Below are 53,400 nucleotides of genomic sequence, written 5' to 3'. Positions count from 1 at the left end.
TAGCCCTCGATGTGCGGGCTCGGCAGCATGGAGCCGAAGAAACCGCTGTCGGCTTTCTTCAATTCGCCGATGGCGTCGGTGCCATTAATGCCGATGCCGATCACGTTGGCGGCCTTGAAGCCGGCGCTTTCAGTGGCGCGCACGCCGCCGAGCACGGTGTTGTCGTTCATGCCGCCGATGATCAGGTTTTTAGCGCCGCCGGGCAGCTTGACCAGGGCCGAGTTGGTGGCGTCCATGCTGCCAGGCACGTCAAGAGTCTTGAGGGCAGCGGTGAGGATGTGATCCTTGGGGATGCCGGCTTCTTCCAGGGACTTGATCGAGCCGTCAGTGCGCTTTTTACCGGTATCGAGCTCGTTGAAGGTGTTGATCACCGCATAAGTGTCCTTCCAGTCCCAGCCGCGTTTTTTCGCTTCGGCGGCCATGGCGGCCCCTTGTTTCTGGCCCACTTCAAACGCGGCCATGCCCAGGTACGGCACGTCTTCCATGAAGTTGCCCTTGGCATCGACAAAGCGGTCATCCACGGCCATGACTTTCAGGCCGTTGACCTTGGCCTTGGCGACAATGGCCGGGCCCAGGGACACGTCCGGTGGGCAGATCACAAAGCCCTTGGCACCGTTGGCGGCGAGGCTGTCGATGGCCGAGAGGGTTTTCTCGCCGTCGGGCACGGCGATCTTGATCACGGTGAAGCCATGCTCCTTGCCGGCTTTTTCGGCGAAGGCCCATTCAGTCTGGAACCACGGCTCTTCGGCCTGCTTGACCAAAAAACCGATCTTCACTTCTTCAGCCGATACAAAGCCGCTGAACACCATCGCCAGCGCCACAGCGCCAAGAGTCTTCTTGAACATGAACCACCTCTTTCTTGTTATTGGAAAACGATTTAGTCGTGGTACATCACCGAACGCCCGCCATCGATCATCAGGCACGTGGCGTTGATAAAGGGTGCCTCGTCGGTCGCCAGGAACAGCGCGGTCATCGCCACCTCAATGGGTTGGCCGATGCGCTTGGGCGGGTGCAGGTCAAACGCGCGCTGGCGTTCGGCGCGGGGGTCGGGGAAGCCGTTCCAGTAGTCGACGTTAAGCTGGGTTTCGATATAGCCCGGGGCGATAGCGTTTACGCGGATACCCTTGGGCGCGTATTCGATGCCCAGGGCGCGAGTGAGGCCGAGCAGGCCATGCTTGGCGACAGGATAAGGAAAGCAGCCGGGGATGATGTGGCTGGAATGGGTTGAGGCAATATTGATGATGTTGCCGATGCCCTGCTCGATCATGTGCGGCAGCACCGCACGGCAACCGTACCAGGCGCCATCAAGGTCGATGGCGAAACAGCGGCGCCAATCCTCGTCGGTCATTTCCAGTGGGTCGCGAAACACATTGACCCCGGCGCAGTTGACCAGTACGTCCACCCGGCCAAAGCGCTCGATGGCGAGATTGACCAGCGCCTGCCATTGCTCTTTGGAGGTGATATCTACAGGTTGTGCGCAAATCTCGGCGCCACGTTCGCGCCAACAGGCGGCTACTTTCTCGACTTTTTCAGCCTGGATGTCCGCAATCACCAGTCGCGCCTGCTGGGCCTGGAAGCAAGCCACGATCGCCTCGCCAATACCTTGCGCAGCGCCGGTGATGATCACCACCTTGTTCTTCAGCCGCTCGCCGTAAGTCGGCTCGGGCACGGCAGGTAGGGACAACGGTTGTGCCTGCATCGCTTCACCTGTTTTATTTTTGGTAGTGAGTGCTGATGCAGGCGACTATAAACCCAGACCTTGAAATATCTCAATATATAAATTTGCATCCCATATTATGAGCGAAAGCAAAAAAAACCGGCCATTGATAGCCGGTTTGGAATGTCGGTCAGCCTTGGGCAAAATCCCTCAGCGCCTCGCCTTCCATGCGATAGCGCACCCACTCCTCCTGAGGCTGGGCACCGATGGATTTATAGAAGGCAATCGCTGGTTCATTCCAGTCCAGCACGCTCCACTCGAAACGCCCACAGCCGTTATCGCAGGCGATCTTCGCCAGGTGGCGCAACAGCTTCTTGCCCGCTCCGCCGCCGCGTTGCTCCGGGTTGATATACAAGTCTTCCAGGTACAGGCAGTTGCTGCCCAGCCAGGTGGAGTAGCTGAAAAAGAACACGGCAAAACCAATCGGCAAACCGTCGCGCAGGCAGATCAGGCCATGGGCGGTAGCGCCCTCGCTGAACAGGCTGCGCTCGATATCCACCACGCTGGCGATCACTTCGTGCCGGGCTTTCTCATATTCGGCAAGCTCGGTGATGAAACTCAGGATCTGCGCAGCATCGCTGGGTACGGCGGGGCGAATCTCGATGGTCATGGGCGCGCCTTGGGCAATTTCAAAGCCCACATACTAAGGCGGTTTGATGACCGATTGCAGCGCAATTTCATGCCGACCGAAGTGTTTTTACTCCGCCCCAGAGTAATGCCAGCACCAGTAATCACAGAACAATCCCCATGAGCGCCCATGGTAAACAAGCGGCATAATTCCAACATTCAGGTCCTGCTCATGCCCGCCACGTCTGCAGTTGGCGCGAAGACATTCGCGCTGTTCTGCCTCGCCAGTTTCTTATTGTCGCTGTCCTATGGCTCGACCTTTTTGCTGTCACTGCTGATTCATTCACGCGGCGGCAACGAGCACGACGCCGGCAGTGTCATTGCCACGGCAATGCTCAGCACCTTTGTGGCGGTGGTCGTTTCCGGGCACCTGGCGGATGCGCTGGGCGCAGCGCGAGCGATTGCGGGCACGGGTGTGATGCTGGTGGTGGCCTGCCTCGGGTTTGCCCTGTCCCCCGGGTTTGGCCAGGGCCTGATGCTGTTCGGGTTATCCCTGGGCTTGGGCTGGGGCGTGTTCTATACCCTGGGGCCGATCATCGTGACGCTGCTGGTGCAACCCCAGCAGCGCGCCAAGTATTTTGCCCTGCTGTCCGGCAGCATGTTGAGCGGGATCGGTTCCGGCCCGTTGCTCGGGCGCGCCGCCACCGCGCTGGGCTTGCCCCTGACGACAGCGTTCTACATTGCCGGGTTGGCCAGCCTTGCCGGGGTTGTGATGTTCTGGCGCATGGACGCGCAGTTCAAACAGCATGCAAACGTGCCGGCTTCGAAGATCACTTGGACAGCAAGCCGCCGCGTGCTGACGTCCAAGGCAGCGTTCGCGATCTTGATGGTCGGCCTGGGTGGCTGCGTGTTTGGTGGGTTGTCGTCATTCCAGACCAGCTATGCGCTGGCCCATCAGCTGGATTATTCACTGTTCTTCGCAGGTTTCCTGACTGCTGCGATTACCAGCCGGCTGTTGATCGCCGGCTTTGTGGTCAAGCGTGATGCCTATCAGGCTGCGTGCGTATTGTCCGGCGTCATGTTTGGCGCGGTTGCGCTATTCGCGTTCGGGGTGAGCGGTAACTTCAGCTATCTGGTGGCTGCCGCCACGCTGGGGGTCGGGTATGGCCTGACGTACTCGGTGATCAATGGGCTGGTGGCCAGTGAAGCACCCAGCGGCACCATGTCCCAGGCGTTATTGCTGTTCAGCCTGGCGTACTTTATCGGCGTCTTCGGGTTTCCATGGCTCGCGGGCAAAATGATTGTCGAATTCGGCCTGTCGACGATGCTGTTGAGCGTACTGGTCATCGCCGCACTGAACTGGTCGATCACCGTGGCGCGCTTGATCGTGCGGCGAGTATCGATACATAAAGTGATACAGGTGAACTGATACCGTTCGTCGCCATCAAGGCACGAACAGCAAAGGGTGGCTGACCAATAAAGGGTAAGGACATTAATCATATGGAGACACCCTCATGAAAAACTCCAAATTTGCTGCCCTCGCCCTCACCGGCCTCCTGTCCGCGGCGTCCCTGAGCGCCTTTGCGGCGACTTCGTCGACCGGCCCCACCGACCCAACGCCCGACGCGACGACTGAATCGCAGAAATCCATGGGCACTGGCCTGGATACCAACGGCGGCGCGATCATCGATAACACCAACGGCGCCGACCCTCACACCCAGGGCCATGATACCCAGCGCCAGGCCCCGGCTGCGGTCGGCAACGGCAAAATGGGCCCTTCGGTCAATGAGCCGAAGATCAATAAAGGCGACGACTCGAATCTGCCAGGTGCACCGAAACAACCAGCGCCTTGATACATCCCTGGCAACACAAACACCCGATCATTTCCCAGTGAAGAGGTACACATGAACGTCGATAGAAACCTTGAAAAAGAAGTCCTCACCCGCCTGCTGCACGCTCACCCCCAGGGCTTGGGCAAGGAGGTACTGGACAACTACCGCGGTGAGAAAGAAGTCGCCAGTGTCTTGGCGTTTCTGCAAGACCGCGGGCTGATCAAGGATGGGCATGTGACCACCGACGACGCCGGTGAATACTCGTTGAACCTGCCGATCAAGCTCACCGCCTCGGGTGTGGATGAGGCCCGCAAGCTCGACGGTGCAGGCCCTCGGTAAGTCATTTCTGGTCTGGCCCTGCGACCGGGGCCAGAAGGAGTTTTAGCGATGCCTCGTGGAAGCAAAGCCAAATACACCGCCGAACAGAAACGCAAGGCCGCTCATATCGAAGACAGTTATGAGCACAAGGGATTGTCCAAGGAAGAAGCCGAAGCCCGGGCCTGGGCCACCGTCAACAAGCAGTCCGGCGGCGGTGAAAAGGCCGGCGGCTCGGGCCAGCATAAAGCGCCGGCGAAGAAATCCCAGGATCGGCAGGAGTCGGCCAAGCGTGCGGCAGCTAGCCGTGAGGGGCACCCGCGCAGCAGTGGGGCTTCGTTGGGTACGCAAACCAAGGAGGGCCTGATGAAGGAGGCGCGAGCCAAGAACATTCCGGGCCGCTCGACCATGCGTAAACATGAATTGATCCAGGCGTTGAAAAAAGCAGGCTAAACATAGATTCAAAATGTGGGAGGGGGCTTGCCCCGATTGCGGTGGGCCAGCTATAGATAAGCTGGCTGATACACCGCTATCGGGAGCAAGCCCCCTCCCACATTTTGACGTGTGTTTATTCCCTGAGTAGTGCATCGACCTCGGCAGTGGCAGGTGATGTGGCCGGCCCCCAACGCGTCACCGCCAACGCCGCCGCAGCATTCGCTCGACGCGCCGCCTCGACAGGTTTCAAGCCCTGCGCCAAGCCGGCAATAAACACCCCTGCGTGCGCATCCCCCGCACCGTTGCTGTCGACCGCTTGCACCTTGAAACCGGGTACATGTTCAATTCCAGCCGTGCGCCCTACCCAGCAACCATTGGGCCCATCACGTACGACCAGCAAGGTTTGCGCAGGCAGATGTCGACTCAACGCAGGCAACGCCGCGGCGATCTCAAGGGCACCGGTAAACGCCAGAGCTTCCGGGCCATTGCTGGTCCAGATATCGATACGTGGCAACAACGCACGCATCAAGACTGAATCCGGCGCCTTGACCAGCGGTCCAGGATCGAACACCACTACGATCTCTCGCGGCAGCGCCAGCAGCCAGTCGATCAACGGCTGCGCCTTGCCCTCAAGGAGCAGGCTGTAGCCACTGACGTACACGTAGTCATCGGCGAGCGGGACGATCCTGGCCAAATCTTCGGCACTCAATTCGCCTTCGGCGCCGATATGGGAAATGAACGTACGCTCAGTGGTGGCCTCGGTCAGGGACACACACAAACCAGTGTCCTTCTCGTTGCTCGCAGTCAATGCCATTTCAATCTTTTCAGCCTGCATCGCGGCGCGAGCCAAGTCACCAAACCGGCCATTGCCGTAGCGCCCAAGGTAGACCACCGACATCCCATTGCGCCGCGCCGCCGCCATGACGTTGAAGCCACCGCCCGCTTCGAAACTGGCAGATTTGGCCAGTACGTCACCGCCAGTTGCCGGCAGGGTGTCGAGGGCCATGACCAAGTCGACAATGACCTGGCCGGTATGCAGCAATCTAGGCATGGGTACCCTCTACCAAAGCCGGGCGACGATCAGACGCGCCGCCCAGTACCGCATAAAGGCCGCCTGCGACCAGGAAGGTGACGACCCAGCCCAGGCCGTTGTGGCCCAACCAGGAGTCGGACAGCGGCCCGGCGAACCAGATATTTTGCGCGGTGGTGCCGATGGTGGTGAAGCAGAACCCCAGCACGATAGCCACGGCCCAGGCGCCGAAGGCACGCCACTCCACACCGCCGCGATACCAGTAAGCGCTGCTCGGACTGACATCCAGCAAGTCCTTGGGGCTGTAGTAATGCCGGTGTATCAGGTCGACCACGAAGATCCCGACCCACGCCGTAATCGGCACCGCCAGCAACGAAATGAAGGTGATGAACGGGCCATAGAAGCTGTCGGCGATCAGCATGAAATAGATGGAACCGGCGAAGATCGCCACGATATCGACAATCACCGCGTGCACGCGCTTGACCTTCAGACCCAGGGTCAGGGTGGTAAGGCCGGCCGAATATACCGACAGATTGTTCGACAGCAACAGCCCGCCGAATGCGGTGATCAGGTAAGGCACCGCCATCCAGGTGGGCAGCATGTCGCGGATCGCGATGATGGGGTCGGTGGCCGACGCCAGGTCGTCGTTACCCACCGACAGCAGGCCACCAAGGGTAATCAGCAACACCAGCGGGATGCCCGCGCCAAAGGCGGCGCTGGCCACCAGGCGCACAGCCTTGACGCTGCGGTGCTGGTAGCGCGACATATCGGCACCGGCGTTGGCCCACCCAATGCCGGTGCCGGCGGCCATGGTGCCGACGCCGATGATCATCGCGCTCAACGGCGCAGGTGTGGCATTGAACACCGCGCTCCAGTCGATAGTGGCACACAGAAAGCCGCCCACCAGGATATTCAAACCGCCAAATACATAGGTGGCCCACTTCTGGATCACCAGCAGCGTGGCGTGGCCGAGGCCGGATACCGCCAGGGTCAGCAGTACAAAGATGGCGATGAAGATCAACGTGAGTACGGGGGCGCTTTTCGCCTCTACCGCCGAACCGAACAGGATCGAACACAAGGACAGCAACACAAAGGCGGCCGTGGTGGTGTTGACGGTTTCCCAACCCAGGCGCGACATCAGCGAGACCACCGTCGGGCCGATATTGCCGCGTACGCCAAAGATAGCGCGGGATAACGTCAGGCTGGGCGCGCGACCACGACGGCCGGCGATGGAGATGATGCCCACTACCGCGAAGGAACCCGCTGCGCCAAGGATTGCGACGATGATCGCCTGCCAGATGGCCAGGCCCCGAAACGCGACCAACGTCGCACCGAGCGGCAAGCCGAGGATGCTGATATTGGCGGCAAACCATACCCAGAACAGTTGCAGCGGATGGCCGTTGCACTCGCCTTCCGGGACCGGCTCGATGCCGCGTGTTTCCAACTGCCCGGCGCTTTGGCCACTAGAGGTGCTGCTCATGAAGGGGTGCTCCTGGTGCCTGTATTGTTGTGGTTGTGGCAGCGAGTCGAATCTTTATCCAGTCTTCCTGACTCAACGCTTTTTAATGTGGGAGCTGGCTTGCCTGCGATTGGGGTGTGTCAACCAGCCCAGCAGCCACTGGAAAACCGCTGTCGCAGGCAAGCCAGCTCCCACATTTAGTTCCGTGTTTATCGCAAGGCCAATAACGCTTGGACCAGCGGCTGCAAGTCCAGGCCATTGACCTGCTTGACCTGCTCGATCAGCGCCTCTGGCCAGCACTGCATCCCCAGGCACGCGCCGAGCATGGCCCCCAGGATCGCGGCGATCGTGTCGGTGTCGCCCCCCAGGCTGGCGGCCAGGCACAGTGCTTCGAAGGCATTCATATCGCCGGACGCGACTTGCTGCGCCAAGGCGAACGACACCACCACCGACTCTTGCGAGGCAACAGACGTCCCGATCAATTCGTAGAGCAAATCGGCAAACAGGGCCTTGTCATCGCTGCCGACACTCAGGGTGCGAGCCCAACTGATGCGAGTGGAAATGCGTCCACCGGCCACCCAGTGGCCATGGCTTTCAGCCTGCTGGGCAATCTGAATGCCGATGTTCAAGGCTTCGCCGAGGTCCACGCCATTGATGCCGGCGGAGACCACCGCCGCCACGGCCGCGGCACTGGAGATACCCAGGCTGGTGTTATGGGTGACCTGGCAAGCCTGGATCACCGCCTGGATAAACGAGGCTGTCTCGCTGACATCGGCGGCGATGCCCACCGGGGTGATGCGCATGGCCGCACCATTGGTGGTGCCGTAGCGTCCGGACTCTTGCGGCGTATGGCCAGCAAGGATCATATCGATCGCCCGTTTGGTCGACGGCCCGAGCAGGTCCTGGGAACCCTTGGCGCGCATTCCCGCTTCCCAGTCGATCAGGCGCCGGGCAAGCACGGCAGGTTCGATCTGGCCTTGGCCTTGCACCAGCAACTCAGCGACCAGGATGGCCTGCTCGGTGTCATCGGTAATGGAACCGGCGGGCATGTTCGGTGCAATGGGCTGGTCGGCGTCGGCGTCTTCCAGGGCGGTGATGGCTCCGAAGCGCGCTTTCACCTGTTCGCGGCTCAAGGATTGTGTGGGCATACCCAGGGCGTCGCCCAGGGCCAAGCCGTAGAAGGCACCGAGTGCGCGGTCTTCCCGGGTCATTTGGCAGCTCCAAACTGCAGATGCAGGCGAAAGTGCAGCGGGTCGAGCAAACTTTCGACATGCTCCATGAAGCGTTCGCGACGGTCGTAGGTGGTGCGCGAAGCCTTGAGAAATACCGTGCCGGCAGCGCGCCCGAGCAATTGAGCATCTTCATCGCTCAGGGGCTCGGCGCCGATCCACTGGTCGCCTTCGGCGCCCACATAACCGTAGGCCGCCAGGGTGATGGTCAGGGAATCATCGATCAGGCCAATGCGGGGCAGGCTTTCCAGGCCACCCACTGCTGGCATCAACGAACGCTCCAGAGACACCGCAACGCCATCGGCCGTGTTCCGGCGGCGATCCAGGGCAATAAATTGATCGGTGCCGAAACGGCTGAACAGGTCCGGGCGCGTCACCGCTTCGAAACGCAGCACGTCGGTGCTCACCTGAGCCCCCGTGTCTGCCAGGGCCTGGGCCCAACCGCTGCGTTGGTCGAGGACCATGCCATCAAAGGTGACGATGGAGCCGACGCCACTCTGGGTGGCGATATAGTTACGGCGCTTTAGCTCGGCCAGCGCTTCGCGCAGCGTGCCACGGCTGACCGCAAACTCCTCGGCCAACTGGTGCTCACCTGGCAATAGCAAACCGTCGGCCATGACCCCACCTTCGATACGGCGGATGAGCTCGTCGACGACGCGTTTTTTCTTATCAAATCGAACATGTCTAATCATGTACAAATTGATAACCGAAAGCAGGCATTTACAGCAAGGAGATTATTTCAGGGTGAAGGCAAAATCAGCCTCAGGGTTCCAGGCCGATGGGGAAAAACTCCCCTGCACTCCATACGCCAAGCCAGTTCTGACCGTTGATCGGACGAGTCACCGCCAGCTCCACCAATTGGTAGAACACGTTGCGATGCACGAGGGCTTCAAGGTTGGTACGAACTCGCACGTAGGGTGCAGGTTCCTGGGTGACAGGGTCCGTCACCACCCGCAAGGGGTGTTCGAGGCCGGCCTCGACCTGCTCGTCGACGTTGGTGGTAAAGCGCAATACCTGGCTTTCGCCCAGCCCTTGCACGTCCAGGGTTACCGCCACAAATGGCGCATCATCGACGCTGATGCCGACTTTCTCTACCGGCGTCACCAGGAAATAATCATCGCCGTCTCGGCGCAGGATATTGGAAAACAGTTTGACCATCGGCTTTCGCCCGATAGGCGTGCCCTGGTAAAACCAGGTGCCGTCGCGGGCAATGCGCATGTCGATGTTGCCGCAAAAATCCGGATTCCACAGATGCACCGGTGCCGGCCCCTTGCCCTTGGGCAGTTGGGCCAATAGGTCATTGGCCCTGGCGGAATCGGTCATGGGGCTTCTCCTCAGGTCTACTGATTGCTCATGCCCAGCAAGCCTCGGGCGTATTGCGCCAGGGGGCGGGCAATCAGATCTTGTGGCGATGTGTCGTGGAACGTCAGTAAACCGCCACGACTGCGAATACGTGCAGTATCAATCAAATACTGGGTGCTGGTCTCGATCAACATGACCTGGATCACACCGCTGTCCAGCCCCAGGCGGTCCAGAGCTTGCTGGTCGGTCCACTCATCGGCATTGCCGATACGGTCATCGGCTGCCGCAAAACGGCAATACAGCAGGTAGTGAGCCCCCGCCTCGCGGGCTTCGGCCATGGCCTGCTCGAGACCTTCGGGTTGGCGGGCACGACGGACCATGGGGAAATATTCGACGAAACCGTTGAACGCTTCCTCGGCGACCACGTTGGGTCGCGGGTACGCGCTGCCCGGCGGCACGAAGGCGCCCTGGGCGATAAATACAAAGGAATCCGGCTGTATGCGCACCGAGGCCGTACGCCGGGTGTCGCTATGGTCCAGCAGCCCGGCATCGCTCATCTGATAGCGAGTGCCTTCGGCCATATCGCTGACGGTCATACAACCACTCAGGGCCAACGCCGCCAGCAGTAAAACCAGACTACGCATCCTAATCCTCCAGAAGCCGGTGACGGAAAACCGGCGAATGGGCGTGAGATGCAGGTTCTGCGCCAGCTTGAAGGACAACACATTGAGGCATGCGCGACCTTAGCCGCCAATGATCTTCATGATCGTCGCGCCGCCCGAAAACGCCACTTCCTGCTTGTCGCCCAGCGCCTTCATCAACAAGCCCTGCAAGGCCGGCAATGCCTGGTGGCGCGGTTGATCAAGCAAGTCACCGACGTAGTGGCGATTGCTTGAGGACAAGCAACCATGCAGCCAGCCCGTGGAGGACAACCGCAACCGCGAACACGTACGACAGAACGGTACACTTTCGTTGGCGATCACGCCGAAGAAGCCTTTGCCCGGTACTTCGTAGCGTACGGCGGTAGCGTCAACGGGCGCGTTGGCTTGCAGGTATTCGTGGCGCTCACCGATCAGGCTGAGCAATTGCTGCAAGCTGACAAATTGCTGGAGGAACGCGTTGGAGTCTTTCGCCAGGTGCCCCATGCGCATCAATTCGATAAAGCGCAGCTCGTAGCCACGCTCCAGGCAGTAATCGAGCAGAGGCATCACCTGATCCAGGTTCTGGCCACGCAATGGCACCATGTTGACCTTGATCTTGATGCCGGCCGCGCTGGCCTGGTCCATGCCATCGAGCACGGTGGCCAGGTCGCCGCCACGGGCGATGCTGCGAAAGGCATCGGCATCCAGGGTATCGAGGGAGACATTGATACGCCGAATGCCGGCATCCACCAGCAACGGCAGTTTGCGCGCCAGCAATTGGCCGTTGGTCGTGAGGCTGATGTCGCTGAGGCCCATCTGCCCTACCGCGTCCATGAACGCTTCCAGCTTGGGGCTCACCAGCGGTTCGCCGCCAGTGATGCGCAGGCGTTCGATGCCCGCCGCTTCAATCAGGTAAGCCACGCCCCGGGCCATGGCCGCGGCCGAGAGTTCGTCCTGGGCAGCCACCAGCCGCTTGCCGTCAGGCACGCAGTAGGTACACGCGTAATTGCAGGCTGAGGTCAGGCTGATCCGCAAATTGCGAAAACGCCTGCCTTGACGATCAACGATCATGGATCACTCCGGCAGAAGATAATTCGGGCGCACTAAAAACTGACTCATAAATCAGCTTTTAGCAAGGTCCTTGCCTGAGTATATTCCTGGGTTAATACCCCTGGCAGTAAATCATTGCCCCATCACTGCAGCGAATAACTTACGTAGCCGGGGTCTCATCACCTTTTTCAGGGCCAGGCAGTTCAGTGCTGTGCTTGCGCTTGTTACCCATGCGCACGCCGATGTCCATCAGGAACTGGAAGAAACCTTCCTGGTCCTCCAGCACATTGCTCCAGAACGGCGAGTGATACAGCGCCACGGCGCCATGCACCAGGGCCCAGGCGGCGCAGTAGTGGAAATACGGCGGCACGTCTTCAAGCTTGCCTTCACTGATGCGCCCCTTGATCAGCAGGGTCAGGCGTTCGAAGTTCGAGGCGCGGATCTTGTGCAGCTCCTCGACCATTTCCGGCACCTGGTGCCCCTTGACCACCTTCTCTTCCAGGCGGTCGAACAGGCGGTAGCGCTGCGGGTCACGCATACGGAATTCGAAGTAAGCGCGAGACAGCGCTTCCTTGTCCTTGTCGACATCGGCCGAGTGCAGCAGCTCGTTCAAGTCGCGCTCGTAGTCGAGCATCAGGCGCAAGTAGATCTCGGCCTTGGATTTGAAGTGCTTGTAGATGGTGCCCTTGCCGATACCCACGGCATCCGCAATCATCTCTACCGTGACGCTGTCTTCGCCCTGTTCGAGGAATAACTTGAGTGCGGTGTCGAGAATTTCCTGCTCACGGCGGCGAAACTCACGGACCTTACGGGGTTCTTTGTGCATGAGGAAGAAGTCTGCAAAGGTCGGAATAGGGAGGGTTGCGCAGGGCCACAGATACGTGGCGATACGATTTACCCGATGCGAGGGATTATCCCGACTGAACGGTCGTTGGGCAATGTCTATGTGAACCCGCGATGCACTTAACTTTCAATACGCCAACGTTTTTATCGATATCAGTCAGAAATAGACGCACCACTTGAAGCTGCCCACCTGCTCAATGAGAACTCAAGCTAAGCGGGCGTATTCCAAATCTGTTTAAAAAACGATCAGATCTGACTGGACTGAATCGGATACTGATCAATACTTCAACTGTCGCCGCGACATCTCCCCCAAGTGACGCGACGACCTGGGTACCGACGGACTGCGTGCCCTTGTTTTACTCCTAATGGTCTTAGCCCGGATTCACCCCCCAGAACCCGGGTTTTTTTTGCCTGCGATTCAGCCGTGCTATCCGGCTACATGAGCCAACGGAAACAGGCGTTTGAAGTTTTCGGTGGTCTGCTCGGCGAAGCGCTCGTACGACTCGCCGCGCAGCATCGCCAAGTAATCGGCCACGTCACGCACATATTCAGGCAGGTTTGGCTTGCCGCGATGGGGAATAGGTGCCAGGTACGGCGAGTCGGTTTCCACCAGCAGGCGATCGGCTGGCACTTGGCGAGCCACGTCGCGCAGCGCGTCGGCGTTGCGAAAGGTGACGATACCCGACAGGGAAATATAGAACCCCAGGTCCAGAGCAGCCTTGGCCATGTCCCAGTCTTCGGTAAAACAATGCAACACACCGGCCTGCGGCAGCGCGGCTTCGCGCAGCAAGGTCAAGGTATCGGCGCGGGCACCCCGGGTGTGGACGATCACCGGCTTGCCGGTCTGCTGGGCGGCTTGCAAGTGCAGGCGGAAAGAGGCCTGCTGCAACTCGGCGGCTTCAGGCTCGTAGTGGTAGTCCAGGCCGGTTTCGCCAATGGCCACCACCCGTGGATGGTTGAGTTCGCCCAATAGCCAATCCAGAGCCGGGGCTTCGCCGGGCTTGAGGTCCAGCGGGTGGATGCCCACCGAGCAATCCACATCGGCGTAGCGATCAGCCAGGGCTTTGACGTCACCGGCGTTTTCAGCGCTGACGCCGATGCACAGAAAGTGCCCTACCCCACGCTGGCGTGCAGCTTCAAGGGCGGCGTCGAGGGAACCGCCGTGCTGGGCAAGGTCAAGGCGATCAAGATGGCAATGGGAATCTACGAGCATAGGAAGTCAGGGCTTAATTCACGAAAAGGGTCTGGCCAACCATACACCTGTCGGCCCCGAAAATTAACGGCGCCCGAGCAGACTAACCCACTGCACCAGCAGCGCCTCAAGCAACAGCACGCGGTTGAGGTTGGCCTTGCCGAGTACCTTCTGGCGCTGAGCAAGAATCCAGTCCTGGATGTTCAGCACTTTGTCCTGGGCACTTTTCTGCGCCAGGTATTGCACCACCTTGCGCATATCCGCCAGGCCAAGGCCGTTTTCATCCTGGGTCAGTTGGTAGCGCAGGATCAGGCTGGACCAGTCGCAGAACCAGTCGAACAACAGCAGCAGGGGAATATCCTTCCAGGCGCTTTCGGCCAGTTGCGTGGCGGACAGCTCCTGCTTGAGCAGCTTCTTCACACCCTCCACAACCAGTGCTCGTTGCTCACGCACGCCCTGGGCTTGCAGCTTCACGGCTGCCAGGGGTGAACCGGCCGCCAGGGTCAACAACTCGACCCGTTCCTGCTCGGTGCACTCCGGCAACGCCTGCGCCAGCCATTGCAGGCTCATGGCCTCGCTCGGCAACGGGCACGCCTGCTGTACGCAGCGGCTGCGAATCGTCGGCAACAAACGGCTGGACTGATGGCTCACCAGCAACAGCACGGTGTCGCCGGACGGTTCTTCAAGGCTTTTGAGCAAGGCGTTGGCGGCGTTGATGTTCATCGCCTCGACTGGCTCGATCAGCACCACTTTGCGCCCGCCCATCTGCGCGGTCTGCACTACGAAGCTGACGAGGTCGCGTACCTGGTCGACCTTGATCGCCTTGTCGGCTTCCTCGGGCTCCAGCACATAGTTGTCCGGGTGACTGCCAGCCTTGAGCAGCAGGCAGGATTTGCACTCGCCACACGCCTGCAGATTGACCGGGCGCTGGCACAACAGGCTAGCCATCAAGCGCTCGGCGAGGTGACGTTTACCGATGCCCACGGGACCATGCAGCAAATAGGCATGGGCGTGCTGGGCACGACCGGCCAGTTGCTGCCACAGGCTGTCCTGCCACGGGTAGGACTCAGCCACGAGTGCGCTCCAGCAGAGTCGGCAACAGCGCGTCGATGGCCTGTTGCACCTGGTTCAACGGCTGCGCCGCATCGAGCAGGTAATAACGCGCCGGCTCAGCCTTGGCGCGCTGCAGGAAAGCGCTGCGCACCGCGTCGAAAAATACCGGGCCTTCCAGTTCGAAACGATCCAGGCGACCGCGAGCGCTGGCGCGGGCCATACCCACTTCCACGGGCAGATCGAACAGCAGGGTCAAATCCGGACGCACATCGCCCTGTACGAAGGTTTCAAGGGTGGCGATACGCTCTACTGACAAGCCTCGGCCACCGCCCTGGTAGGCGTAGGTGGAATCCGTGAACCGATCACAAATCACCACGGCGCCGCGTGCCAGCGCGGGGCGAATCACTTCGGCCAGGTGTTGGGCTCGGGCGGCAAATACCAGCAGCAGCTCGGTGTCCGGGTTCATTGGCTCATCACCCGGGGCCAACAGCACTTCGCGTATACGCTCGGCCAGCGGCGTACCGCCCGGCTCGCGGGTCAGCACCACTTCGACGCCCTGCGCACGCAGGCGCTCGGCCAGGTAGTCGCGGTTCGTGCTTTTACCGGCACCTTCCGGGCCTTCCAGGGTAATAAACAAGCCAGTCACAGGCAGTCCTTAGTCAGAGTCATTGCGGGCTTTGCGGCGCGGTACTGTCCGGCGCGGGCTCAATCGGTGCCTCGGCAGGTGCGGTTGCATCTTCCAGCGGTTTCACCACCGGCGCCGGGCTGGAGCGGTAATCGCCACGCCGCTTGAGCTGGAACTCGCGCACGGCGGCATTATGGGCATCCAGGTTATCCGAGAAAATATGGCTACCGTCGCCACGGGCGACAAAATACAGGCTGCTGCCCGGCACCGGGTTCAGCGCTGCATGGATCGCCTCGCGACCGACCATCGCAATAGGCGTGGGCGGCAGGCCGGCGATCATATAGGTGTTGTAGGGGTTGGCTTCCTTGAGGTGGGCGCGGGTCAACTTGCCGTTGTAGCGCTCACCCAGGCCGTAAATCACGGTGGGATCAGTCTGCAGCATCATGCCGATCTTCATGCGGCGCACGAACACACCGGCAATCTGCCCACGCTCTTGCGGCACGCCGGTCTCCTTTTCCACCAGGGACGCCATGATCAGTGCCTGATAAGGGTCGGTGTACGGCGCATCGTCGGCACGCTTGCTCCACTCCTGGGCGAGCACATCGTCCAGGCGGTTGTAGGCTTTTTTCAGGAATTCGACATCGGTCATGCCGCGTACAAAACGGTAGGTGTCAGGGAAGAAACGCCCTTCCGGAAACTCACCCGCATGGCCGAGCTTGTCCATCACTTCGCTGTCAGTCAGGCCAGGAAGGGTCTGAACGATTTTTTCATGCTTGGCCAGGGCGGTGCGCACCTGGCGGAAATTCCAGCCCTCCACCAGGGTCAGGCTGTATTGCACCACCTCGCCGCGCTGCCACAGGCCGATCAAGCCTTCGGCAGTGAGGCCGGGTGTCATGCGGTATTCGCCGCTGTGCAGTGGCTGGCCTTCAAGGTTGAAGCGCCAGTACAGGCGTAACCAGAATGCATCGTCGAGTACACCGTCGGCTTCCAGACGATTGAAAGTACCCGTTGGGGTAGCGCCAGCCGGCACGTCGAGCAACTGCTCCTGAGGCAGCTTCAGGGGCTGCTTGAGGGCAGAGTCGAGTTTCCAGGCCGAAAAGCCCACGAGCAACGCTGCCGAGACCAGGCTGATCTGCAGCAGTAACACCAGTTTTCGTATCAACTCAAATATCCAATAGCGCGCGAACAATACCCTGCAGTTTACGGGTGAGCGGCCCAACCGGCCAGCTCATCGCAGCGCATCCACGCACCGGCCAAATGCCATATACGCTGTTGCAGACAAAGACTTCATCGGCCTGCTGCAACTGCTCAATATTGATGTCGGCCACGACCACCGGGACGCCCAGCGCTTGTGCCTGGGCCAGCAGCTCGGCGCGCATCACCCCGGCCACGCCGCAACGGGTCAGATCAGCGGTTAGTAACAAGCCGTTGCGCACCAGGAACAGGTTGCTGAACACGCCTTCGATCACCCGCCCGGACATATCCAGCATCAAGCCTTCGGCATGTTCGGTATCTTGCCATTCGGCACGGGCGATCACTTGCTCCAGGCGGTTGAGGTGCTTGAGACCGGCCAGCAGCGGCTGCTCAGCCAAGCGCGTGGTACAGGGGAACAGGCGGATGCCTTCGATTGCATGGGCGGGCGGGTAAATAGCGGGCGCACTGCCCTGCAAGATACGACGCACCGGGGCGCCAGGGTTGATGCCATAACCGCGCAGGCTGTCGCCACGGGTGAGGATCAACTTGAGGACACCGTCACCCAGCGCGGCGGCGAAGCCAAGCACTTCGTTGCGAATCAACCCGTGATCCGCCACCAGTGCCAAGCGCCTGCAACCCTCTTCCAGGCGTTGCAGGTGACGGTCGAGCAGCAACGGCTGCCCGGCCTTGACGGCGATGGTCTCGAATATCCCATCGCCATACGCCAGGCCACGATCTTTCAGGGGCACGCTGCCCGCCGGCTGACCGTCGACCCAGCTGTGCATCACTCGGCAAACCGGCGGAACACCAGGGAGCCGTTGGTGCCACCAAACCCGAACGAGTTGGAGATCACCACGTCGATCGGCATCGGTTGCGCTTCGTGGGGCACGAAGTTCAGGTCGCAGCCTTCGTCCGGCTCATCAAGGTTGATGGTCGGCGGAGCGACCTGATCCTTGATCGCCATTACACTGAAGATCGCCTCGACCGCGCCCGCCGCACCCAACAGGTGGCCGGTCATGGACTTGGTGGAACTGACCGCCAGCTTGTAGGCATGTTCACCGAACACCGACTTGATGGCTTCGGCTTCCGCCAGGTCGCCGGTCGGCGTCGAAGTACCATGGGCGTTGATGTACTGCACCTGGTCAGGGTTGACCTTCGCATCGCGCAGTGCATTGGTGATGCAGCGCGCAGCACCGGCACCGTCGGACGGTGGCGACGTCATGTGATAGGCATCGCCGCTCATGCCAAAGCCGATCAACTCGGCGTAGATGGTGGCGCCACGCGCCTTGGCGTGCTCCAACTCTTCCAGCACCAGGGCACCGGCGCCGTCAGACAGCACGAAGCCATCACGGCCCTTGTCCCACGGACGGCTGGCTCGGGTGGGCTCGTCATTGCGGGTCGACAACGCACGGGATGCACCGAAGCCACCCATGCCCAGGCCGCAGGCGGCCATTTCAGCGCCACCGGCGATCATCACATCCGCTTCGTCATAAGCGATGTTGCGCGCCGCCATGCCGATGCAGTGGGTGCCCGTGGTGCACGCCGTTGCGATGGCGTAGTTAGGCCCTTGTGCACCCAGGTGGATGGACAGGAAGCCGGAAATCATATTGATGATCGAGCCGGGCACGAAGAACGGTGAAATTCGACGCGGGCCGGAATCGTGCAGCGTGCGGCTGGTTTCTTCGATATTGGTCAAACCGCCAATCCCCGAACCCATGGCCACGCCGATGCGGTCACGGTTGGCGTCGGTGACTTCCAGGCCGGCGTTGCGCACCGCCTGAAAACCGGCTGCCAAGCCGTATTGAATGAACAGGTCGAGCTTGCGGGATTCTTTGATCGAGAGATATTCCTCGACATTGAAGCCCTTTACCGAGCCGCCAAAACGGGTGGAATAGGCAGAAAGGTCCGTGTGTTCGATCAGACCAATACCACTGCGGCCAGCCAGAATGCCCTGCCAACTGCTCGGCACATCCGTACCCAGTGGCGACAACATACCCATACCGGTGACTACGACGCGTCTACGCGACACAGCACTCTCCTTTTTCTAATGACGACACTTCGATTCGCAGCTTACTTTTCATCACCGCCTAAAGAAAAAACCGCACGCCGTTACAGCAGTGCGGTTTTTCCCTGACAGCAAGCGACGACTACAAACTATTACGCCTGGTGGCTGGTAACGTAGTCGATGGCAGCTTGAACAGTAGTGATTTTTTCAGCTTCTTCGTCCGGGATTTCGGTCTCGAATTCCTCTTCCAGAGCCATCACCAGCTCAACGGTGTCAAGGGAATCGGCACCCAAGTCTTCTACGAAGGAAGCAGTGTTGACCACTTCTTCTTCCTTAACGCCCAGTTGCTCGGCAACGATTTTCTTGACGCGCTCTTCGATGGTGCTCATACCTTGTTTAACTCCTAATGGACAAATTCAGGCAGCTGGCCAGTGGGTAAGTGTATAGAAAGCCATTTCAGCTTTTCAACTGAAAGCTTCACCCTGTACCCGGTCGGCCACCTGCCTATAAATTAAGTTGCAGCTTTATAACGGATTTTAGACAGCTCGTATGACATTTTTTTGAAGCGATCCGTCACAATTTAACTCATGTACATCCCGCCGTTCACCGGGATTGTAGCCCCAGTCACGTATGCCGCACCGTCGGATGCCAGGAAAGTGACCACATTCGCGATCTCTTGAGCCTGGCCCAGACGGCCCAGCGGAATCTGCGTCAGCAACGCTTCACGCTGTGCTTCCGGCAGTTCGCGGGTCATATCGGTGTCGATGAACCCTGGGGCCACCGAGTTGACCGTAATCGACCGCGAACCGACTTCACGTGCCAGTGCACGGCTGAAACCTTCCAGACCGGCCTTGGCGGAAGCGTAGTTTACTTGGCCTGCGTTGCCCATGGCACCCACTACGGAGCCAATATTGATAATTCGGCCCCAACGCGCCTTGGTCATGCCGCGCAAAACACCCTTGGACAGGCGGAACAGACTGTTCAGGTTGGTATCGACCACGTCGTACCACTCGTCGTCTTTCATGCGCATCATCAGGTTGTCACGGGTGATACCGGCGTTGTTCACCAGAATCGCCGGCGCACCGAACTGTGCAGTGATCTCGGCCAATACGGCAGCCACGGACTCATCGCTGGTCACATTCAGCTCAAGGCCGGTGCCCTGCACGCCGTTTTCCTTCAGGGTCGCGGCGATACGCTCGGCGCCCGAGGCGGAAGTGGCGGTGCCGATCACAACGGCGCCCTGACGGCCCAGCTCCAGGGCGATGGCCTGGCCAATGCCACGGCTAGCGCCGGTAACCAGTGCAACTTTACCTTGCAGACTCATGCAGGCTTCTCCTAAGTACGGGATTCAGGCCAGTGCCGCGCGAGCGGCAGCGAAGGCTTCAGGGGTATTGAGGTTGGCGGTCGACACACCGTCGGCGCAGCGCTTGTTCAGGCCGGCCAGGACTTTGCCCGGGCCGCACTCGACCAACTCGTTGGCGCCGTTGGCAGCCAGGGTCTGGACCGATTCAACCCAGCGCACCGGCTTGTACAGTTGCTCCAGCAGGTCGCGCTTGAGGGTGTCGAGGTCGGCAGCCACGGCCGCGCTGACGTTCTGCACCAGCGGGATCTGCGGCGCCTGCCAGTTGATGGCCGCGATAGACTCGGCAAAGCGCTCGGCAGCCGGGCGCATCAGTTCGCAGTGGGACGGCACGCTCACCGGCAACGGCAGTGCACGCTTGGCACCCCGGGCCTTGCAGCCTTCGATGGCGCGCTCAACAGCCGCCTTGGCGCCGGCGATCACCACCTGCCCCGGGGAGTTGAAGTTCACCGCGCTGACCACCTCACCTTGCGCCGCTTCGGCGCAGGCCTCGATTACCACCGCATCATCCAGGCCCAGGATCGCGGCCATGCCGCCCTGCCCGGCCGGAACGGCTTCTTGCATCAACTGGCCACGACGCTCGACCAGCTTGACCGCTTCACCAAGGGTCAGACTGCCCGCCGCCACCAGGGCGCTGTATTCGCCCAGGCTGTGCCCGGCAACAAATGCCGGACGCGCCCCACCTTCTGCCAGCCACAAGCGCCACAGGGCGATCGAAGCGGTCAGAATGGCCGGCTGGGTTTTATCGGTTTGATTGAGCTGCTCTTCCGGCCCCTGCTGGGTCAGCGCCCACAGGTCGTAACCCAGGGCATCGGAAGCTTCCTTGAAGGTATCCAGGACCAGCGGGTATTGCGCGCCCAGCTCGGCCAACATGCCGAGGGACTGCGAACCCTGCCCTGGAAAGACGAATGCGAGGGATGTAGACATGTAACAAGCCCCTAATGATCTGGTCGTCAAAAATGCGCACTCCAACGGTGGGAGCGCGCGAAACTGACAGATTGGATGGTCAATTGAACTGGCCGGTCACATTTAAGCACTCCCGGACCAATTCGCCTAAGGCAACAGATCCTCAAGACGGCCGTGCAGGCGTTGCGGCAGGTTTTCCTGTATCTCGATCAACGCCCGCGCAATCGCACTTTGAAACCCCTGCACGCCGGCCGAGCCGTGGCTTTTGACCACAATGCCCTGCAAGCCGAGAAAGCTCGCTCCGTTGTGCCGTGCCGGTGCCAGGTCGGCCTGCAAGCGGCGCATCAACGGCAGCGCCAGGGCACCGACCATGCGCGATACCAGGCTCTGCTTGAACAAGGCTTCGATACGCGTGGCAATCATGGTTGCCAAGCCCTCGCTCGACTTGAGCAGGATGTTGCCGACAAACCCGTCACACACCACCACGTCGGCTTCACCACGGTACAAGCCGTCACCTTCGACAAAACCTATGTAGTTCAAGCCCGGCGCGCCTTGCAACAACGTGGCGGCCAGCTTGACCTGCTGGTTGCCCTTGATGTCCTCGGTGCCGATATTCAGCAGGGCAACCCTTGGCCGGGCTACGCCCAGCGCTTCAGCGGCCACCGAGCCCATCACGGCGAACTGCAACAGGTGCTCGGCACTGCAATCGACATTGGCGCCCAGGTCCAGCAACTGGCAATAGCCCTTCTGCGTCGGGATCGCCGCCACCATCGCCGGGCGGTCGATACCCGGCAAGGTCTTGAGCACATGCCGCGACAAGGCCATCAACGCCCCTGTATTACCGGCACTGACACAGGCTTGCACCTTGCCATCACGCAGCAGCTCAAGAGCCACACGCATTGAAGAGTCGGGCTTGCCGCGCAAGGCTGCGGCCGGCTTTTCATCCATGCTGATGGTTTCGCTGGCGGGCGTAATGGTCAGGCGCGCACGATCCACCGCCGGATGGCTGGCAATCAGTTCTTCAAGAAGGGTAGGTTGACCGACGAGGGTCAGGTGCAGCGAGGGCGTAGCAGACAGGCTGGCAATGCAGGCCTGAACAATGCTGCGGGGACCGAAGTCCCCGCCCATTGCGTCAATCGCGATGACTTGGGCAGACAAGTGATTACTCGTCAGCGCCCTTGTCGATCACTTTACGGCCACGGTATACGCCTTCTGGCGATACGTGGTGACGCAGGTGAACTTCACCAGTGGTCTTTTCCACGGACAGGGTGCTAGCCTCGAGAGCGTCGTGCGAACGGCGCATGTCACGGGCGGAGCGGGATTTTTTGTTCTGCTGAACAGCCATAATTGATTAACTCCTAAACGTTTGGGTCACGCTTTAACTGCGCCAATACACTGAACGGGTTGGACCGCGTTACCTCGTCCTCGCTCGGCTCGGCCTCGTCATCGAGACCCTCCGGCTGCTGGCATTCTTCCGGATGATGAGCAGGCACAATGGGCAAGGCGAGCAAAAGCTCCTCCTCGATCAGTGCATGCAGATCCAATGGATCTTCGCCCAGTTCCAGCACGTCATAACCTTTCGGCAACGACTGGGTATTCGCACCCTCTTTCACCACAGCATAACTGCATTCGCTGTGGATCGGCAGGGTGACCAGCTCAAGACAACGCTGGCAAACCATTTTGACTTCGGTGTCGATAAAGCTGTGGATTACCACAGACTTACGTTCATCTCGTTCAAAAACGAATTTAGCCTGCACCGTACCGACAGTGTCGGAAAGCGGGTCGCAGAGTCTCTCCAAATCGGCCAGCAGCACTTCACCTTGAAGGGTGGTGCCACGATCAGCCAATTTGCGCGGGTCAACGTGAGGTGGAATCGGGTCATTCAACATAGGCGCAGCATTATAGGGATGCACCCAGCCATGTCAAAGGAAATTCAGCCCTGTGCGTCAGCCGGTCGCGTCGCTAGAATCGGTGACTGCCTTGAGGAGACGTATATGCTGCCTTTATTACTCGCGTCCAGCTCGGTTTATCGCCGGGAATTACTGAGCCGCCTGCACCTGCCTTTCACCTGCAGCTCGCCGGATATCGACGAAAGCCACCGCCCGGACGAATCCGCCATCGAACTGGTAAAGCGCCTGGCCGAAGAAAAAGCCCGCGCCCTCGCCGCCAGCCATCCTGGCCATTTAATCATTGGCTCTGACCAGGTCGCTGCACTGGAAGGCCGGATCATCGGCAAGCCTCACACCTTTGAAAACGCCCGCGAACAGTTGTTGGCGGCCAGTGGCAAGCGTGTGAGCTTTCTTACCGGGCTGGCACTACTCAACAGCAACACAGGGCATTGCCAGGTCGACTGCGTGCCTTTCACGGTAACCATGCGCGAGCTGGATGCAGAGCGTATTGAGCGCTACCTGCGGATCGAGCAGCCCTATGACTGCGCGGGCAGCTTCAAGGCCGAGGGGCTGGGCGTGAGCCTGTTCCAAAGCACCGAAGGGCCGGATGCGACCAGCCTTGTCGGGCTGCCGCTGATTCGGCTGGTGGATATGCTGCTCGCTGAGGGCGTGCAAATCCCTTAAATACACCACCGGCCAAATGTGGGAGGGAGAAAGCCCCCTTCCCACCTTTTGATCTACAGCAGGCTCGGGGTATCAGCGTAGCGTCGGGCCTTGGAAGCCCATGTACAGCGCAAGCTTCTCAGCCACGCTGGCGCCGAGCTTTTTGGAGAAGCGATCAAACGGCGATTCCTCGACCGTAAAATCCACCAACTCCTTCTCGCCAACCACATCCCGCGCCACCGAGCTGGCACTACCCAATCCGTCAATCAAGCCCAGCGGCAATGCCTGCTCGCCCGACCACACCAACCCGGAGAACAACTCCGGATGATCCTTATCCTTCAACCGGTCACCACGGCCCTGCTTGACGCTGGCAATGAACTGGCGATGAGTGGTATCGAGCACGCTCTGCCAAAACGCGGTTTCATCCGCCTTTTGCGGCTGGAAAGGATCCAGGAACGCCTTGTGCTCACCCGAGGTGTAGGTGCGACGCTCCACCCCCAGCTTCTCCATGGTGCCGACAAAACCGTAACCGGCCGCCGTCACACCAATGGAGCCCACCAGGCTGGCCTTATCGGCATAGATCTGGTCAGCGGCACTGGCGATGTAATAAGCCCCCGAGGCGCCCAGGTCGGAAATTACCGCGTAGAGCCTGGTATCCGGATGGAGTGCGCGCAGCCGGCGAATCTCGTCATACACATAGCCCGACTGCACAGGGCTGCCGCCAGGACTGTTGATACGCAGGATCACGCCCTTGACCTTGGGGTCTTCGAAGGCGACGCGCAGGCTGGTGACGATATTGTCGGCACTCGCGGGCTCTTTGTCGGCAATCACACCGCGCACCTCAATCAGGGCGGTGTAGTGACTACCGCGGGTAGCGCTTTTTTCCATATCCATCAGCGGACTGAACAGCGCCAGCATCCCAAGCAGGTAAACAAAGGTCAGCAGCTTGAAAAAAATCCCCCAGCGCCGCGAACGACGCTGTTCCTGGACACTGGCCAGGAGGGTCTTCTCCAGCAGCTTCCAGCTTTTATCATCACTGCTTTCGGCCTTTTCGGGCGCTTTCCACTCGTCACTCATGCCATCAACCCCAGCAAAGACTTATCGGGCCCGGCTGAGCCAGGCCTGCAATTCAGAAAAATGATCAATCGTGAGCCTCGGCTCGTATTGCTGCAACGCCTCGGCAGCCTGGGCGCCATAGCTGACCGCCACGCTGTCCATGCCAGCATTGCGCGCCATCATCAGGTCGAAAGACGCATCACCCACCATCAATGCCTGGCGCGGCGATACACCGCAATGATCCAGGATCTGCTCCAGCATCAGAGGATGGGGCTTGCTGGCGGTTTCATCAGCCGCACGGGTAATGTCGAAATAGTCTTCCCAGCCATGCGCCTTGAGCACCCGATCCAGCCCGCGACGGGCTTTTCCGGTGGCGACCGCCAGCTGATAGCCCTCGGCACGCAAGGCCTCCAGCGACTGCACCACACCGTCGAACAGCGGCGAAGGCTCGGCCTCCAGCGCAATGTAGTGATCGGCATAGTGCTCGCGGAACGCTATCAGCTCGTCGTCGGCAATTTGCGGGTAAAGCGTGCGGATTGCTTCAGGCAAGCCCAGGCCAATGATGCCCTTGACCGCGATGTCGCTGCACAACTCAAAACCCGAGCGAGTCGAAGCCATATGCATCGACTCGACAATCCGACCAATGGAATCGCACAGCGTCCCATCCCAATCGAAGATCAGCAGTTTGTAGTCAGGGTGCGACACTCAAACGCTCCACGGTCTTGGCCCACATCTCGTCGACCGGCGCCTGCAATTTCAGCTCGCCACCATCGGGCAGCGGCACAGTGAGCATGTAGGCGTGCAGGAACAGACGCTTACCGCCCAGATCGCGGATCTCCTTGGAGAAACCTTCATCACCGTACTTGGTGTCACCGGCAATGCAGTGCCCTGCGTGCAGGGTGTGCACGCGTATCTGGTGAGTACGACCAGTGACCGGTTTGGCTTCGACCATGGTGGCGAAGTCGCCGAAGCGGCGCAGTACCTTGAACAGGGTCAGGGCTTCTTTGCCCTCCTCGTCCACCTCGACCATACGCTCACCGGAACGCAGGTTGCTCTTTTGCAGCGGTGCACGAACGCTCTTGATCGAGCTGGCCCAATTGCCACGCACCAGCGCCATGTAGCGCTTGTCCACACCGTCGCCACGCAGGGCGGTGTGCAGGTGGCGCAACATGCTGCGCTTCTTGGCGATCATCAACAGGCCGGAGGTGTCACGGTCCAGGCGATGGACCAGCTCCAGCTCCTTGGCATCCGGGCGCAACTGGCGAAAGGCTTCGATCACGCCGAAGTTCAGGCCACTGCCGCCGTGAACTGCGATGCCGCACGGCTTGTTGATCACGATCAGCTTGTTGTCTTCGAAGACAATCGAGGCTTCCAGGCGCTGCAACAGCCCCTGGGCCAGGGGCACAGGCTCGTCGCGCTCAGGCACGCGCACGGGCGGCACACGGACGATATCGCCCGCCTGCAACTTGTACTCAGGCTTGATCCGCCCCTTGTTCACGCGCACTTCGCCTTTACGCAAAATGCGGTAAATCAAGGTCTTGGGCACGCCTTTGAGCCGGGCCAGGAGAAAATTGTCGATGCGTTGGCCGGCATATTCCGGCGAGACCTCAAGCAGCTGGACGCTGGGGGTCGGGGGGGTGGTAGTCGTCATGGCCGCGATGATAACAATTTTTTATGGAATTGAAGCACTTAATCATTGCTGCTATAGTCGCGAACGCCGCCAAAAGCGGCCTGGGCAGAGGACATGCGGCAAATTGCCGGCCCTGACCATCGCAATTCATCAGGACGCGAGGCCGTCCTACGGGGCTTCGGCCACCTTGGAAGGCTCGGGATTGTAACAAGCGCAGGTGACATGAGGCCTGAAGCGAGTGCAAAAAGCAGAGTGAATACTCGCGTTTTGCGCCGATATTTACGGCCAGTTCACAAAGTGCAGTCAGTCTTGAGCCAGACCATGGCAGATGCTTCGGAAACAACGCCTGTTAAGAGCTGAGTGAGAGCGCAGTCGCCCACACCTAGTCTTGTTTAGCCATGAGCGTGGACTCCCCATTGGAGCCCACGGTAAATGCCAACCCGCTGCGGATTCTGCGCGCGGCAGCACCCGAATTATCAGGGATACGTGTAGGGTGGAGATGCACAACCGTCGGACTGTGTAGCACTAGGCTTGTTTCAGACGCTTCATCTCGTCCACAGTCGCCGGTTGATTCCTCCTCCTGACCTTAGCTTTTGTTGAAGTGGTGCCTTTGTCACCACCGCTAACGAGCAGGACGCGTCCGTCGCGATACCGGCCCAATTGGCAGGTTTTGCTGGACACTGGAGTGGCCAACCACTCTTGACGCACCTGACACCGACCGTGAGAAGTCGTGTGTGCCGAACGCCGTTTCCGGCAGCCCGGAAACCGACGGTACAACATGAAAAGAATGCTGATTAACGCGACTCAACCCGAAGAGTTGCGTGTTGCACTGGTAGATGGCCAACGCCTCTACGACCTGGACATCGAATCCGGTGCACGCGAGCAAAAGAAGGCCAACATCTATAAAGGCCGTATTACTCGCATCGAACCAAGCCTTGAGGCTGCCTTTGTCGATTTCGGCTCCGAGCGCCACGGCTTCCTGCCCCTCAAAGAAATCTCCCGCGAATACTTCAAGAAAGCCCCCGAAGGCCGCGTGAACATCAAGGACGTCCTGAGCGAAGGCCAGGAAGTCATCGTCCAGGTCGAGAAAGAAGAACGTGGCAACAAGGGCGCCGCCCTGACCACCTTCATCAGCCTCGCTGGCCGTTACCTGGTCCTGATGCCGAACAACCCGCGTGCCGGCGGTATCTCCCGTCGCATCGAAGGCGAAGAGCGCAACGAGCTGCGCGAAGCGCTGAACGGCCTGATCGCACCGGCCGACATGGGCCTGATCGTTCGCACTGCAGGCCTGGGCCGCAGCAGCGAAGAAATGCAGTGGGACCTCGACTACCTGCTGCAACTGTGGACCGCTATCAAGGAAGCGTCCCTGGATCGTTCCGCGCCGTTCCTGATCTACCAGGAAAGCAACGTGATTATCCGCGCCATCCGCGACTACCTGCGCCAGGACATCGGCGAAGTGCTGATCGACAGCGTTGAGGCCCAGGACGAAGCCCTGACCTTCATCCGCCAGGTGATGCCGCAGTACGCCAGCAAGATCAAGCTGTACGAAGACAGCGTGCCGCTGTTCAACCGTTTCCAGATCGAAAGCCAGATCGAGACCGCCTTCCAGCGCGTAGTCGAACTGCCTTCCGGCGGCTCCATCGTCATCGACCCGACCGAAGCCCTGGTGTCCATCGACATCAACTCGGCACGTGCGACCAAAGGCAGCGACATCGAAGAAACTGCCCTGCAGACCAACCTGGAAGCGGCTGAAGAAATCGCCCGCCAGCTACGCCTGCGTGACATCGGTGGCCTGATCGTGATCGACTTCATCGACATGACCCCTGCCAAGAACCAGCGCGCCGTGGAAGAGAAAGTCCGCGAATGCCTGGAAGCTGACCGCGCTCGCGTGCAAGTCGGCCGCATCTCGCGCTTCGGCCTGCTGGAAATGTCCCGTCAGCGCCTGCGCCCGTCCCTGGGTGAGAGCAGCGGTATCGTGTGCCCGCGTTGCAACGGCACCGGCATCATCCGTGACGTTGAATCGCTGTCCCTGGCAATCCTGCGCCTGATCGAAGAAGAAGCCCTGAAAGACCGCACCGCCGAAGTTCGCGCACAAGTGCCGATTCCGGTTGCCGCCTTCCTGCTCAACGAAAAACGCAACTCGATCACCAAGATCGAACTGCGCACCCGTGCTCGTATCGTCATCCTGCCGAACGATCACCTCGAGACGCCGCACTTCGAAGTACAGCGCCTGCGTGATGACAGCCCGGAAGCCCATAGCGGGCAGTCCAGCTATGAAATCGCTGCTGCCGCGGCCGAAGTGGAAGAAGTTCAGCCAGCGGCCGCGACCCGCACCCTGGTTCGCCAGGAAGCCGCCGTCAAGACTGCACCGGCACGTGCCAACGCACCGGTCCCGACCGAAGCCGCCGCACCGGTTGCCGCACCGGCCGCCCTGCCTGAGCCAAGCCTGTTCAAGGGCCTGGTGAAGTCGCTGGTCAGCCTGTTCGCCACCAAGGAAGAGCCTGCCGCCCCGGTTGTGGTTGAAAAGCCTGCCACCGAGCGCCCGGCGCGCAACGAAGAGCGTCGCAACGGCCGCCAGCAGAGCCGCAACCGCAACGGCCGCCGTGACGAAGAACGCAAGCCACGCGAAGAACGTGCACCGCGTGAAGAACGCGCCCCCCGTGAAGAGCGCGCTCCTCGCGAAGCCCGTGAAGAAGCCCCGGCCGTAGCCCGTGAAGAACGTGCACCGCGTGAAGAGCGCGCACCACGTACCCCGCGTGCCCCGCGCGAAGATCGCAAGCCGCGGGGCGAGCGTGAAGAGCGTGTGCGTGAACTGCGCGAGCCGCTGGATGCGGCACCTGCCGTCGCTGCTGCCACTGCCGCAACCACCGAAGAACGCCCGGCGCGCCAGCCGCGTGAAGAGCGTGCCCCACGTGAAGAGCGCCAGCCGCGCCCGCCGCGTGAAGAGCGTCAACCACGCGCCGAGCAAGCCGCTGCCGCCAGCGAAGAAGAAGTACTGACCGGCGAAGAGCAACTGCAGGAAGACGGCCAGGACAACGCCGAAGGCGATCGTCCACGCCGCCGCTCCCGTGGCCAGCGTCGTCGCAGCAACCGTCGTGAGCGTCAGCGTGACGCCAACGGCAACGTGATCGAAGGCTCGGAAGAAGCCGGCGAAAACGCAGAAGCGGCCAGCAACGAACCAACGGGCGCCGAACTGGCTGCCGGCTTGGCCGTTACCGCTGCCGTCGCCAGCTCGGTCATCAGCGCACCTGCTGAAGCCCAGGCTCACGAGCAAGCCGAGCGTGCTACCGCCGCTGTCGAAGAAACTGCTGCCGTAGAAACACCCGTTGTCCAGACCCCAGTGGTTGAAGCGCCGGTTGTGGAAGCGCCAGTTGTTGAAGCCACGACCCCTATCGAAGCCCCAGTGGTTGCGCAAGTGGAAGTTGCTCCGGTTCGCGACGCACAGCCAGAAACCGAAGTGGTTGCTGTTGAGCCCGCACCGGTTATCGAGCCTGCGCCAGTGGTTGAAGTGGCTGTAGAAACACCGGTTGCCGAAGAAGCCGCCCCGGTTGTGCGTGAAGTTCGCGAAGAACAGACCGCCTTCCAGTGGACCGCCGAGCCAGCTGCCCCGGTTGAAGCGCCAACGCCTGCCCCTGCGGTAGAAGAAGCGCCGACGCCGGTTGCTGAAGTCGTCGCCGAGCCAGCCCCAGTGGTTGAGCCGACGCCGGTTGTGGAGCCCGCACCCGTGGTTGAAGTTGAAGCCCCAGTGGTTGCCGAAGTGGCTGCACCAGTGGTTGAAGCTGCACCTGCCAGCGCCCTTACCGAAAATGGCCGTGCGCCGAACGACCCGCGTGAAGTGCGTCGTCGTCGCAAGGAAGCCGAAGCAGCTGCCGCAGCGGCTGCCCAGGCGGTAGAGCACAAGGCCGTGGAAGAAGAGCCTAAACCCCTCGTCTGATTCCATCCGCCACTAAAAAGCCCCGCCTGAGCAATCAGGCGGGGCTTTTTTATGGCTACTTGGAATGCCAGCTCCCACACTTAACCTGCAGTAAAACTCAACCGTTGCGGCACATCGACATCCCAAAGCACACCAGGATCATCTACCTGCACCTCTCGCACCTGTGTTTGTGCAAACAACGGCTTGGCCCCACGATCCCCACTCAGAGCCATCAGCGCCGGCCCAAACGTGTGATCGAAAGCCACCGGGTGCCCATACTGCCCGGCAGATACCGGCACAGTGATGCCCTCCACGCTGGCAATAACCCGCTCGATACTCGATGACTGGATAAACGGCATATCCCCCAACACCACCAGCCACCCATCCGCTGCACCGCTGGCCTTGACCGCGGCCGCAATGCTGTCGCCCATCCCGCTCGAGTCCAGCAGTACAACCTGACAGCCATAAGCCTCTGCCAGGCGGATAACCTCCCCGCGCCCCGGCGACGTCACCAGCCAGCGCGTTACAACACGCTCAGGCAAGTTGCGCAGCACCTGCTCGATGACCGGCCGGATAACGCCATCCAGCCCCACGCAAGCAGCCAGTAACTTGTCTTGATCCGCCCCGGCTTCGGCGCGAAAGCGACTGCCCTGCCCCGCTGCCAGCACAATCGCTGTAACGGTCACTGCGCCGCTACCGCCAGGGGCTTTTTCTGCATCGGTGCCACGCCGTTCTTGATCGCGACAATTTCCGCCATCAACGACAGGGCAATCTCCGCCGGTGTATGGCTGCCGATATGCAAACCAATCGGCCCGTGCAAGCGCGCAATCGCATCCGCCGACAAGCCCAGCGCCGCCAGGTTCTCCCGGCGCTTCTGGGTATTGACCCGCGAACCCAGGGCGCCGATGTAGAACGCAGCGGAGTTCAGCGCCGTCAGCAGCGCCATATCATCCAAACGCGGATCATGTGTCAGGCAAACGATGGCCGTGCGCTCATCGGTGTGGATGTTCAACACCGCCTCGTCGGGCATACCAGGTACAAAGCGGCCATGTTGCTCTTCCCAGCCGTAGACGAACTCTTCGCGGGGGTCGCAGATCAGCACTTCGAAATCCAGCAAGCGCGCCATTTCGGCGACGTAGCGCGACAGTTGCCCGGCGCCGATCAGCAGCAGCCGCCAGCGCGGGCCGTAAATGGCGCGCAGGCGTTCGCCGTCGAAGCTCACCACATCAGTCTTGCTCGCAGCGCTCAGGGTTACCGCGCCCGTGGCCAGGTTCAATTCACGTGCGACGACTTGGTGGTCTTCACAGCGCGCCAACAGTTGCTCGACCCAGGCCCAATCATCCATCCGCTCTTCGGTCAGGCGCAGCGTGCCGCCACACGGCAAGCCAAAACGTGCCGCTTCGTCGCGGGTGACGCCGTAGGTCACCAGCTGCACTGGTGGTCCGTCGTCCGCCAGCCGCCCGTCCTGCAGGCGTGCGATCAAGTCATCTTCGATGCAGCCTCCGGACACAGAACCAATGACCACACCGTCGCCACGCAAGGCCAGCATCGCCCCCGGAGGGCGCGGCGCGCTGCCCCAGGTCTGTACCACGCTGTACAGCACCACGCGCTGCCCGGCGCGGCGCCATTCCAGGACGCTACGCAGGACATTCAAATCCACACTGTCCATCAAACCTTCCTGCCAGCGTTGAAAAATCGTCGTTTACTGTAAAGCAAAATAATCAAAAAGTGGCCGCGCACAAACGCAAACGCCCCGAACCAGTCGGGGCGTTTGCCAATTGCCTAAGCGTCAGATCACGCCATCAGCGGCTTACTTGACCACAGGAGCAGGGCCTTCGGCCACACCCAGGTCATCGAGCTCGCGAGTTTCGGAGATACCGGTACCACCGGATGCCAGCTCGCTTTGCAGCTTGTCGGTGTCCAGCTCCTTGACCCACTTGGCCACAACGATGGTGGCTACGGCGTTACCCACCAGGTTGGTCAGGGCACGGGCTTCGGACATGAAGCGGTCGATACCCAGGATCAGCGCCAGGCCGGCAACCGGCAGGTGGCCGACAGCCGACAGGGTGGCAGCCAGGACAATAAAGCCCGAGCCAGTCACACCTGCAGCGCCTTTGGAGGACAGCAGCAGCACCAGCAGCAGGGTGATCTGGTGGGTGATGTCCATGTGGGTGTCGGTCGCCTGAGCGATGAACACGGCAGCCATGGTCAGGTAGATCGACGTACCGTCGAGGTTGAAGGAGTAACCGGTTGGGATCACCAGGCCGACGACGGACTTCTTCGCACCCAGGCGCTCCATCTTGATCAGCATACGCGGCAGTGCGGATTCGGAAGACGAAGTACCCAGTACGATCAGCAGCTCTTCACGGATGTAGCGAATCAGTTTCAACACGCTGAAACCGTGAGCGCGGCAGATTGCGCCCAGCACCAGCACGACGAACAGGATGCAGGTGATGTAGAAGCAGATCATCAACTGGCCCAGCTGCACCAGCGAACCCACACCGTAGGCACCGATGGTGAACGCCATGGCGCCCAGGGCACCGATTGGCGCGAGCTTCATGATCATGTTGATGATGTTGAACATCACGTGGGCGAAGCGATCGATGAAGTCCAGCACCGGCTTGCCGTAGGCACCCAGGCGGTGCAGGGCGAAACCGAAGATCACCGAGAACATCAGCACTTGCAGGATGTCGCCGTTGGCAAAGGCGCCGACGATGGTGTTCGGGATGACGTTGAGGATAAAGCCGACAATGCTCTGGTCTTTACCGGCGGTGACGTAGGCCGCCACTTTGGAAGCGTCCAGGGTGGCGACGTCGATGTGCATGCCGGCGCCCGGCTGCACAACGTTGACCACGACCAGGCCGATCAGCAAGGCGATGGTGGACACGATTTCGAAGTACAGCAGTGCGTAGCCACCGGTTTTGCCGACCGATTTCATGCTTTGCATGCCAGCGATACCGCTGACAACGGTGCAGAAGATGATGGGGGCGATGACCATTTTGATCAGCTTGATAAAGCCGTCACCCAGTGGCTTGAGGGCCACGCCGGTCTGCGGGTAGAAGTGGCCGAGCAAAATACCGATAACGATTGCAACGATCACCTGGAAATACAGGGATTTGTAGATTGGCTGACGAGTCGTCATTGCAAAGTTCCTCAATCGTCCCGTGTGGCAAATATCCGCCATTGCCCACGACACTTGAATTGCGAACCCTCCTGCACTGGAGGGATTTGTTGTTTGCGAAGCCTGTAGGAGAGAGCCTGCGCTGCAATCCCTATCGCAAACAGCGTGCCACTTTGCTTAAACACCCTGAAGGCCCTTCAACATCGGGGCTTGGCGTTTATTGACGCGCTTGAGCCGTGGAACAAGGTGGCGGATTTCCGCCCGCCCACCCCGTCTCGTCCTACAATTTGGCGGATATCCGCCTTGCCGTCGCGCCGGGGTCTGACTACCATCCGCCACTCCATGGATGAGGCCCTTTCATGCGTGAACGTACCATCGCCAGTCACTACGCCCGAGCCGCCCTCGGCGGTGCGCGTCGTGTGGGTTACGACTACTCAGGGCTGTTGCAGCAGGTGGGCATCAGCCCCGAACTGCTGACCGAGCCCCGCGCCCGTATCGCTCCGGAGCAATTTACGCGGTTGCTGCAAATGCTCTGGCTGGGGCTGGATGACGAATACCTGGGGTTCGCCGAAGGCCCGAGCAAGCGTGGCACCTTCGCCATGATGTGCCACGCCCTGATCCACTGCCGCACGCTGGAAAAGGCTCTGGAACGCGGCTTATTGTTTTATAGCCTATTCCCACAGGGCCCGCGCTGGCAGCTGACGAAAGAAGGCGATATGGCGCGGCTGAGCCTGGATGACTCGCAGCTATGGGACCCGGATCACTTCCTCAGTGAATGCCTGCTGGTGATCTGGCATCGCCTGGGCAGTTGGCTGATCGGCCAGCGAATCCGGCTGCAACAGGCCACCTTCAGTTACCCGATGCCGGACCATGCTGGCGAGTACGACCTGCTGTTCCCCTGCCCCTTGGTGTTCGGTGCGCCGACCAGCAGCCTGGTGTTTCCCAGCCGCTACCTGAGCCTGCCGTTGTTGCAGGATGAACGCACTCTCAAGCATTTTTTGCAGCGCTCCCCTGCCGACTTGCTGTCGCGGCCGGATGAAGGCGACAGCCTGAGCAGCCAGTTGCGCCGCTTGCTCAGCCGCGACCGCACGCCCTGGCCGGACCTGGAAGCCGTCGCCCAGCATTTGCACATCAGCCCGCAAACCCTGCGCCGGCATCTGCGCGAAGAAGGCAGCAGCTTTCAGGCTCTGAAGGATGAGTTACGGCGAGACATCGCCATCTACCACCTGGGGCGGGCGGATTTGTCTTTGCAGGAAATTGCCGAACAGTTGGGTTTTTCCGAACCGTCGGCGTTTCATCGGGCGTTCAAGAAATGGACGGGGTTGACGCCGGGGGCCTACAGGGCGCAGGAGAGTTAAGGGTATAGCGCCTGGGAGGGCCTCTTCGCAGGCAAGCCAGCTCCCACAGTTGATCGGGTTTACAAAATCTGATGTGTGAATACATTCAGAGGCCAGTGCAGATCACAAGGCCGGAAAATGAATCCTGAACGCGGCCCCCCCTAACGCTGAATCCCCCAACGTCAAACGCGCGTGATAGCTTTCGATGATGTCCTTGACCACCGCCAACCCGATGCCCTGCCCCGGGTGCTGGCGGTCCAGACGTTCGCCCCTTTGCAGGATCCGGGCGCGCTGGTCCGGTGGCACGCCTGGGCCATCATCTTCGATACACAGCTCAAGGCCGTCCAGGTTTTCCACCAAGCTGATTCGCACTTGCTTGAGGCACAGGCGATAGGCGTTTTCCAGCAGGTTGCCGAGCATTTCGAGCAGCGCGCCTTTCTCGATGGGCACGTCGCACTCAGGTGGCAGATCAAAGGTGACGGTGACACGCTTGTCGCGGTAAACCTTCTCCAATGTATCGCACAGGCTTTGCAGCACGGGCTCCAGACGTACCTGGTGACGCACCAGTCCGCTTTTACGCAGACTCGCACGCTGCAATTGGTAGCCGATCTGCTGGCTCATGCGCTCAATCTGCGATTGCAATACCCACGCCTGGCTGCGCTCTTCGGGACGCTGGGCCATGTCTTCGCTCACCCCCTGCAAGACCGCCAGCGGGGTTTTCAAACTGTGGGCCAAGTCATCAAGGGAGTCACGGTAGCGCGTACGCTGTTCGCGCTCACTGTGCAGCAAACGGTTGAGCGAGCCGGTCAGGCGCAACAGTTCGCGGGGGTGTTCTTCACTGAGGCTTTCGCGGGTACCGCCTTCGATCTGGTCAAGTTCCTGGCTCAGGCGCCGCAAGGCTTGCAGGCCCCAGGTCAGGCCCAGCCACAGCAGCGTCAACAGCACCAGCAGGGCCGCGCCGAATCCAAGGTAAAGGTTCTCGCGCAAGCCTTCGAGGGTCAGTTGGTACTCACGCACCGGTTGCAGGGCGACGATACTGAAGGCGGCGCTCTTGCCCCCCAGCAACCGGACCTCGACGTCATACACGAAGAATTCCTGGCCATTGGCCTCGCGGATGCGCGCAAACTCATTACCGCGCCCGTCGTAACGCGGTTTGTAGTTGATGTTTTCTTCCTGGGTCGCCCGCGAACGCCACACCAGATGGCCTTCGCGGTCGTAGATATAGCCGAGCAGGCGGCTGTCGGTAAGGTTGAAACGTTCGTCAGGCAACTGCGCCGGCATCAGCAGGCGGTTATTTTCCACCCGCGCCGCAGAAATCAGGGTGGTCACATCCGACGCCAGACGCTGCTCGATGGAATCCTGCAGGGCCAGGCTGAAGGCGCCTTGCATGGCCGGCAACAGGCCGAGCATAAACAGCACGGCCAGGGTGGCGGCCGCCAGCATCAGGCGCACACGTAGCGAGCGAATCAACGGCAGCGCTCATTGAACAGGTAACCCAAGCCGCGCACGGTATCGATCGGCTTGAACCCGGCGGGGCCTTCCAGCTTGCGGCGCAGGCGACCGACCAGCACTTCGATCACGTTCGGATCGCGCTCGTCATCATCAGGGTAGAGCTGCTCCATCAAGCGATCCTTGGCCACCACCTGTTGATGATGACGCATCAAGTACTCAAGGATCCGATATTCGTAGGCGGTCAACGCCAGCGGCTGTTCATCCAGGGAGGCCTGCTTGCGGTTGAGGTCCAGCAGCAACGGCCCGGCGATGATAGTGGACTGGGTAAAGCCGCTGGAGCGGCGCAGCAAGGCATTCATGCGCGCCTCCAGCTCTTCGAACTGGAAGGGTTTGACCACGTAGTCGTCGGCACCGGCCGCCAGGCCTTCGACCTTGTCCTGCCAGTTGCCGCGAGCGGTCAGGATCAGGATCGGGAAAGTCTTGGCCTGGGTACGCAATTGGCGGATCAGGTCCAGGCCACCCATGCCGGGCAGGCCAAGGTCGATGATCGCCAGGTCATGGTTGAACTGGCCGGTCTGGTACAGGGCTTCCTCGGCATTGGCCACAGCTTCGACCACATGCCCACTGTCGGTCAGGCGGGTAAACAGGTGATGACGCAGCAGCGCCTCATCTTCCACCACCAGCAATTTCATAAGGCTCTCCAAGGCAATTCAACTGTCCGACAGAGGGATATCATAGCGGCCCTGCACGTCTTGCGGGCGCAGTTTAATGCCATTGTACTGGCCCGTCAGGTGCGTGTAGCCACTGCGATAGTCGGGTTGCGCAGCGGTAACGCCCAGGGCCTGACCCCACGGCGCGGCCTGGGTGCCGACGTCTTCGAAGCTGACACGATGGATCAGGTTGCCGGATTTCCTGGTTTTTTCGCCGCCAAAGGCCGCAAAGGCGCCATCGCTGGCCTGCACGCCCGCGGTGGCACCGAGCATGGTTAACGCCAACATCAGCTTCTTGATCGCAGTCATGGTCATTACCTCATATGCGTTTGGCCTGTGAGGTCCAGACTACGCAGGCGCCCCTGAACTCCCCCTGAACAGGCTCTTAACCACACCTGAACCGCGCCGGACTATCCACTGGCGCGCCAACTCGGCAAAATACCGCGCATGACGCCCCTACCCTCTTGCTGCACCCCGCTCGATGCCCGTTGGCCGCTACCTGTCGCCTTACCTGGCACGGTGTTTTTGAGCACCCGATTTGATCCGGCCTTATTGGACGCGGGCGATTTCCAACGCAGCGCTGTGCCGCCGCCGGCGAGCATCCAGCGCTCGGTTGCCAAGCGTCAGGCGGAGTTTCTCGCAGGGCGCCTGTGCGCCCGCGAAGCGCTGCAACGCCTGGATAACCTCAACTGCACTCCAGCCATCGGTGAAGACCGCGCGCCGGTCTGGCCAGGGCATATCAGTGGTTCCATCACCCACAGCACCGGGCACGCCGCAGCGATTGTCGGGCATAAGGCGCAATGGCGCGGGCTGGGCATGGACCTGGAGAATGTGCTGACTCTGGAGCGGGCGGAGCGCTTGGCCGGGGAAATTCTGACAGCCAACGAGCTGCAGCGTATGGCGACCATACCGCGTGAGCTGCATGGGTTGCTGGTGACGCTGACGTTTTCGATCAAGGAGAGTCTGTTCAAGGCGCTCTACCCCATCGTGCAAAAGCGCTTTTACTTTGAACATGCCGAGCTGTTGGAGTGGTCACAGGCGGGCAATGTGCGGCTGCGGTTGCTCACGGATCTTTCTGAAGAATGGGGTGATGGCAAAGAGTTGGAGGGGCAGTTTGGGGTGGAAGGGGAGCAGTTGTTGAGCCTGGTGGCCATCGGCGCTAGATAGACTTGGTCCCGATAGCGGTGTCAGGGTTTGTCTTGATCCCTTGGCCAACTCAGGCTGAAGCACGCCCCGCCCAGGTTGTTGCTCTTGCTGATCAACGCCCGCCCGCCGTGCCAATAGATGATCCGCCGCACAATCGACAGGCCAAGGCCATGCCCCCCCGAGGCGCGGGTACGGCTGTCGTCCAGGCGCAGGAACGGCGTGAAAATTCGCTCCCAGGCACTCTCCGGCACGCCGGGGCCATCGTCTTCCACATCAATACGGCAGCGCAGCTGGCCGACCTGATAACTGATCAGCACCTGGCCCTTGGCGTGGCGCATGGCGTTACTGACAAGGTTTTGCAGGGCGCGGTGCAGGTAACGCGGCTCAGCGTCGACCCAGGCGTCCTCCCAGTGGGCCGATGACAGGCAGACACCGCGAGTCACGGTGACCTGCGGGCGCAGTGGCGACAATTCGCCAATCACTTGGTCAAGCAGCGCATCGAGGTCCACTCGCTGGAAATTCAACTCCGGCGCGCCCTGCTCCAGGCGCGCATAGGTGAGCATTTCATCCACCAGGCCATCGAGGTCCTGGATATCGCCGTCCATGCCTTCCAGGTATTTACGCCGCGCCTCGGGAGTGGCGGCGTCACCAATCATCTCCAGGCCAAAACGCAGGCGCGCTACCGGCGTGCGCAGCTCATGGGACACCGCACGCACCAGTTCGCGCTGAATCGCCAGCAATTGCTGCAAGTGCTCGGCCATGCCATTGAACGCTGCCGCCAGGCGCCCTACCGAATCGGCGCCCCGGGCCGGCACGCGCACCTCCAGGTTGCCCTTGGCGATCCGCGTCGCTGCCGCCTCCAGGCCTTTGAGCCGACGCTCCAGCTGGCGCACCAGCAGATAAACGATCAAGCCGATCAGGGTCAGGCCGATCAAGGTGATCAGAATCAGCCACTGTGCCGGATAGGGGTTCATTTGATAGAGCGGGCCGATTTCCAGCACCCACGGCGTACCGACCATGCCGGCAAATACGCGGATCGAATCGCCACCCTTGCCCAGGGCCATCACCGTATCGCCTTCCGCCACGCGACGGCGCTGGTCGTCGTCCATATCGGCCTGGTCGAGGGCCATCAAGTGCATCTCAAAACCAAAGCCCTTGGCCTGCTTGATGTCGGCCAGGCGTTGTGGCTGCTCAGCCACCGGAAAACGCACCAGTTCGTCGGCCAGCAGGTAGATAGTTGCACGGGCCAATTGCTCGCTGATCTGCTGCACTTCACCGGTGAGCACCAGCTGTTCCTGCTCGCTGACCAATCGCAGCACCCGCGCCGCATGAGGGCCGGTCTGTTCCACCAGCACCTGGCCGCGTTGCAAGCGATTGCGCTGGCCCAGGTCCAGTTGCGCCTCTGTAAACGTGCGCAGCTCCAGCGGAATGCCCAGCAAACGCTCCCATACCGCCAAGGCACGCAGCCGTTCGATGGCGTTCATGGCTTGCAGGTTATCGCCCATCAAGGCAAAGGTGCCGTGGGCCAGGCTTTCGCGGTATTGGCCGCTGCGCACGTCGTTGAGCAGATGCAACGCCAGGGCGCCGAGCAACGCCACCAGGATCAGCGCCGCGCACATGCCGCCGTAGATGCGCAGGAAGATCGAATTCACAGCGGCATGTCGGCAGCGGCTTCGGGGACGAACAGGTAGCCTTTGCTGCGGATGGTCTTGATCAGGCGCGGGTGGATCGGGTCGTCGCCGATTTTCGGCCGAATGCGCGAGATGCGCACATCAATGGAGCGGTCCTGGCCGTCGTAGCCAATGCCGCGCAGGGCAATGAAGATTTCTTCCCGGGACAGGATGCGCCCGGCATTTGCGACCAATAGCCACAGCAGGTCGAATTCGGCGCTGGTCAGTTCGATCCCGCCATCGTGCAGCCAGGCTTCGCGCAGCGCGTTGTCCACCACCAGCGGGCCGAACTGCAGGCGGCGCTGGTTTTCCCCCGCCGCCGGTAACGCCGGCTCGCTGCGCCGCAATAGCGCCTGGATACGCGCCAGCAACAGGCGCGGGCGCACGGGCTTGCACACATAGTCGTCAGCGCCCATGTCCAGGCCCTGCACCTGGTCCATGTCGTCGGTACGCGCGGTAAGCATCAGGATCACGCCCTCATAGCGCTCGCGAACTTTGCGACAGATGCTCAGGCCATCTTCGCCGGGCAGCATCAGGTCGAGGATCACCAGGTCCGGCTGCTCGGCGATGATGCGCGCCGCAGCCTGGGCGCCATCGCTTTCCACCGACACGCGCAGGCCGTTGCTTTCCAGGTACTCACGGGTCAACTCGGCGAGTCGCTCGTCGTCCTCGATGATCAGTATCTGCCAGGCATCTTGCTCCACGCGCCACCTCATTATTATTAGAAATTCTTTGGCTCACGCGGCCTCCACCGCCCATACCCTGTTTGTCATGTTTTAAGGGCATAACAAAGCCCGATTGTAGCCATGCCCCAACCCTTAAATACAAGCCAGGAATTCCATTCGGTGATGGCGTTTTTTTGTGATAGGGTTCGCGCCCTCAAAATTCCAACCAACGGTTTGCACCTCGGAATATTCGGTGACAAACGGTGTGATCCAGTAGTAATGCGGCCTACACGGGTGTTCCACGATTCATACACATTTTACTCACAGCGTTATCCACAGGTAGTGCGTTGCTAACCCCCCAAAAACGCATTATCTTGTACCTCGGCGCTAAAAAAACCCTACATGTAGGGTTTTAAGCGAAAAAACCAAACACAAGTCAGACCAGAAACTCAAGCGCTTTCTTGCTCACGTTTGGTTGAACCAAAGCATTTTTTCAAAGCCCAAACCGCGCACGCGGATGGCAGCCGTTTTCAAGCCCGCTTGGCTGAAGACGGTACGGGTGTTGCAGGGCTTGAACCAGGCCACTGTCACCCAGCAGGAATACGGCGAAGGGCTCCCGGCCCCAAGCCAAAGACTTCGGCATGGAAGCGGCGCGATGAGCTCCCTTCCTCCTGTCCCGAAGTTGTTATGCCAGGCCCTGGCCTGCTGTAAGTGCTTCAGGACGGAACGGTGGGCACCTTGATGGTGCCCAAATAAATATAGAATGTGGAGACAACCCCCCATGCAAACCGACACAACTCGCGAGAACCCGCAAGGCTCCGTGCCGCAGGCCGCTGATTCGAATCTGGATCTGTCCGCCACCGCACCTGGCCAACTGCGCGTGATCAAGCGTAACGGCACTGTCGTTCCTTATACCGATGACAAAATCACCGTCGCCATCACCAAAGCGTTTCTTGCAGTTGAAGGCGGCACCGCTGCTGCCTCGTCGCGCATCCACGACACCGTTGCCCGCCTGACCGAACAGGTCACCGCGACCTTCAAGCGTCGCATGCCTTCGGGCGGCACCATCCACATCGAAGAAATCCAGGACCAGGTTGAACTGGCCCTGATGCGTGCCGGCGAGCAAAAAGTGGCCCGCGACTACGTGATCTACCGCGATTCGCGCGCCAAGGAACGTGCCGTACGCTCCCCGGCCGAAGAAGCTGCCGTACAAGCGCACCCGTCGATCCGCATCACCCTGGCTGACGGCAGCTTTGCCCCGTTGGACCTGGGCCGCCTGAACACCATCATCACCGAGGCCTGCGAAGGTCTGGAAGAAGTCGACGGTGACCTGATCCAGCGCGAAACCCTGAAGAACCTGTACGACGGCGTGGCCCTGACCGACGTCAACACCGCGCTGGTGATGACCGCCCGTACCCTGGTTGAACGCGAGCCGAACTACTCGTTCGTGACCGCGCGCCTGTTGATGGACACCCTGCGTGCCGAAGGCCTGGGCTTCCTGAAAGTCGCCGACAGCGCCACTCACCACGAGATGGCTGACCTGTACGCCAAAGCCCTGCCGGCCTATATCGCCAAGGGTATCGAGTTCGAATTGCTGAACCCGATCCTGGCCACCTTCGACCTGGAAAAACTCGGCAAGGCGATCAACCACGAGCGCGATCAGCAGTTCACCTACCTGGGCCTGCAAACCCTGTACGACCGTTACTTCATCCACAAGGACGGTATCCGCTTCGAACTGCCGCAAGTGTTCTTCATGCGCGTGGCCATGGGCCTGGCAATTGAAGAGAAGAACAAAGAAGACCGTGCGATCGAGTTCTACAACCTGCTGTCGTCCTTCGACTACATGTCGTCGACCCCGACCCTGTTCAACGCCGGCACCCTGCGTCCTCAGCTGTCGAGCTGCTACCTGACCACCGTGCCGGATGACCTGTCGGGCATCTACCACGCGATCCACGACAACGCCATGCTGTCCAAATTCGCCGGCGGCCTGGGTAACGACTGGACCCCGGTGCGCGCACTGGGTTCTTACATCAAGGGCACCAACGGCAAGTCCCAGGGCGTTGTACCGTTCCTGAAAGTGGTGAACGACACCGCCGTCGCCGTTAACCAGGGTGGCAAGCGCAAAGGCGCTGTGTGTGCCTACCTGGAAACCTGGCACATGGACATTGAAGAGTTCATCGAGCTGCGCAAGAACACCGGTGATGACCGTCGTCGTACCCACGACATGAACACCGCCAACTGGATCCCTGACCTGTTCATGAAGCGCGTCTTCGATGACGGCAAGTGGACCCTGTTCTCGCCATCCGAAGTACCGGACCTGCACGACCTGACCGGCAAGGCTTTCGAGGAGCGCTACGAGTACTACGAAGCCCTCACCGAGTACCCAGGCAAGGTCAAGCTGTTCAAGACCATCCAGGCTAAAGACCTGTGGCGCAAAATGCTGTCCATGCTGTTCGAAACCGGCCACCCATGGTTGACCTTCAAGGACCCATGCAACCTGCGCAGCCCGCAGCAGCACGTGGGCGTGGTCCACAGTTCGAACCTGTGCACCGAGATCACCTTGAACACCAACAAGGACGAGATCGCCGTTTGCAACCTGGGCTCGATCAACCTGCCGAACCACATCGTCAACGGCAAGCTGGACACCGCCAAGCTGGAGCGCACCGTCAACACCGCAGTACGCATGCTCGATAACGTGATCGACATCAACTACTACTCGGTGCCACAGGCGCAGAACTCCAACTTCAAGCACCGCCCAGTGGGCCTGGGTATCATGGGCTTCCAGGACGCGCTGTACCTGCAGCACATTCCTTACGGTTCGGATGCTGCGGTCGAGTTCGCCGACAAATCCATGGAAGCGGTGAGCTACTATGCGATCCAGGCGTCCTGCGACCTGGCCGACGAGCGCGGCGCCTACGAGACGTTCCAGGGTTCGCTGTGGTCCAAGGGCATCCTGCCGCTGGATTCGCAACAGATCCTGATCGAAGCCCGTGGCCAGAAGTACATCGACGTTGATCTGAACGAAACCCTGGACTGGGCGCCGGTTCGTGCCCGCGTGCAAAAAGGTATTCGTAACTCCAACATCATGGCCATCGCACCGACCGCCACCATCGCCAACATCACTGGCGTGTCGCAGTCGATCGAACCGACCTACCAGAACCTGTATGTGAAATCGAACCTGTCGGGCGAATTCACCGTGATCAACCCATACCTGGTTCGCGACCTGAAAGCCCGCGGCCTGTGGGACTCGGTCATGATCAACGACCTGAAGTACTACGACGGTTCCGTGCAGCAGATCGAACGCATCCCGCAAGAACTCAAAGAGCTCTACGCAACCGCCTTCGAAGTGGATACCAAGTGGATCGTTGACGCCGCCAGCCGCCGTCAGAAGTGGATCGACCAGGCTCAGTCGCTGAACCTCTACATCGCCGGCGCTTCGGGCAAGAAGCTGGATGTGACCTACCGCATGGCCTGGTACCGTGGCCTGAAAACCACTTACTACCTCCGTGCCCTGGCCGCGACCAGCACCGAGAAGTCGACCATCAACACCGGTAAGTTGAACGCTGTTTCCAGCGGCAACCATGGTGATGATTCGGTTCTTGCAGCTCCTGCCGGTCCGGCACCTGTGCCAAAGGCCTGCGCGATTGACGAGCCGGATTGCGAAGCTTGCCAATAAGCTGAACCTGCCGAGGGTTTAACCACTTAAGGCAGAAAAGCCCCCGATACACCTAGGGTGTATCGGGGGCTTTTTCGTGGGCGGGCATAAAGCCCTTGTTGCGGTACTGCGGTTCGGTCAATAACTGGATTGGCAGCGTGAAGCAGATGCAAATGTGGGAGGGGGCTTGCCCCCGATAGGGTGGTGTCAGTCAATGGATACTTGGCTGATACACCGCTATCGGGGGCAAGCCCCCTCCCACATTTTGAAGCACTAACCTATCAGGTCATCTGGATGATGGTCTGCATGATGGTGCTTTGGGTGGAGATGGTCTTGGCGTTCGCCTGGTAGTTGCTCTGGGCCTTGATCAGGTCAACCAGCTCGTTGGTCAGGTTGACGTTGGAGTTCTCCAGGGAGGTGGCCTTGATCGACCCCAGAGTGCCAGATTCCGGTGCGTCGAAGCCCGGCTGACCCGACGCGAAGGTCTCTTTCCAGGTCGTACCGCCGGCGGGCTGCAGGCCCTGCTCATTGTTGAAGCTGGCCAGAGAAATCTGGCCGATGGCCTTGCTCTGCTGGTTACTGAAGGTGGCGAAGAGCACACCGCTGCCATCGATCTTCAAGCCGGTGATCTGGCCGGTGGCGTAACCATCTGTGACCGGCGGGTTACGGTAGCTGGCCGAGTTGTACTGGGTGACGGTGCCCATGTTGATGGCGATGCCGTCCTTGTTCGCCGTCGCATCGTTAGCCTTCCATACGCCATCGGTCACCGTGCCAGGTACCCAATCCTTGATGGTCAAGGTGTTACCGGCAACACCGCCGGTCACGATGCTCTTGAGGTTACCAGCACCATCGAAGCTCAACGTCGACGGCACAGGCGCCTTCACGTCAGCACCGGTACCGGTAGGCGCCGAACCATCAGGATTGCGGCCATCGATCAAGGTGTAGGCCTGCCACTGGTTGGCATCGGTTTTCACCAGGTACTGCACCATCGGGTGCGCGTTGCCCTGGGAGTCGTACAAGGTGGTGCTGTATTGCGTGGTGAAGGTTTCGGATTTGGTTGGATCAAACGGGTTCTTGGACTGATCGATCACCGGCGACGAGGAGTTCAGGTTGCTGGAAGAGTCCACCTTGGTAGACGCCTTCGGGGGCAGGTTGGCCAGGTTCAGCTGCAGGTCGACCAGGCCACCCTTGGTGATCTTGCCATTCTCGTCCGCGGCATAGCCTTGCAGGCGCGAGGTGCCGGTATTGTTGGTGATATAGCCGTCTTTGTCCGCGCGGAAGGCACCGCTACGGGTGTATTCCAGCGAGCCGTCGCTGCCCTTCTGCACGAAGAAGCCACCGCCCTGGATCGCCATGTCGAGGATGCCACCGCTACCATTGACATCGCCTTGGGTGAACTGCTGGGACACTGCCGCCAGGTTCACACCGTTGCCGATACTGTTCTGGCCGGTGCCCAACTTGGAAGCCGCGTAGATATCGGCGAATTCCGCACGGGATGACTTGAAGCCAGTGGTCGCGACGTTGGCGATGTTGTTGCCGGTCACGTCCAGTTGTTTGTTGGCCGCATAGAGGCCGCTAAGGCCGATATTAAAAGACATGTTTCTCTCCCTCTGCCGTATTTAGCCGGCTCTATGTACCGATAGTCTGAATTTGCGACAGCTTGACGCTGCCCATGCCGCCTGCAAGGTTGAGCAGCATTTCGCCGCCGGTCTTGCTCAAGGTCACGCTGGTAACCGTGGCCGGTAGCGAGGTGGCCAGGGCCACCGCGTCACCTTTGTCGTTCTTGGTGGAGGCATTGAAGGTGTAGGTGCCGGCTGGGGCGACCTCGCCCTTGTCATTCTTGCCGTCCCAGATAAAGCTCTGGCTGCCGGCACTCTGCGCGCCCATATCCACGGTGCGCACGACGTTGCCGTCCTTGTCGGTGATTTTGACGGAAACGTTACCCGCCGCCGATGGCACCTCTACCGAACCGTTCATGCTCTTGCTGGTATCAACCATGGCTTTGTCGGTCTGGATAATGATCGACCGCCCCACCAGCGATGAAGCCTGCAGCGCTTGCGAAGAGCTGAAGTTGCTGGAGATGTTATTCACCGAGTCGTTCAGGGTGTTGATGCCTTCCAGGCTGCTGAACTGGGCAAGTTGGGCCACGAACGCGCCGTTGTCCTGGGGCGACAGCGGGTTCTGGTTTTTCAGCTGGGTTACCAGCAACTGCAGGAATGCGTCCTTGCCCAGCGACTGGTTGCCAGTGGCCGCTTTGGAAACATTCGAGACATTGTTCGAAGCGTCCTTGACCTTGGAATTGAACAGGTCCTGGACTGCCGTGTTGTTTGACGTATCAACGATGGCCATTATTTGGCGCCCCTTATTACTGACCCAGGGTCAGGACCTTCTGCATCATGGCTTTGGCGGTGTTCATCATTTCCGCATTGGTCTGGAACGAACGACTGGCGGAGATCATGTCAGCCATTTCCTCGACCACGTTGACGTTGGGGTAGTAGACGTAACCCTTTTCGTTCGCGGCCGGATGGTTGGGCTCGTAACGGGCCTCCAGGTTGCTCTGGTCTTCGACCACACCCAGCACCTGCACGCCGGCGCCGGCTGCGTCCTGGTTCTGGAACAACGAATCGCTGCCACCGGCCTGGCCACCCTGGAACATGGTGGCAAACACCGGGTGACGGGCACGATAAGTCTGGTCAATGCTCGAAGAGACGGTCTCGGCGTTGGCGATGTTACTGGCGACGGTGTTCAAACGCGTGGTCTGCGCGCTCATGCCACTGCCGGCAATATTGAAAACACTGGACAGGGACATGGCTTATTCTCCACGCAGGGCTGACATCAGCCCTTTGAATTTGCTGTTGAGCAGGGTGAAGCTGGCCTGGAAGTTCACCGAGTTCTCGGCGTAGTTCGATTGCTCCAACTGCGCGTCGACGGTGTTCTGGTCGATCGACGGCTGCATCGGCGTGCGATACAGCAACGACTCGTCACCCTTGCTCAGGCCTTGCGCTTCGATATGACGGCTGTTGGTCATGTTCAAGGCGAAGGTGCCGTTCTTGGTCTTGTCTTGCTGTGCGGCGAGCACGGCAGAGAAGTCCAGGTCCCGAGCCTTGTAGTTCGGGGTATCGGCGTTGGCAATGTTATTGGCCAGGACTTCGGCACGCTGGGCGCGAAAGCCCAGGGCTTGTTCATGGATACCGAGCGCTTTATCGAAGCTGATGCTCATGGCGGAAACCTTTAGGCTGACCTGCTGTTCGTTAGCAGGGTTATAGCAAGGTGCGTGCCAGTCTTGCGGAGGCCCGTATATCAAGGGTTTCGAGGGTAGGTGCCGGCGACTATGCCAGAAAAGCGGCAACGGGTTTCCGCGTGGCGCCAGTAAAGCGGCAATGGGGAGTTGCCGCTTTCTTCAACGTTGCCGCAGAAACAAATGTGGGAGGGGGCTTGCTCCCGATAGCGGTGTATCAGTGATAAAGACATCAACTGAACCAACGCTATCGGGAGCAAGCCCCCTCCCACACTCTAACTGCGTGCGACTTACTTGGCCTGGTAGATGATCCCCGGGCTGCACTGCACCATCTGGTAATGGTCCGGCAGGCCATTCAACGCTTCGGAAGCACCGAGGAACAGGTAACCGCCGCGCTTGAGCGTGCCGTGGATACGCAACAGGATGTCTTTCTTCACTTCGGCCGAGAAATAGATCAGCACGTTGCGGCAGAACACCATGTCGAACTTGCCCAGGCTGGCGTAGCTGTCGAGCAGGTTGAACGAGCGGAACTCCACGCGATTCTTGATCGGTGCCTTGATCGCCCAGCGCCCGGCGCCTTTGGGGTCGAAGTAACGCTGCAGGCGCTCCTGGGATAAACCGCGGCCCAGGGCCAGGCTGTCGTACTCACCGGTCTTGCAGTTGGTGAGCATGGTGCCGGACAAGTCGGTAGCAACAATTTGCGCGCCGGCTTTCAACTGGCCCATGTTGGTTCGCTCGAACTCGTCGATGGACATCGAGATCGAGTACGGCTCCTGCCCCGAGGAACAAGCCGCCGACCAGATACGCAGGCGCTGGCCAGGACTGGCCTTGATGGCTTCCGGCAACACTTTGTTCTTGAGCACTTCAAAGGGGTAGGTATCTCGAAACCACAGGGTTTCGTTGGTGGTCATGGCATCGACCACCATTTCCTTGAGCCCGCTGCGCGGCTGCCCCTGGATCCGCTGGACCAACTCACCCAGGGACTTGATGCCCTGCTGTTCCATCAGTTTGTTGAGACGGCTGGATACCAGGTACTGCTTGTTTTCACCGAGCAATATGCCACAGGCTTTTTCCAGGAAGACCCGGAACTGTTCGAAATCCAAATTACCCGTAGACAATGATACCGCCTCTTAAATCGTGTGATCGCCGGGGGAAATCCCCTAGCCGTGATCTGCTGCCTTGATCCGGTCGACTACCCGGGATGCGAGGTCATCAGGACGGAATTTGGCCAGAAAGTCATCAGCACCAACCTTCTTGACCATTGCCTGATTGAATACCCCCGACAACGAAGTATGCAGGATGATATGCAGTTTTTGCATGCGTGGATCGTTGCGTATCTCGGCCGTGAGCGTGTAGCCGTCCATTTCCGGCATCTCGATGTCGGAGATCATCATCAGGAATTCTTCTTCGGGCTTCTTGCCTTCGTCCACCAGCTTGCGCAGGTAATCCAAGGCCTGACGACCATCATTGAGGGCCACCACGTCTACACCAACGGTCTGCAGGCAGCGTGTGACCTGCTTGCGCGCCACTGAGGAGTCGTCCACGGTCAATACGCGCAGAGACACCGCCTTGTGTGCAGTCTCGGCATCCACCACACCCACAGAGATGGTTTCCGAGGTGGGCGCCACTTCGGCGAGGATTTTCTCCACGTCGATGATTTCGACCAACTGGTTATCGACCCGTGTCACCGCCGTCAGGTAGTGATCGCGCCCCGTGCCCTTGGGCGGCGGGTGGATCTCTTCCCAGTTCATATTGACGATACGCTCCACCGAGCGCACCAGGAAACCCTGGGTCTTGGTGTTGTACTCGGTGATGATCACAAAGGGGTTCTGGCGGTCTTGCAAACCCGCCGAGCCCGTGGCCATCGCCAGGTCAAGAATGGGAATAGTTGCACCACGGATGTTGGCTACGCCACACACCACTGGGCTGGACTTGGGCATGATCGTCAGCTTGGGGCATTGCAGCACTTCCCGCACTTTGAATACGTTGATGCCGTACAACTGCTTGCCATCCAGGCGAAAAAGCAACAACTCCAGGCGATTCTGCCCTACCAGCTGTGTGCGCTGGTTTACTGAATCCATTACACCTGCCATGCCCTGACTCCTAAATCCTGGGGGTACGACGCGCACCCAACACTAAACGGCACGAGCTTTGCTATTTATTAAACATGGATATTAAAACGACAGTTTCCCGACGCCCTAGCCACCGCAGGCTGTTCAGCACCGTGATGGCGCTGCTTGCCTTGAGCATTGGCGCTACCGCACGCGCCGACAATGTCACCCTGCCTGATCTCCTTATCGGCGTCACCCAGGGTTTTCTTGAATTCACTTTAGAAGATTATCTGGCGACCACGCAGACCCCGGGACGTTATGAAATTCAGGTCAGCCAGTTGGACCCGCGCTTGCGCATGCCGATGTGCGACAAGGAATTGACAGCCACGCTGGAAAGCCCTGCCCAGCCCATCGGACGCGTAACGGTAAAAGTTCGCTGTGAAGGCGCCTCGCCCTGGACGGTATTCGTGCCGGCTCAGGTCAAGCTGTTCCGCGATGTGGTAGTAGTCGCGCGGCCGTTGAAACGCACCGGCATCATCGGCTACGAGGATGTGGCCCTGCGCGAGCGCGATATCAGCCTGATCAACCAGGGCTACCTGACCTCAGTGGATCAGGCTATCGGGCAGAGACTCACCCGACCAATGGTCACCGATCAAGTCATCACACTGGTTCATCTGGAACAGGCCGAAGTGATTCGCAAGGGTGACCAGGTGGTGATTTCTGCCAGCAGTGGCGGGCTGAACGTAAGGATGCCAGGGGAGGCACTGTCCAACGGCGGCATGAGCGAACAGATTCGCGTCAAGAACCTCAACTCCAATCGCGTGATCAAGGCGCGGGTCACGGCGCCAGGTCAGGTCGAAGTTGCTTTATAGATCACTGGAATCACAGCCCGGCTTTTCCTACACTGTGTATTGGATGTCGAGCGGTACAGGTTTATTGTCAATCGAGCCTAAAGTTTGCCCGGGTATGGCCGAAAACATGGCAAGCGTCCAAATACCCAGAGGTTTTTTTCACCATGGTCATTGATTTCAGTCGTTTGAATAGCACCCAGGCTTTGCCGGGCAATACGCGCACCAACGGTGCCAAGGACAGCGTAGAAGCCAAGTCCCAGCCCCTGCCCGCCAAGGCAGAGCAGGCCAGCGCCAGCCAGAGCGGGGAATCGGTACACCTGAGCAATGAGGCTCAACAGTTGCAGAAGGTCACTGACTCGCTGCGTGATCAGCCGGTTGTCAATAAAGCTCGCGTGGCTGAGTTGAAACAGGCCATCGCCGACGGCAGCTATAAAGTCGACAGCAGCCGTGTAGCCAGTAAGCTGCTTAACTTCGAAGCCGAGCGCTAGGCAAAAGCCTGCGCAGGGCTTTTGGACGCTTAAAACCCAAGGCCAGCCATGCACCACGACGAACATCTGCTTCAACTGATCATTGATGATCTGGCGCCCACGCACCAGTTGCTTGAGCTGCTCAAGGAAGAATCCCTGGCCCTGTACGGCCGGGACATGCCCTTGCTCGAAGAAATCCTGGCGCGCAAGCAGTCGCTGATTGTGTTGCTCGAACAACACGGCAAGAAGCGCAGCCAGATACTCATCAGCCTGGGCCTGCCTGCCGATCACGAAGGCCTGGCACAACTGGCCAGCCATTCCTCGGTCGGTGATCAATTACTGGCGCAAAGCAAAGAACTCAATCAATTGCTTGCCCAGTGCCAGGAAGCCAACCTGCTCAACGGCCAATCAATCCAGCTTCAGCAAGCCACGACCGCCAATCAGTTGCGCATACTGCACGGTGGTGAGCCTCCGGCCCTGTACAACGCCCAAGGCTCCACCTCTCGCCTGGTCAAGCCAAGTACCCGCAGCCAAGCCTGACACCGGTTTACAGCGCGACCTATCCAAGGAGCGCTACATACTGGCAAAATGCCGGTTCTTGCGTGTAGTCGTACTTTGTCTGGAGATGGAAGAACCGTGTTCAACGCCCCTAATGCGGAAGATGCACCGCAGCCACCGAAGGTGCTCACTACGCCTCTGGAAGTCGCCAGCACATTACGGATGCTGCAAGAAAGCCATGATCCGCTGATCATCACTTTCCACGAACGCAGCCAGCGCTTTCAAAGCTATTTGGTGGATATTGATCGGGACAGCAAAACGCTGGCCCTGGATGAAATGATCCCCCGAGACGGTGAGCGCTACCTCGAGAACGGCGAACCCTTTCGTATCGAAGGCTTCCATGAAGGTGTACGGGTTGCCTGGGAAAGCAATGGCACGCTGAACATCAGCGAAAAAGACGGCCACCGTATCTATAGCGGCAGCATGCCTGATGAAGTGGTTTACCATCAGCGGCGCAATGCATTTCGCGCCGCGCTGAAACTTGCGCAATTGGTGAATATCGAACTGGGCGGCGAGAAGCTCAAGGCACCGATCAGCGGCAAACTTCTGGACATTTCCGCCACCGGCTGCAAATTGCGCTTTGAGGGCGATATCTCCGAGCGCCTGCAGTTGGGCCAGGTCTATGACCGCTTTATCGCCGCCCTGCCCTTTGGCAGCATGACCACCTCCGTCGAACTGCGCTACCTGCACTTCGAAGACAAGATCAACACGACCTTTGCTGGCGTGCGCTTTCACAACATGAGTGGTTTGGTGCAGCGCCAGGTGGAGCGTTTTGTCTACCAGCTGCAGCGTGAGGCTCGGCGCTTCGACAAGGACGATGATCTTTAAGGTTTGGACGCTGAAATAAAAAACGGGCAGTTCCTGATAGGAACTGCCCGTTTTCATTCAGGGGCGTGCCCTGCTCAAGTCATGGGGATGTTCATCCGGGTCCACCGGCTCCTGCGGCTCTTCATTGGCTGGCTCATCAGTTACCGGGTCTGGCTCGGGTTCCGGGTCAGGGACAGTGACCTGCATCTGCTCCTGTACCACTTGCTCATCCACCCGTGGGTCTAGCGCTGCTACCAGCGGTGAACTGGACATGCTGTCAGGCATCGCCACGTGATGCAGCGGGGCGTCGTCGACCTGGTGCAGGTTGGTCACTGCTTTGGGGCGGATGCGCCATACCAGGATCAACGCACACAAACTGAAAAACGCGTAGAGCATCTGGCTGCCGAACAACTTCATCACTACGCCCGCCAGCAGTGGGCCGATACTGGCGCCTATGCCGTAGGTCACCAACAACATGGCCGTCAGCGAAACCCGACGATCACCTTCTACATGATCGTTGGAAAAAGCCACTGCCAATGGGTAAAGGCAGAACTGCACCAGCGAACAGAAGAAGCCTGCCACAAACAGCACTTCCAGCGGTACTTGAGTCATGATCGCCAGCGGCAACGCTGTTACGGCCAGGCACAACGCAAAGCAGCGAATCAACAGCGCGCGGTCATAGCGGTCCGATAGCCATCCCAGCGGCCACTGAACGACCAAGCCGGCAAAAATGCAGCTCCCCATGAACAAGCCGACTTGCTCAGTCGTCAGCCCCTGCTGAGACGCGTAGAGCGGCGCCAAACCGTAGAACGACCCAACGATCAAGCCCGCGCCCAGCACCGTACTAAGAGACTGTGGCACACGCTTTATAAAAAAACGGGGCTCCATCGGGGCCGGGTGCAGGGGCGCGGGGTGAATGCGTCGGGTCATGGCCACAGGCACCAGGCACAACGCAAAACACAGCGCGACCAACATCAGCAGTTCAAGCCCAAGGTGAGGATGCATAACCAGGATCAACTGCCCCAGTACCAACCCGAGGTAGGACGCGATCATGTAGCCGCTGAACACTACGCCACGCTGCTTGGCATCCGCCTGTTCATTGAGCCAGCTTTCGATAACCATGTACTGGCACATCATCCCCAGGCCGACGATTATCCGCAGCACGATCCAGGCAGGTAGCCAATCAATCAAGCCATGACCCAGCACTGCCGCGCCGACGATTCCGGCGCAAGTCGCGTAGGCACGAATATGTCCAACGCGGGCAATCAGGCGATGCCCGATCTTGCCGCCCAGTACCAAGCCAAAATAGTTGGCGGCCATCAGCGCACCGACCCACAAACTGTCGACATTGTCTGCCGCCAGGCGCAAGGCCAGGTAAGTACTGAGCAGGCCGGAGCCAATCAGCATCATCAAAGAGGCGAAATAAAGGGCTCGAAAAGATTTCCAGATCTGGCGCATCGGCGTTCCGAGCGGCTCCTTGCGGTAAGGGATTGGGCTATCGGCATGATAGTCCGGGTGGTCGGGTCCGGACAGGCGGTGCGGCCTGTTTCCGGGGATTATTTTGCATAAGAGCTCAGACGTTGCACCTGTGTCTGTAGGTACACAACGATAGAGATAAATACATGACGCCCCTGCTGTGAACCCTGAAGCGCTGCAAGGTTCGACTGATCTTTGAGGCTTTGCAAAAAGCTGTGGGTATTGAATAGCTCGGTACTTTTCGACCGCCCAAAACAAAACCCCTGTCTGCGTTAGCAAACAGGGGTTCT

General features: G+C 60.0%; 54 protein-coding genes. 13 read left to right on the top strand and 41 right to left on the bottom strand.

The genetic code is table 11. The annotated features are described in order from the left end of the window. From E4O98_RS19220 to E4O98_RS19210, 3 genes are all read right to left on the bottom strand, one after another. The coding region (locus E4O98_RS19220) for a substrate-binding domain-containing protein (protein WP_248136002.1) at positions 1-845 on the bottom strand (845 nt) is incomplete at its 3' end. Positions 846-877: 32 nt separating this feature from the next. Then, complete coding sequence (locus E4O98_RS19215; RefSeq protein ID WP_248136000.1) at positions 878-1,699, bottom strand: SDR family oxidoreductase; 822 nt, start codon at positions 1,697-1,699, stop codon at positions 878-880. Between the two features lie 148 nt (positions 1,700-1,847). Further along, positions 1,848-2,327 carry a GNAT family N-acetyltransferase gene (locus E4O98_RS19210; RefSeq protein ID WP_005790497.1) on the bottom strand — a complete coding sequence of 160 codons (480 nt, stop codon included), beginning with the start codon at positions 2,325-2,327 and terminating at the stop codon, positions 1,848-1,850. Positions 2,328-2,516: 189 nt separating this feature from the next. Between E4O98_RS19210 and E4O98_RS19205 the strand changes: the two genes are divergently transcribed. The 4 genes from E4O98_RS19205 (at position 2,517) to E4O98_RS19190 (ending at position 4,884) form a co-directional block, all read left to right on the top strand. Next, positions 2,517-3,713 (top strand): MFS transporter, encoded by a 1,197-nt coding sequence (locus E4O98_RS19205; RefSeq protein WP_248135997.1) that lies wholly within the window; start codon positions 2,517-2,519, stop codon positions 3,711-3,713. Positions 3,714-3,798: 85 nt separating this feature from the next. Continuing rightward, complete coding sequence (locus E4O98_RS19200) at positions 3,799-4,137, top strand: hypothetical protein (protein WP_005790501.1); 339 nt, start codon at positions 3,799-3,801, stop codon at positions 4,135-4,137. Positions 4,138-4,188: 51 nt separating this feature from the next. After that, positions 4,189-4,455 (top strand): hypothetical protein, encoded by a 267-nt coding sequence (locus E4O98_RS19195; RefSeq protein WP_005790502.1) that lies wholly within the window; start codon positions 4,189-4,191, stop codon positions 4,453-4,455. A 48-nt stretch (positions 4,456-4,503) separates the two neighbouring features. Next, on the top strand, positions 4,504-4,884 hold the full coding sequence (locus tag E4O98_RS19190) for a hypothetical protein (protein WP_032879873.1): 381 nt from the start codon (positions 4,504-4,506) through the stop codon (positions 4,882-4,884). 115 nt (positions 4,885-4,999) lie between these two features. Here the strand turns inward: E4O98_RS19190 and E4O98_RS19185 are convergent, their stop codons facing one another. The 20 genes from E4O98_RS19185 to E4O98_RS19090 form a co-directional block, all read right to left on the bottom strand. After that, positions 5,000-5,917: a PfkB family carbohydrate kinase gene (locus E4O98_RS19185; RefSeq protein ID WP_248135995.1), complete on the bottom strand. Its 918-nt coding sequence runs from the start codon at positions 5,915-5,917 to the stop codon at positions 5,000-5,002. Further along, the gene (locus tag E4O98_RS19180) at positions 5,910-7,376 is read right to left on the bottom strand and encodes a cytosine permease (protein WP_032879870.1); all 1,467 of its coding nucleotides are present in this window, start codon (positions 7,374-7,376) and stop codon (positions 5,910-5,912) included. Before E4O98_RS19180 ends, E4O98_RS19185 begins: the two co-directional genes overlap by 8 nt. A gap of 188 nt (positions 7,377-7,564) precedes the next feature. Continuing rightward, on the bottom strand, positions 7,565-8,566 hold the full coding sequence (locus E4O98_RS19175; protein ID WP_248135993.1) for an ADP-ribosylglycohydrolase family protein: 1,002 nt from the start codon (positions 8,564-8,566) through the stop codon (positions 7,565-7,567). Beyond that, on the bottom strand, positions 8,563-9,276 hold the full coding sequence (locus tag E4O98_RS19170) for a GntR family transcriptional regulator (RefSeq protein WP_078822091.1): 714 nt from the start codon (positions 9,274-9,276) through the stop codon (positions 8,563-8,565). Before E4O98_RS19170 ends, E4O98_RS19175 begins: the two co-directional genes overlap by 4 nt. A gap of 70 nt (positions 9,277-9,346) precedes the next feature. Beyond that, on the bottom strand, positions 9,347-9,907 hold the full coding sequence (locus tag E4O98_RS19165) for a DUF1285 domain-containing protein (protein ID WP_248135991.1): 561 nt from the start codon (positions 9,905-9,907) through the stop codon (positions 9,347-9,349). A gap of 17 nt (positions 9,908-9,924) precedes the next feature. Next, complete coding sequence (locus tag E4O98_RS19160; protein WP_005790515.1) at positions 9,925-10,530, bottom strand: DUF4823 domain-containing protein; 606 nt, start codon at positions 10,528-10,530, stop codon at positions 9,925-9,927. A gap of 99 nt (positions 10,531-10,629) precedes the next feature. Continuing rightward, positions 10,630-11,598: a radical SAM protein gene (locus E4O98_RS19155; RefSeq protein WP_005790516.1), complete on the bottom strand. Its 969-nt coding sequence runs from the start codon at positions 11,596-11,598 to the stop codon at positions 10,630-10,632. A gap of 139 nt (positions 11,599-11,737) precedes the next feature. Further along, entirely contained in the window at positions 11,738-12,403 is a 666-nt protein-coding gene (locus E4O98_RS19150; RefSeq protein ID WP_032879867.1) for a TetR/AcrR family transcriptional regulator, read from the bottom strand. 444 nt (positions 12,404-12,847) lie between these two features. Further along, positions 12,848-13,633 (bottom strand): TatD family hydrolase, encoded by a 786-nt coding sequence (locus E4O98_RS19145; protein WP_248129068.1) that lies wholly within the window; start codon positions 13,631-13,633, stop codon positions 12,848-12,850. Positions 13,634-13,696: 63 nt separating this feature from the next. Further along, complete coding sequence (locus E4O98_RS19140) at positions 13,697-14,686, bottom strand: DNA polymerase III subunit delta' (RefSeq protein WP_248135989.1); 990 nt, start codon at positions 14,684-14,686, stop codon at positions 13,697-13,699. Next, positions 14,679-15,311: a dTMP kinase gene (gene tmk / locus E4O98_RS19135; RefSeq protein ID WP_228308859.1), complete on the bottom strand. Its 633-nt coding sequence runs from the start codon at positions 15,309-15,311 to the stop codon at positions 14,679-14,681. Before tmk ends, E4O98_RS19140 begins: the two co-directional genes overlap by 8 nt. A 19-nt stretch (positions 15,312-15,330) precedes the next feature. After that, positions 15,331-16,452: an endolytic transglycosylase MltG gene (gene mltG / locus E4O98_RS19130; protein ID WP_032879863.1), complete on the bottom strand. Its 1,122-nt coding sequence runs from the start codon at positions 16,450-16,452 to the stop codon at positions 15,331-15,333. Position 16,453: 1 nt separating this feature from the next. Continuing rightward, positions 16,454-17,269: an aminodeoxychorismate lyase gene (gene pabC / locus E4O98_RS19125; RefSeq protein ID WP_078822094.1), complete on the bottom strand. Its 816-nt coding sequence runs from the start codon at positions 17,267-17,269 to the stop codon at positions 16,454-16,456. After that, a complete protein-coding gene (fabF, locus tag E4O98_RS19120; protein ID WP_005790527.1) occupies positions 17,269-18,513 on the bottom strand; it encodes a beta-ketoacyl-ACP synthase II in 1,245 nt (414 codons plus the stop codon). The genes pabC and fabF overlap by 1 nt, the downstream gene beginning before the upstream one ends. A gap of 128 nt (positions 18,514-18,641) precedes the next feature. Further along, positions 18,642-18,878 carry an acyl carrier protein gene (gene acpP, locus E4O98_RS19115; RefSeq protein WP_003175607.1) on the bottom strand — a complete coding sequence of 79 codons (237 nt, stop codon included), beginning with the start codon at positions 18,876-18,878 and terminating at the stop codon, positions 18,642-18,644. A 191-nt stretch (positions 18,879-19,069) separates the two neighbouring features. Next, complete coding sequence (gene fabG / locus E4O98_RS19110) at positions 19,070-19,813, bottom strand: 3-oxoacyl-ACP reductase FabG (protein ID WP_005790544.1); 744 nt, start codon at positions 19,811-19,813, stop codon at positions 19,070-19,072. A gap of 24 nt (positions 19,814-19,837) precedes the next feature. Continuing rightward, a complete protein-coding gene (fabD, locus tag E4O98_RS19105) occupies positions 19,838-20,776 on the bottom strand; it encodes an ACP S-malonyltransferase (protein ID WP_032879861.1) in 939 nt (312 codons plus the stop codon). 126 nt (positions 20,777-20,902) lie between these two features. Continuing rightward, positions 20,903-21,913: a phosphate acyltransferase PlsX gene (gene plsX / locus E4O98_RS19100; RefSeq protein ID WP_032879860.1), complete on the bottom strand. Its 1,011-nt coding sequence runs from the start codon at positions 21,911-21,913 to the stop codon at positions 20,903-20,905. A 4-nt stretch (positions 21,914-21,917) separates the two neighbouring features. Continuing rightward, entirely contained in the window at positions 21,918-22,100 is a 183-nt protein-coding gene (gene rpmF, locus E4O98_RS19095; protein WP_003179396.1) for a 50S ribosomal protein L32, read from the bottom strand. A 13-nt stretch (positions 22,101-22,113) separates the two neighbouring features. Continuing rightward, positions 22,114-22,644, bottom strand: coding sequence for a YceD family protein (locus E4O98_RS19090; RefSeq protein ID WP_005790551.1), 531 nt, complete (start codon positions 22,642-22,644; stop codon positions 22,114-22,116). Between the two features lie 105 nt (positions 22,645-22,749). Between E4O98_RS19090 and E4O98_RS19085 the strand changes: the two genes are divergently transcribed. Beyond that, positions 22,750-23,328, top strand: a complete 579-nt coding sequence (locus tag E4O98_RS19085; protein ID WP_032879859.1) for a nucleoside triphosphate pyrophosphatase — start codon at positions 22,750-22,752, stop codon at positions 23,326-23,328. A 72-nt stretch (positions 23,329-23,400) separates the two neighbouring features. Here the strand turns inward: E4O98_RS19085 and E4O98_RS19080 are convergent, their stop codons facing one another. The 3 genes from E4O98_RS19080 to rluC are packed head-to-tail and all read right to left on the bottom strand — an operon-like array spanning position 23,401 to position 26,014. Further along, positions 23,401-24,384, bottom strand: a complete 984-nt coding sequence (locus E4O98_RS19080; RefSeq protein ID WP_248135987.1) for a S49 family peptidase — start codon at positions 24,382-24,384, stop codon at positions 23,401-23,403. Positions 24,385-24,405: 21 nt separating this feature from the next. Then, on the bottom strand, positions 24,406-25,068 hold the full coding sequence (locus tag E4O98_RS19075; RefSeq protein ID WP_223019106.1) for an HAD-IA family hydrolase: 663 nt from the start codon (positions 25,066-25,068) through the stop codon (positions 24,406-24,408). Continuing rightward, positions 25,055-26,014 (bottom strand): 23S rRNA pseudouridine(955/2504/2580) synthase RluC, encoded by a 960-nt coding sequence (gene rluC / locus E4O98_RS19070; protein WP_005790558.1) that lies wholly within the window; start codon positions 26,012-26,014, stop codon positions 25,055-25,057. The genes E4O98_RS19075 and rluC overlap by 14 nt, the downstream gene beginning before the upstream one ends. A 766-nt stretch (positions 26,015-26,780) precedes the next feature. On the opposite strand from rluC, the gene rne reads away from it, so the two are divergent. After that, entirely contained in the window at positions 26,781-29,927 is a 3,147-nt protein-coding gene (gene rne / locus E4O98_RS19065) for a ribonuclease E (protein WP_218276558.1), read from the top strand. An 80-nt stretch (positions 29,928-30,007) separates the two neighbouring features. Here rne and E4O98_RS19060 read toward each other — a convergent pair whose 3' ends face one another. The 3 genes from E4O98_RS19060 to E4O98_RS19050 form a co-directional block, all read right to left on the bottom strand. Beyond that, complete coding sequence (locus E4O98_RS19060; RefSeq protein ID WP_032879853.1) at positions 30,008-30,592, bottom strand: nucleotidyltransferase family protein; 585 nt, start codon at positions 30,590-30,592, stop codon at positions 30,008-30,010. Then, positions 30,589-31,575, bottom strand: coding sequence for an XdhC family protein (locus E4O98_RS19055; protein WP_248135985.1), 987 nt, complete (start codon positions 31,573-31,575; stop codon positions 30,589-30,591). The genes E4O98_RS19060 and E4O98_RS19055 overlap by 4 nt, the downstream gene beginning before the upstream one ends. 141 nt (positions 31,576-31,716) lie before the next feature. Continuing rightward, positions 31,717-33,048 carry a dicarboxylate/amino acid:cation symporter gene (locus E4O98_RS19050; RefSeq protein WP_003189258.1) on the bottom strand — a complete coding sequence of 444 codons (1,332 nt, stop codon included), beginning with the start codon at positions 33,046-33,048 and terminating at the stop codon, positions 31,717-31,719. 338 nt (positions 33,049-33,386) lie between these two features. Here E4O98_RS19050 and E4O98_RS19045 point away from each other — a divergent pair, with 338 nt between their 5' ends. Beyond that, positions 33,387-34,385, top strand: coding sequence for an AraC family transcriptional regulator (locus E4O98_RS19045; protein WP_005790566.1), 999 nt, complete (start codon positions 33,387-33,389; stop codon positions 34,383-34,385). Positions 34,386-34,487: 102 nt separating this feature from the next. Here E4O98_RS19045 and E4O98_RS19040 read toward each other — a convergent pair whose 3' ends face one another. Genes E4O98_RS19040 through E4O98_RS19030 form a run of 3 tightly spaced genes read right to left on the bottom strand, consistent with a single transcriptional unit; the run spans position 34,488 to position 36,835 of the window. After that, positions 34,488-35,834, bottom strand: a complete 1,347-nt coding sequence (locus E4O98_RS19040; protein WP_005790567.1) for an ATP-binding protein — start codon at positions 35,832-35,834, stop codon at positions 34,488-34,490. Beyond that, positions 35,831-36,508, bottom strand: coding sequence for a response regulator (locus E4O98_RS19035; RefSeq protein WP_005790569.1), 678 nt, complete (start codon positions 36,506-36,508; stop codon positions 35,831-35,833). The genes E4O98_RS19040 and E4O98_RS19035 overlap by 4 nt, the downstream gene beginning before the upstream one ends. A gap of 18 nt (positions 36,509-36,526) precedes the next feature. Continuing rightward, a complete protein-coding gene (locus E4O98_RS19030) occupies positions 36,527-36,835 on the bottom strand; it encodes a hypothetical protein (protein ID WP_005790571.1) in 309 nt (102 codons plus the stop codon). Positions 36,836-36,973: 138 nt separating this feature from the next. Here E4O98_RS19030 and E4O98_RS19025 point away from each other — a divergent pair, with 138 nt between their 5' ends. Then, a complete protein-coding gene (locus E4O98_RS19025; RefSeq protein WP_248135982.1) occupies positions 36,974-37,693 on the top strand; it encodes a 4'-phosphopantetheinyl transferase superfamily protein in 720 nt (239 codons plus the stop codon). A 20-nt stretch (positions 37,694-37,713) separates the two neighbouring features. Here the strand turns inward: E4O98_RS19025 and E4O98_RS19020 are convergent, their stop codons facing one another. Together E4O98_RS19020 and E4O98_RS19015 are read right to left on the bottom strand one after the other, a co-directional pair. Continuing rightward, positions 37,714-39,324, bottom strand: coding sequence for an ATP-binding protein (locus E4O98_RS19020; protein ID WP_032879845.1), 1,611 nt, complete (start codon positions 39,322-39,324; stop codon positions 37,714-37,716). Continuing rightward, entirely contained in the window at positions 39,321-40,046 is a 726-nt protein-coding gene (locus tag E4O98_RS19015; RefSeq protein WP_032879844.1) for a response regulator, read from the bottom strand. The genes E4O98_RS19020 and E4O98_RS19015 overlap by 4 nt, the downstream gene beginning before the upstream one ends. A 742-nt stretch (positions 40,047-40,788) precedes the next feature. On the opposite strand from E4O98_RS19015, the gene E4O98_RS19010 reads away from it, so the two are divergent. Continuing rightward, positions 40,789-43,683 (top strand): ribonucleoside-diphosphate reductase subunit alpha, encoded by a 2,895-nt coding sequence (locus E4O98_RS19010; RefSeq protein WP_032879843.1) that lies wholly within the window; start codon positions 40,789-40,791, stop codon positions 43,681-43,683. A gap of 260 nt (positions 43,684-43,943) precedes the next feature. Here the strand turns inward: E4O98_RS19010 and flgE are convergent, their stop codons facing one another. From flgE to E4O98_RS18980, 6 genes are all read right to left on the bottom strand, one after another. Then, positions 43,944-45,260: a flagellar hook protein FlgE gene (gene flgE, locus E4O98_RS19005; RefSeq protein ID WP_032879842.1), complete on the bottom strand. Its 1,317-nt coding sequence runs from the start codon at positions 45,258-45,260 to the stop codon at positions 43,944-43,946. A gap of 31 nt (positions 45,261-45,291) precedes the next feature. Next, entirely contained in the window at positions 45,292-46,011 is a 720-nt protein-coding gene (gene flgD / locus E4O98_RS19000) for a flagellar hook assembly protein FlgD (protein ID WP_032879841.1), read from the bottom strand. A 16-nt stretch (positions 46,012-46,027) separates the two neighbouring features. Next, positions 46,028-46,471: a flagellar basal body rod protein FlgC gene (gene flgC, locus E4O98_RS18995; protein WP_248135980.1), complete on the bottom strand. Its 444-nt coding sequence runs from the start codon at positions 46,469-46,471 to the stop codon at positions 46,028-46,030. 3 nt (positions 46,472-46,474) lie between these two features. Further along, complete coding sequence (flgB, locus tag E4O98_RS18990) at positions 46,475-46,882, bottom strand: flagellar basal body rod protein FlgB (RefSeq protein WP_003193573.1); 408 nt, start codon at positions 46,880-46,882, stop codon at positions 46,475-46,477. A gap of 308 nt (positions 46,883-47,190) precedes the next feature. Next, positions 47,191-48,018 carry a protein-glutamate O-methyltransferase CheR gene (gene cheR / locus E4O98_RS18985; protein ID WP_005790588.1) on the bottom strand — a complete coding sequence of 276 codons (828 nt, stop codon included), beginning with the start codon at positions 48,016-48,018 and terminating at the stop codon, positions 47,191-47,193. 42 nt (positions 48,019-48,060) lie between these two features. Further along, a complete protein-coding gene (locus E4O98_RS18980; protein ID WP_005790590.1) occupies positions 48,061-48,993 on the bottom strand; it encodes a chemotaxis protein CheV in 933 nt (310 codons plus the stop codon). 74 nt (positions 48,994-49,067) lie between these two features. Between E4O98_RS18980 and flgA the strand changes: the two genes are divergently transcribed. The 4 genes from flgA to E4O98_RS18960 all read left to right on the top strand — a co-directional run bounded on the left by flgA (position 49,068) and on the right by E4O98_RS18960 (position 51,655). Further along, positions 49,068-49,823, top strand: a complete 756-nt coding sequence (gene flgA / locus E4O98_RS18975) for a flagellar basal body P-ring formation chaperone FlgA (protein WP_248135978.1) — start codon at positions 49,068-49,070, stop codon at positions 49,821-49,823. Positions 49,824-49,966: 143 nt separating this feature from the next. Then, positions 49,967-50,290 carry a flagellar biosynthesis anti-sigma factor FlgM gene (flgM, locus tag E4O98_RS18970; protein ID WP_032879838.1) on the top strand — a complete coding sequence of 108 codons (324 nt, stop codon included), beginning with the start codon at positions 49,967-49,969 and terminating at the stop codon, positions 50,288-50,290. Between the two features lie 48 nt (positions 50,291-50,338). Further along, on the top strand, positions 50,339-50,809 hold the full coding sequence (locus E4O98_RS18965; protein ID WP_005790595.1) for a flagellar protein FlgN: 471 nt from the start codon (positions 50,339-50,341) through the stop codon (positions 50,807-50,809). Between the two features lie 96 nt (positions 50,810-50,905). Continuing rightward, on the top strand, positions 50,906-51,655 hold the full coding sequence (locus E4O98_RS18960; RefSeq protein ID WP_005790597.1) for a flagellar brake protein: 750 nt from the start codon (positions 50,906-50,908) through the stop codon (positions 51,653-51,655). Positions 51,656-51,712: 57 nt separating this feature from the next. Here E4O98_RS18960 and E4O98_RS18955 read toward each other — a convergent pair whose 3' ends face one another. After that, the gene (locus E4O98_RS18955; protein WP_005790600.1) at positions 51,713-53,092 is read right to left on the bottom strand and encodes an MFS transporter; all 1,380 of its coding nucleotides are present in this window, start codon (positions 53,090-53,092) and stop codon (positions 51,713-51,715) included. Positions 53,093-53,400 lie beyond the last annotated feature (308 nt).

The organism is Pseudomonas sp. W2Jun17 (assembly GCF_023127795.1).
In the GTDB taxonomy this organism is placed as follows: domain Bacteria; phylum Pseudomonadota; class Gammaproteobacteria; order Pseudomonadales; family Pseudomonadaceae; genus Aquipseudomonas; species Aquipseudomonas synxantha_A.
Note: the sequence above shows the minus strand (reverse complement) of the source record. Positions and strands in the feature narration are given on the sequence as shown.

What these genes read in the sequence shown, in the direction of transcription:
- E4O98_RS19215 (WP_248136000.1), bottom strand. Translation starts at nt 1,699, where the DNA reads ATGCAGGCACAACCGTTGTCCCTACCTGCCGTGCCCGAGCCGACTTAC.
- E4O98_RS19210 (WP_005790497.1), bottom strand. Translation starts at nt 2,327, where the DNA reads ATGACCATCGAGATTCGCCCCGCCGTACCCAGCGATGCTGCGCAGATC.
- E4O98_RS19205 (WP_248135997.1), top strand. Translation starts at nt 2,517, where the DNA reads ATGCCCGCCACGTCTGCAGTTGGCGCGAAGACATTCGCGCTGTTCTGC.
- E4O98_RS19200 (WP_005790501.1), top strand. Translation starts at nt 3,799, where the DNA reads ATGAAAAACTCCAAATTTGCTGCCCTCGCCCTCACCGGCCTCCTGTCC.
- E4O98_RS19195 (WP_005790502.1), top strand. Translation starts at nt 4,189, where the DNA reads ATGAACGTCGATAGAAACCTTGAAAAAGAAGTCCTCACCCGCCTGCTG.
- E4O98_RS19190 (WP_032879873.1), top strand. Translation starts at nt 4,504, where the DNA reads ATGCCTCGTGGAAGCAAAGCCAAATACACCGCCGAACAGAAACGCAAG.
- E4O98_RS19185 (WP_248135995.1), bottom strand. Translation starts at nt 5,917, where the DNA reads ATGCCTAGATTGCTGCATACCGGCCAGGTCATTGTCGACTTGGTCATG.
- E4O98_RS19180 (WP_032879870.1), bottom strand. Translation starts at nt 7,376, where the DNA reads ATGAGCAGCACCTCTAGTGGCCAAAGCGCCGGGCAGTTGGAAACACGC.
- E4O98_RS19175 (WP_248135993.1), bottom strand. Translation starts at nt 8,566, where the DNA reads ATGACCCGGGAAGACCGCGCACTCGGTGCCTTCTACGGCTTGGCCCTG.
- E4O98_RS19170 (WP_078822091.1), bottom strand. Translation starts at nt 9,276, where the DNA reads ATGATTAGACATGTTCGATTTGATAAGAAAAAACGCGTCGTCGACGAG.
- E4O98_RS19165 (WP_248135991.1), bottom strand. Translation starts at nt 9,907, where the DNA reads ATGACCGATTCCGCCAGGGCCAATGACCTATTGGCCCAACTGCCCAAG.
- E4O98_RS19160 (WP_005790515.1), bottom strand. Translation starts at nt 10,530, where the DNA reads ATGCGTAGTCTGGTTTTACTGCTGGCGGCGTTGGCCCTGAGTGGTTGT.
- E4O98_RS19155 (WP_005790516.1), bottom strand. Translation starts at nt 11,598, where the DNA reads ATGATCGTTGATCGTCAAGGCAGGCGTTTTCGCAATTTGCGGATCAGC.
- E4O98_RS19150 (WP_032879867.1), bottom strand. Translation starts at nt 12,403, where the DNA reads ATGCACAAAGAACCCCGTAAGGTCCGTGAGTTTCGCCGCCGTGAGCAG.
- E4O98_RS19145 (WP_248129068.1), bottom strand. Translation starts at nt 13,633, where the DNA reads ATGCTCGTAGATTCCCATTGCCATCTTGATCGCCTTGACCTTGCCCAG.
- pabC (WP_078822094.1), bottom strand. Translation starts at nt 17,269, where the DNA reads ATGCACAGCTGGGTCGACGGTCAGCCGGCGGGCAGCGTGCCCCTGAAA.
- acpP (WP_003175607.1), bottom strand. Translation starts at nt 18,878, where the DNA reads ATGAGCACCATCGAAGAGCGCGTCAAGAAAATCGTTGCCGAGCAACTG.
- fabG (WP_005790544.1), bottom strand. Translation starts at nt 19,813, where the DNA reads ATGAGTCTGCAAGGTAAAGTTGCACTGGTTACCGGCGCTAGCCGTGGC.
- fabD (WP_032879861.1), bottom strand. Translation starts at nt 20,776, where the DNA reads ATGTCTACATCCCTCGCATTCGTCTTTCCAGGGCAGGGTTCGCAGTCC.
- rpmF (WP_003179396.1), bottom strand. Translation starts at nt 22,100, where the DNA reads ATGGCTGTTCAGCAGAACAAAAAATCCCGCTCCGCCCGTGACATGCGC.
- E4O98_RS19090 (WP_005790551.1), bottom strand. Translation starts at nt 22,644, where the DNA reads ATGTTGAATGACCCGATTCCACCTCACGTTGACCCGCGCAAATTGGCT.
- E4O98_RS19085 (WP_032879859.1), top strand. Translation starts at nt 22,750, where the DNA reads ATGCTGCCTTTATTACTCGCGTCCAGCTCGGTTTATCGCCGGGAATTA.
- E4O98_RS19080 (WP_248135987.1), bottom strand. Translation starts at nt 24,384, where the DNA reads ATGAGTGACGAGTGGAAAGCGCCCGAAAAGGCCGAAAGCAGTGATGAT.
- rluC (WP_005790558.1), bottom strand. Translation starts at nt 26,014, where the DNA reads ATGACGACTACCACCCCCCCGACCCCCAGCGTCCAGCTGCTTGAGGTC.
- rne (WP_218276558.1), top strand. Translation starts at nt 26,781, where the DNA reads ATGCTGATTAACGCGACTCAACCCGAAGAGTTGCGTGTTGCACTGGTA.
- E4O98_RS19055 (WP_248135985.1), bottom strand. Translation starts at nt 31,575, where the DNA reads ATGGACAGTGTGGATTTGAATGTCCTGCGTAGCGTCCTGGAATGGCGC.
- E4O98_RS19050 (WP_003189258.1), bottom strand. Translation starts at nt 33,048, where the DNA reads ATGACGACTCGTCAGCCAATCTACAAATCCCTGTATTTCCAGGTGATC.
- E4O98_RS19045 (WP_005790566.1), top strand. Translation starts at nt 33,387, where the DNA reads ATGCGTGAACGTACCATCGCCAGTCACTACGCCCGAGCCGCCCTCGGC.
- E4O98_RS19035 (WP_005790569.1), bottom strand. Translation starts at nt 36,508, where the DNA reads ATGAAATTGCTGGTGGTGGAAGATGAGGCGCTGCTGCGTCATCACCTG.
- E4O98_RS19030 (WP_005790571.1), bottom strand. Translation starts at nt 36,835, where the DNA reads ATGACTGCGATCAAGAAGCTGATGTTGGCGTTAACCATGCTCGGTGCC.
- E4O98_RS19025 (WP_248135982.1), top strand. Translation starts at nt 36,974, where the DNA reads ATGACGCCCCTACCCTCTTGCTGCACCCCGCTCGATGCCCGTTGGCCG.
- E4O98_RS19010 (WP_032879843.1), top strand. Translation starts at nt 40,789, where the DNA reads ATGCAAACCGACACAACTCGCGAGAACCCGCAAGGCTCCGTGCCGCAG.
- flgE (WP_032879842.1), bottom strand. Translation starts at nt 45,260, where the DNA reads ATGTCTTTTAATATCGGCCTTAGCGGCCTCTATGCGGCCAACAAACAA.
- flgD (WP_032879841.1), bottom strand. Translation starts at nt 46,011, where the DNA reads ATGGCCATCGTTGATACGTCAAACAACACGGCAGTCCAGGACCTGTTC.
- flgC (WP_248135980.1), bottom strand. Translation starts at nt 46,471, where the DNA reads ATGTCCCTGTCCAGTGTTTTCAATATTGCCGGCAGTGGCATGAGCGCG.
- flgB (WP_003193573.1), bottom strand. Translation starts at nt 46,882, where the DNA reads ATGAGCATCAGCTTCGATAAAGCGCTCGGTATCCATGAACAAGCCCTG.
- E4O98_RS18980 (WP_005790590.1), bottom strand. Translation starts at nt 48,993, where the DNA reads ATGGCAGGTGTAATGGATTCAGTAAACCAGCGCACACAGCTGGTAGGG.
- flgA (WP_248135978.1), top strand. Translation starts at nt 49,068, where the DNA reads ATGGATATTAAAACGACAGTTTCCCGACGCCCTAGCCACCGCAGGCTG.
- flgM (WP_032879838.1), top strand. Translation starts at nt 49,967, where the DNA reads ATGGTCATTGATTTCAGTCGTTTGAATAGCACCCAGGCTTTGCCGGGC.
- E4O98_RS18965 (WP_005790595.1), top strand. Translation starts at nt 50,339, where the DNA reads ATGCACCACGACGAACATCTGCTTCAACTGATCATTGATGATCTGGCG.
- E4O98_RS18955 (WP_005790600.1), bottom strand. Translation starts at nt 53,092, where the DNA reads ATGCGCCAGATCTGGAAATCTTTTCGAGCCCTTTATTTCGCCTCTTTG.